Origin of the sequence: Phenylobacterium sp. (assembly GCF_025934275.1) — a bacterium.
In the GTDB taxonomy this organism is placed as follows: Bacteria; Pseudomonadota; Alphaproteobacteria; order Caulobacterales; family Caulobacteraceae; genus Phenylobacterium.
On the sequence record NZ_JAICYI010000020.1, the window covers coordinates 1 to 51266 of the forward strand.

Annotated in this window: 44 protein-coding genes and 1 tRNA gene; 23 read left to right on the forward strand and 22 right to left on the reverse strand. The window is 69.7% G+C overall.

Annotated elements, in window-relative coordinates:
- The 3 genes from Q0W60_RS07070 to Q0W60_RS07080 all read left to right on the forward strand — a co-directional run.
- Window positions 1-294: glutathione S-transferase C-terminal domain-containing protein (locus tag Q0W60_RS07070; protein WP_297693979.1), on the forward strand; the 294-nt coding region annotated here is incomplete at its 5' end.
- Between the two features lie 39 nt (window positions 295-333).
- Window positions 334-1341 (forward strand): S1/P1 Nuclease, encoded by a 1008-nt coding sequence (locus Q0W60_RS07075; RefSeq protein ID WP_297693981.1) that lies wholly within the window; start codon window positions 334-336, stop codon window positions 1339-1341.
- Entirely contained in the window at window positions 1341-1799 is a 459-nt protein-coding gene (locus Q0W60_RS07080) for an NUDIX domain-containing protein (RefSeq protein WP_297693983.1), read from the forward strand. The genes Q0W60_RS07075 and Q0W60_RS07080 overlap by 1 nt, the downstream gene beginning before the upstream one ends.
- Here the strand turns inward: Q0W60_RS07080 and Q0W60_RS07085 are convergent.
- Window positions 1796-2263: a low affinity iron permease family protein gene (locus Q0W60_RS07085; protein WP_297693987.1), complete on the reverse strand. Its 468-nt coding sequence runs from the start codon at window positions 2261-2263 to the stop codon at window positions 1796-1798. The two genes, Q0W60_RS07080 and Q0W60_RS07085, sit on opposite strands and share 4 nt — an antisense overlap.
- A 74-nt stretch (window positions 2264-2337) precedes the next feature.
- Between Q0W60_RS07085 and folD the strand changes: the two genes are divergently transcribed.
- A complete protein-coding gene (gene folD / locus Q0W60_RS07090; protein ID WP_297693989.1) occupies window positions 2338-3243 on the forward strand; it encodes a bifunctional methylenetetrahydrofolate dehydrogenase/methenyltetrahydrofolate cyclohydrolase FolD in 906 nt (301 codons plus the stop codon).
- A 17-nt stretch (window positions 3244-3260) separates the two neighbouring features.
- Here the strand turns inward: folD and Q0W60_RS07095 are convergent, their stop codons facing one another.
- From Q0W60_RS07095 to Q0W60_RS07110, 4 genes are read right to left on the reverse strand one after another with little or no spacing between them, the layout of a single operon-like run.
- Window positions 3261-3887, reverse strand: a complete 627-nt coding sequence (locus Q0W60_RS07095) for an ABC-type transport auxiliary lipoprotein family protein (protein WP_297693990.1) — start codon at window positions 3885-3887, stop codon at window positions 3261-3263.
- Window positions 3884-4822: an MlaD family protein gene (locus Q0W60_RS07100; RefSeq protein WP_297693993.1), complete on the reverse strand. Its 939-nt coding sequence runs from the start codon at window positions 4820-4822 to the stop codon at window positions 3884-3886. Before Q0W60_RS07100 ends, Q0W60_RS07095 begins: the two co-directional genes overlap by 4 nt.
- Window positions 4822-5643: an ATP-binding cassette domain-containing protein gene (locus tag Q0W60_RS07105; RefSeq protein ID WP_297693995.1), complete on the reverse strand. Its 822-nt coding sequence runs from the start codon at window positions 5641-5643 to the stop codon at window positions 4822-4824. Before Q0W60_RS07105 ends, Q0W60_RS07100 begins: the two co-directional genes overlap by 1 nt.
- Window positions 5640-6767 carry an MlaE family lipid ABC transporter permease subunit gene (locus Q0W60_RS07110; protein WP_297693996.1) on the reverse strand — a complete coding sequence of 376 codons (1128 nt, stop codon included), beginning with the start codon at window positions 6765-6767 and terminating at the stop codon, window positions 5640-5642. The genes Q0W60_RS07105 and Q0W60_RS07110 overlap by 4 nt, the downstream gene beginning before the upstream one ends.
- A gap of 261 nt (window positions 6768-7028) precedes the next feature.
- On the opposite strand from Q0W60_RS07110, the gene Q0W60_RS07115 reads away from it, so the two are divergent.
- Window positions 7029-7355 (forward strand): hypothetical protein, encoded by a 327-nt coding sequence (locus Q0W60_RS07115; protein ID WP_297693998.1) that lies wholly within the window; start codon window positions 7029-7031, stop codon window positions 7353-7355.
- A 6-nt stretch (window positions 7356-7361) separates the two neighbouring features.
- On the opposite strand, the gene Q0W60_RS07120 is transcribed toward Q0W60_RS07115, so the two are convergent.
- On the reverse strand, window positions 7362-8039 hold the full coding sequence (locus tag Q0W60_RS07120) for a hemolysin III family protein (RefSeq protein WP_297694065.1): 678 nt from the start codon (window positions 8037-8039) through the stop codon (window positions 7362-7364).
- 73 nt (window positions 8040-8112) lie between these two features.
- Here Q0W60_RS07120 and Q0W60_RS07125 point away from each other — a divergent pair, with 73 nt between their 5' ends.
- Window positions 8113-8676, forward strand: a complete 564-nt coding sequence (locus Q0W60_RS07125) for a YdcF family protein (RefSeq protein WP_297694000.1) — start codon at window positions 8113-8115, stop codon at window positions 8674-8676.
- Between the two features lie 71 nt (window positions 8677-8747).
- Here Q0W60_RS07125 and Q0W60_RS07130 read toward each other — a convergent pair whose 3' ends face one another.
- The 4 genes from Q0W60_RS07130 to Q0W60_RS07145 all read right to left on the reverse strand — a co-directional run bounded on the left by Q0W60_RS07130 (window position 8748) and on the right by Q0W60_RS07145 (window position 14406).
- Entirely contained in the window at window positions 8748-11108 is a 2361-nt protein-coding gene (locus tag Q0W60_RS07130) for a transketolase (protein ID WP_297694002.1), read from the reverse strand.
- Between the two features lie 201 nt (window positions 11109-11309).
- Window positions 11310-11384, reverse strand: a tRNA-Val gene (locus Q0W60_RS07135).
- A gap of 66 nt (window positions 11385-11450) precedes the next feature.
- Window positions 11451-12149: a phosphoglycolate phosphatase gene (gene gph / locus Q0W60_RS07140; protein ID WP_297694004.1), complete on the reverse strand. Its 699-nt coding sequence runs from the start codon at window positions 12147-12149 to the stop codon at window positions 11451-11453.
- The gene (locus tag Q0W60_RS07145; RefSeq protein WP_297694006.1) at window positions 12139-14406 is read right to left on the reverse strand and encodes a transferrin receptor-like dimerization domain-containing protein; all 2268 of its coding nucleotides are present in this window, start codon (window positions 14404-14406) and stop codon (window positions 12139-12141) included. Before Q0W60_RS07145 ends, gph begins: the two co-directional genes overlap by 11 nt.
- A 112-nt stretch (window positions 14407-14518) precedes the next feature.
- Here Q0W60_RS07145 and glmU point away from each other — a divergent pair, with 112 nt between their 5' ends.
- From glmU to Q0W60_RS07190, 9 genes are all read left to right on the forward strand, one after another.
- Window positions 14519-15883 (forward strand): bifunctional UDP-N-acetylglucosamine diphosphorylase/glucosamine-1-phosphate N-acetyltransferase GlmU, encoded by a 1365-nt coding sequence (gene glmU, locus Q0W60_RS07150; RefSeq protein WP_297694007.1) that lies wholly within the window; start codon window positions 14519-14521, stop codon window positions 15881-15883.
- On the forward strand, window positions 15880-16566 hold the full coding sequence (gene rpiA / locus Q0W60_RS07155; protein WP_297694009.1) for a ribose-5-phosphate isomerase RpiA: 687 nt from the start codon (window positions 15880-15882) through the stop codon (window positions 16564-16566). The genes glmU and rpiA overlap by 4 nt, the downstream gene beginning before the upstream one ends.
- Before the next feature lie 9 nt (window positions 16567-16575).
- Window positions 16576-17367: a glycosyltransferase family 25 protein gene (locus Q0W60_RS07160; RefSeq protein ID WP_297694011.1), complete on the forward strand. Its 792-nt coding sequence runs from the start codon at window positions 16576-16578 to the stop codon at window positions 17365-17367.
- An 88-nt stretch (window positions 17368-17455) separates the two neighbouring features.
- The gene (locus Q0W60_RS07165) at window positions 17456-18583 is read left to right on the forward strand and encodes a TonB family protein (protein WP_297694012.1); all 1128 of its coding nucleotides are present in this window, start codon (window positions 17456-17458) and stop codon (window positions 18581-18583) included.
- Window positions 18580-19035 carry a cupin domain-containing protein gene (locus Q0W60_RS07170; protein WP_297694014.1) on the forward strand — a complete coding sequence of 152 codons (456 nt, stop codon included), beginning with the start codon at window positions 18580-18582 and terminating at the stop codon, window positions 19033-19035. The genes Q0W60_RS07165 and Q0W60_RS07170 overlap by 4 nt, the downstream gene beginning before the upstream one ends.
- Before the next feature lie 108 nt (window positions 19036-19143).
- Window positions 19144-20526 (forward strand): glutathione-disulfide reductase, encoded by a 1383-nt coding sequence (gor, locus tag Q0W60_RS07175; protein WP_297694016.1) that lies wholly within the window; start codon window positions 19144-19146, stop codon window positions 20524-20526.
- A complete protein-coding gene (locus Q0W60_RS07180; protein WP_297694018.1) occupies window positions 20526-21758 on the forward strand; it encodes an O-antigen ligase family protein in 1233 nt (410 codons plus the stop codon). The genes gor and Q0W60_RS07180 overlap by 1 nt, the downstream gene beginning before the upstream one ends.
- 68 nt (window positions 21759-21826) lie before the next feature.
- Complete coding sequence (locus Q0W60_RS07185; RefSeq protein WP_297694020.1) at window positions 21827-23212, forward strand: class II 3-deoxy-7-phosphoheptulonate synthase; 1386 nt, start codon at window positions 21827-21829, stop codon at window positions 23210-23212.
- A gap of 248 nt (window positions 23213-23460) precedes the next feature.
- A complete protein-coding gene (locus Q0W60_RS07190; RefSeq protein WP_297694022.1) occupies window positions 23461-24837 on the forward strand; it encodes an MATE family efflux transporter in 1377 nt (458 codons plus the stop codon).
- Here Q0W60_RS07190 and Q0W60_RS07195 read toward each other — a convergent pair.
- Together Q0W60_RS07195 and Q0W60_RS07200 are read right to left on the reverse strand one after the other, a co-directional pair.
- Window positions 24834-26777, reverse strand: a complete 1944-nt coding sequence (locus Q0W60_RS07195) for a pyrroloquinoline quinone-dependent dehydrogenase (RefSeq protein WP_297694023.1) — start codon at window positions 26775-26777, stop codon at window positions 24834-24836. The two genes, Q0W60_RS07190 and Q0W60_RS07195, sit on opposite strands and share 4 nt — an antisense overlap.
- 134 nt (window positions 26778-26911) lie before the next feature.
- Window positions 26912-27814 (reverse strand): cobalamin biosynthesis protein CbiG, encoded by a 903-nt coding sequence (locus Q0W60_RS07200; RefSeq protein ID WP_297694028.1) that lies wholly within the window; start codon window positions 27812-27814, stop codon window positions 26912-26914.
- Window positions 27815-27912: 98 nt separating this feature from the next.
- Between Q0W60_RS07200 and Q0W60_RS07205 the strand changes: the two genes are divergently transcribed.
- Entirely contained in the window at window positions 27913-28818 is a 906-nt protein-coding gene (locus Q0W60_RS07205; RefSeq protein WP_297694030.1) for a haloalkane dehalogenase, read from the forward strand.
- Here Q0W60_RS07205 and Q0W60_RS07210 read toward each other — a convergent pair.
- Window positions 28815-29816 (reverse strand): NADP-dependent oxidoreductase, encoded by a 1002-nt coding sequence (locus Q0W60_RS07210; RefSeq protein WP_297694032.1) that lies wholly within the window; start codon window positions 29814-29816, stop codon window positions 28815-28817. The genes Q0W60_RS07205 and Q0W60_RS07210 overlap by 4 nt on opposite strands.
- 111 nt (window positions 29817-29927) lie before the next feature.
- On the opposite strand from Q0W60_RS07210, the gene Q0W60_RS07215 reads away from it, so the two are divergent.
- Window positions 29928-30851 carry a Gfo/Idh/MocA family oxidoreductase gene (locus Q0W60_RS07215; RefSeq protein ID WP_297694034.1) on the forward strand — a complete coding sequence of 308 codons (924 nt, stop codon included), beginning with the start codon at window positions 29928-29930 and terminating at the stop codon, window positions 30849-30851.
- Between the two features lie 65 nt (window positions 30852-30916).
- Here Q0W60_RS07215 and Q0W60_RS07220 read toward each other — a convergent pair whose 3' ends face one another.
- Complete coding sequence (locus Q0W60_RS07220) at window positions 30917-33778, reverse strand: TonB-dependent receptor (protein ID WP_297694036.1); 2862 nt, start codon at window positions 33776-33778, stop codon at window positions 30917-30919.
- 202 nt (window positions 33779-33980) lie between these two features.
- On the opposite strand from Q0W60_RS07220, the gene Q0W60_RS07225 reads away from it, so the two are divergent.
- Window positions 33981-34460, forward strand: a complete 480-nt coding sequence (locus Q0W60_RS07225) for a glutathione peroxidase (RefSeq protein ID WP_297694038.1) — start codon at window positions 33981-33983, stop codon at window positions 34458-34460.
- Here Q0W60_RS07225 and Q0W60_RS07230 read toward each other — a convergent pair.
- Window positions 34457-35452 carry an MDR family oxidoreductase gene (locus Q0W60_RS07230; RefSeq protein ID WP_297694041.1) on the reverse strand — a complete coding sequence of 332 codons (996 nt, stop codon included), beginning with the start codon at window positions 35450-35452 and terminating at the stop codon, window positions 34457-34459. The two genes, Q0W60_RS07225 and Q0W60_RS07230, sit on opposite strands and share 4 nt — an antisense overlap.
- 13 nt (window positions 35453-35465) lie before the next feature.
- Window positions 35466-36311, reverse strand: a complete 846-nt coding sequence (locus tag Q0W60_RS07235) for an enoyl-CoA hydratase-related protein (protein WP_297694043.1) — start codon at window positions 36309-36311, stop codon at window positions 35466-35468.
- A 77-nt stretch (window positions 36312-36388) separates the two neighbouring features.
- Between Q0W60_RS07235 and Q0W60_RS07240 the strand changes: the two genes are divergently transcribed.
- Window positions 36389-36781 carry a globin gene (locus Q0W60_RS07240; protein ID WP_297694044.1) on the forward strand — a complete coding sequence of 131 codons (393 nt, stop codon included), beginning with the start codon at window positions 36389-36391 and terminating at the stop codon, window positions 36779-36781.
- 59 nt (window positions 36782-36840) lie between these two features.
- Here Q0W60_RS07240 and Q0W60_RS07245 read toward each other — a convergent pair whose 3' ends face one another.
- Together Q0W60_RS07245 and Q0W60_RS07250 are read right to left on the reverse strand one after the other, a co-directional pair.
- A complete protein-coding gene (locus Q0W60_RS07245; RefSeq protein WP_297694046.1) occupies window positions 36841-39540 on the reverse strand; it encodes a TonB-dependent receptor in 2700 nt (899 codons plus the stop codon).
- Window positions 39541-39824: 284 nt separating this feature from the next.
- Window positions 39825-42623 carry a TonB-dependent receptor gene (locus tag Q0W60_RS07250; RefSeq protein ID WP_297694048.1) on the reverse strand — a complete coding sequence of 933 codons (2799 nt, stop codon included), beginning with the start codon at window positions 42621-42623 and terminating at the stop codon, window positions 39825-39827.
- Window positions 42624-43018: 395 nt separating this feature from the next.
- On the opposite strand from Q0W60_RS07250, the gene ilvD reads away from it, so the two are divergent.
- A complete protein-coding gene (ilvD, locus tag Q0W60_RS07255; protein ID WP_297694050.1) occupies window positions 43019-44758 on the forward strand; it encodes a dihydroxy-acid dehydratase in 1740 nt (579 codons plus the stop codon).
- Between the two features lies 1 nt (window position 44759).
- Window positions 44760-45449 carry an aspartate/glutamate racemase family protein gene (locus Q0W60_RS07260; protein WP_297694052.1) on the forward strand — a complete coding sequence of 230 codons (690 nt, stop codon included), beginning with the start codon at window positions 44760-44762 and terminating at the stop codon, window positions 45447-45449.
- Here the strand turns inward: Q0W60_RS07260 and Q0W60_RS07265 are convergent.
- From Q0W60_RS07265 to xth, 4 genes are read right to left on the reverse strand one after another with little or no spacing between them, the layout of a single operon-like run.
- Window positions 45442-46137, reverse strand: a complete 696-nt coding sequence (locus tag Q0W60_RS07265; RefSeq protein ID WP_297694053.1) for an NnrU family protein — start codon at window positions 46135-46137, stop codon at window positions 45442-45444. The genes Q0W60_RS07260 and Q0W60_RS07265 overlap by 8 nt on opposite strands.
- A gap of 37 nt (window positions 46138-46174) precedes the next feature.
- Window positions 46175-46801, reverse strand: a complete 627-nt coding sequence (locus tag Q0W60_RS07270) for a hypothetical protein (protein ID WP_297694055.1) — start codon at window positions 46799-46801, stop codon at window positions 46175-46177.
- 49 nt (window positions 46802-46850) lie between these two features.
- A complete protein-coding gene (locus tag Q0W60_RS07275) occupies window positions 46851-47333 on the reverse strand; it encodes a MarR family transcriptional regulator (protein ID WP_297694057.1) in 483 nt (160 codons plus the stop codon).
- A 2-nt stretch (window positions 47334-47335) separates the two neighbouring features.
- A complete protein-coding gene (gene xth / locus Q0W60_RS07280; protein ID WP_297694059.1) occupies window positions 47336-48130 on the reverse strand; it encodes an exodeoxyribonuclease III in 795 nt (264 codons plus the stop codon).
- A 218-nt stretch (window positions 48131-48348) separates the two neighbouring features.
- Between xth and Q0W60_RS07285 the strand changes: the two genes are divergently transcribed.
- Both Q0W60_RS07285 and Q0W60_RS07290 read left to right on the forward strand, forming a co-directional pair.
- Window positions 48349-49716 (forward strand): MFS transporter, encoded by a 1368-nt coding sequence (locus tag Q0W60_RS07285; protein WP_297694061.1) that lies wholly within the window; start codon window positions 48349-48351, stop codon window positions 49714-49716.
- 84 nt (window positions 49717-49800) lie between these two features.
- Window positions 49801-51266, forward strand: a 1466-nt coding sequence (locus Q0W60_RS07290; protein ID WP_297694063.1) for an acetyl-CoA acetyltransferase, incomplete at its 3' end; no start/stop codon positions are given.

Below are 51266 nucleotides of genomic sequence, written 5' to 3' on the forward strand. Positions count from 1 at the left end.
GAGCAGTACAGCCACGAACCCTACGTCGCGGTGGCGCGCTTCCAGGTCCATCTCGGCAAGGACCCTGCCGAACTCGAGCCGCGGCTGGTGGAGCGTGGCAAGGCGGCCCTGCAGCGGTTGGAGGATGCGCTGGCGGGAGCGCGGTTCCTGGTGGGCGCCCGCCCGACGCTCGCAGACATCTCGCTGGTGGCCTATACTCGCGTGGCCGGCGAGGGCGGTTTTGCGCTCTCCGACTATCCCAATGTGCAGGCCTGGATCGGCCGGGTGGAAGCGGCGTTTCGGATCCCCGACTGAGCCCTTGCAAGCCGCGGCGAGTGCGGCCAAACCCGGCCCATGCGCCGCCGCCTCGCCGCCTTCGCCAGCGTGATCGTCCTCACCGCGCCCTGCGTGGCGCTCGCGTGGGGGAGCACCGGACATCGGATCATCGGCGAGACGGCGATGCGCGCCGCGCCGGCCGAGCTGCCGGGGTTCCTGAGAACACCGCAAGCCGCGATCGACGTGGGCGAATATTCCCGCGAGCCGGATCGCTCCAAGGCCGCGGGCAAGGTGCACGATAATGAGCGCGACCCGGCGCACTTCGTGGACCTGGGCGACGATGGGCGGATCTTCCACGGCCCGACGCTGGCCAACCTGCCGCCGACCCGCGAGGACTACGACAGCGCGCTTAGGGCCGTGGGCCAGGACAGCTGGAAGGCCGGCTGGCTGCCTTATTCGATCGTCGACCGCTGGGAGCAGCTCGCCAAGGATTTCGCCTACTGGCGGGTGCTGACCGCGGCCGAGGCCAATCCGCAGTGGCGTGCGCACCGCGCCTGGTTCGCCGCCGACAAGCGTCGGCGCGAACAACAGATCCTGATCGACATCGGCGAGCTGTCGCACTTCGTGGGCGACGGCAGCCAGCCGCTGCATGTCAGCGTGCACTACAACGGCTGGGGCGACTTTCCGAACCCGCAGGGCTTCACCAACGCCAAGATCCACGGGCCCTTCGAGGGCGACCTGGTGGCGCAGAGCGTGCGGCCGGCGGCGGTGGCCAGCGCGGTCGCGCCGCTCAGGCTCTGCGGCTGCGCCATCGATAAGCGCACCGCCGATTACCTGGCCGCCACCGGCAGGCAGGCGATCCCGCTCTATGCGCTCGAAAAGGCCGGCGGTCTCAACCCCGGCGATCCGCGCGGGCCGGCGTTCGCGACCCGGCAGCTCGCGATCGGCGCCTCGGAGCTGCGCGACCTGATCGTCGAAGCGTGGAGGACCAGCCTCAAGGAGACGGTCGGCTACAAGCCGGTCGCCGTCGGCGACGTGCTGGCCGGCAAGGCCGATCCCTATCCTGCCCTCTACGGAACCGACTGATGAACGTCCCCCAGTTCGGCCAGCGCGAGCCTGGCCGCAGCTATCCCGACCGGCCTGCGGCCTTTGCGGTGATGGCGCGCGAGGGACGCATCGCGCTCGCGCACGTCAGCCTGAAGACCGGCGGGATCCGCATCGACCTGCCCGGCGGCGGCCTGGAGGACGGCGAGAGCGCCAGCCACGCGGCGGTGCGCGAGTACGGCGAAGAGACGGGCCTGGTGATCGAGGTGGAAGGCGAGCCGTTCACGCTGGCCGATCACTACTTCATCAACGATAGCAACGAATCCCACAACACGCGCGGACGGTTCTTCGCGGGGACGCTGTTGCGCGAGGATGTGGCCCGCAAGATCGAGCACGACCACACGCTCATCTGGCGCACGCCGCACGAGGCGCTGCTCGAGCTCGACCGCGACTCCCACGTCTGGGCGCTCGCCTGCTGGCTGCGGCGCGAGCGCGCCTAGGCGGACTTGCGCGGGGGCTGGCGAGTGCGGCGGGTGGCGCTCTTGCCGGCCGGGCGGATATCCGCTTTCCGCTTGGCGGACGCGCGGGCCTCTGCGCGGCGAACGACGTCCGGCCGGTTTTTTTCGCACTCGATCAGGATGTCATCGAGCTCCTCGTCGCTCAGGTTCTCGATGCCGATGAACTCGTTCTTGGCCTTCGAGGCGCGGATCAGCTCGTCGAGCTTGGCCTGCAGGGCGGCGTTGTCGCGGTTCTGGGTGTTCTGGATCAGGAACACCATAAGGAAGGTGACGATCGTCGTGCCGGTGTTGATCACCAGCTGCCAGGTGTCGGAGTAGTTGAACACCGGTCCGGTGACCGCCCAGACGATCACGACGAAGCAACACAACAGGAAGGCGGAGGGCCGGCCGGTCCAGCGCGAGGTGGCGCTCGCCGCCTGTGAGAAGGCTTGGCTCAGATTGACCATGTCTCGCGTGCGGCCTCCCGGTTTGCGAAGCCCTCGATGAACGGCTAGTCCGTGGCCCAGTTCCGGAGGTCGCCATGGCCGAGTCTGCAGGCCCAGCCAAGATCATCGACGGCAAGATCTACGCCGAGCGGCTGCACGCGCAGGTGACCGCAGAGGTGGCGAGGCTGAAGGCCGAGCACGGCCTGACGCCCGGCTTGGCCGTGGTGCTGGTGGGCGACGATCCCGCGAGCCAGATCTATGTCCGCTCCAAGGGCGAGCAGTCGAAGGCGGCCGGCATGCATTCGGCCACGCACCGGCTTGCCGAACAGACCACCCAGGCGGAGCTCCTCGGTTTGGTGGCCGCGTTGAACGCCGATCCGGCGATCCACGGGATCCTGGTGCAACTGCCGCTTCCGAAGCACCTCGACGAGCGGGCGGCGATCGCCGCCATCGATCCGGCCAAGGACGTGGACGGTCTGACCATGATCAACGCCGGACGGCTGGCGAGCGGCCTGCCGGGGCTCTACCCCTGCACGCCGGTGGGCTGCATGGTGCTGCTGCGCGAGACGATCGGCGATCTTACGGGCCTGCGGGCGGTGGTGGTGGGCCGCTCGATGCTGGTGGGCCGTCCGGTCGCCCAGCTGCTGATCCAGGCCGACTGCACGGTGACGGTCGCCCATTCCCGGACGCGCGACCTGCCGGCGGTCTGCCGCGAGGCCGACATCCTGGTGGCGGCGGTCGGGCGTCCCAGGATGATCCGCGGCGACTGGATCAAGCCGGGCGCGGCGGTGATCGACGTGGGCATCAACCGCGTGCCGTTCGACGATCCCGTGAAGGCGGCGCAGGGCAAGACCAAGGTGGTGGGCGACGTCCACTTCAAGGAGGCTGCGAAGGTGGCGGCGTGGATCACCCCGGCGCCCGGGGGCGTCGGCCTGATGACCGTGGCGGTCCTGCTGCAGAACACCGTCACCGCCGCCAAGCAGAGCGTCGGCCTGGCCTGAGGCGTCTTCCCAGAAACTCAGCTGGTCTTTTCGTTCGTCCAGGCGACGAGCTGGGCCAGCACGTCGTTCACCGCCTTGTCGTATGCCGCTACGATTGCGCCGACGCGGTTGTCGGCGGCCGGCGCGCGGGCCTCGAACAGCTGGTCGGAGAGCAGCGTGTGCCCGCGGTCGCGGGTGAGCGTCGCATGCAGCCGGACGAGCACCGTGGGCGCCGCGTTCGGCCCTGACTCGTAGCGGGTCTCGAAGTCGCGCACGTCGACGCGCAGCACGAAATCGGTGGGCGCCGGCGCGCCGCGCGGCGCCAGCCGGACTCGGCCGCCGGCGGCGTCAAAGGCGTCGAACACCGCCTGGTCGAACAGCACCTCGGCCGGCGCGGCCCAGCGGACCTCGGCGATGTAGGCAACCTTGTCGCCGGTGACGGTCAGGATGCGGTCGGCGGCGGATTCCCGCTGAAACGCGCCGTCCGACCAGAAGACGCCCACCGTCGAACTCCCGGGCGGGCGGCGGGTGGGCTGCGCGTGCGTCGCGCCGAAGCGATAGAGCTGGGCGGGCTTGCTCTTCGGCAGCAGCGAAACACAGCCGCTGAGGGCCAGGGCGATGGCCATGGCGGCGCCCAGCCGCAGGAAGGCTCCGGCGCGACTCATGGCTTCACCTTCAGGTCTTCGGAGGGGGGCTTCGCCAGCGTCCCCTGCGGGCTGGCCTCGATCTCGTCGACCAGCCGCTGCAGCGCCTGGGCGGCGGTGCGCATCTGGATCACCGCGGCGGTGATCTGCGGCAGGCCGTTGTTGGCGAAGTCGGTGGTCGGGCCTTGCAGCTTGTCCATCAGGGCATGCGCCTGGGCGGCGGTCTCCTTGGCTTCCTGGGCGGCGTCGGCGATGTTCTTCAGGCTGCGGCGGCCGTCGGTGTCCAGCATGTTCTGGCTGGTCGAGGCGAGGTCGGTGATCTTCTGGGTCGCCACGTCGATGTCCTGCAGCGCCTTCTGGGCGTCGGCGATCACCTGGCGGTGGGTGCGCAGTTCCTCCGTCACGGCCTGGGTGTCGGACAGCGCGGTCGAGAAGGTCTTGATGTTCTGATCCGAGAGCACCCGATTGACCCGGTCGAGGGCTTCGATGGTGCGGGTGAGCACGGTGCCGCCGCCCTGCAGCAGGTCGGAGAGCGCGCTGCGCTGGCTCCGCAGGATCGGGATCGTGCCGTGCGGCACGGTGTCTTTCAGCAGCGGCTTGGTGGCCGTGCCGGCGGTGATCTGGACGTAGTTCACTCCGGTGATGCCGAGCGGCTCCAGCGTCGCGTAGGAGTCGGCGCGGATCGGCACGTCGGAGGTGATGCGCGCGCGCGCGATCACCCGGCTGGGATTGGTGCGGTCGAGCGCGATCTTGGTCACCTCGCCCACCTTGATTCCGTTGAACCGCACCTCGCCGCCCTGGGACAAGCCGTTGATCGGCCCCTGGAAGAGGATGTCGTAGAGGTCGTACTCGGCGTTGATGCGCAGGCGCGCGAGCCAGACCACGAAGATCACCAAGCCCACGAACAGCACGAGGGTGGAGAGGCCGACCAAAGCGTAGTTGGCGTTCTTTTCCATCAACCCTCCGTCGTGGCCATCGCGGCCGCGGCGCGCCCCCGTGGACCCAGGAAATACTCGCGAATCCATGGGTGATCAGAAGTTTCTAGATCGCGAACCGGGGCCGTGGCGACCACCTTCTTGTCGGCGATGACCGCAACGCGGTCGGTGATGGCGTAGAGGGTGTCGAGGTCGTGGGTGATCAGGAAGACCGTCAGGTCCAGACTCTCGGATAGGTCGCGGATCAGCTCGTCGAACGCGGCCGCGCCGATCGGATCGAGCCCCGAGGTCGGTTCGTCGAGGAACAGCAGCTCCGGATCGAGCGCCAGCGCCCGCGCCAGGCCCGCCCGCTTCTTCATGCCGCCGGAGAGCTCGGCCGGCTTCAGCACCCGCGCCTGAGCGGGCAGCCCCACGAGCGCGATCTTCAGGTCGGCGAGGTCGTAGATCTCCCGTCGCGAGAGGCTGGTGTGCTCGAAGAAAGGCGCGGCGACGTTCTCCCGCACGGTCAGGTTGGAGAACAGGGCGCCGCCCTGGAACAGCACGCCCCAGCGGCGCTCGATGGCGCTCCAGCGGCGTTCCGACACGTGGGCGATGTCCTGGCCGAACACCTGGATGGTCCCGGCCCGCGGCCGCTTCAGGCCGATGATGGTGTTGAGCAGCACCGACTTGCCCGACCCGGAGCCGCCCACCACGCCCAGCACCTCGCCCCGGTTGAGGGTCAGGTTCAGCCCGTCATGGACCAGGTGATCGCCGAACGCTGAGCGCAGGTTCTTGACCACCAGGACCGGCCCATCGCCCTCGAGCGCCGCCTCGTCGGGATCCTCGGCGACAGGCCCGCTCACAGGTCGAGTTCCATGAACACCAGGGCGAAGGCGGCATCGATCATGATGATGGCGAAGATGGCGTGAACCACCGCCGCGGTCACCCTGCGGCCCAGGGACTCGACGTCGACGCCCACCTCCATGCCCTGCCGGCAGCCGACGCCGGCGATCACCGCGGCCATGACCGGCGCCTTGGACAGCCCCACCCAGAAGTGAGTGACGCCGACGTTGTCGATCATCCGCTGCAGGAAGAAGGTCGGGCCCAGCCCGAGCACGCTCCAAGTCACCATCAGCCCGCCGAACAGGCCCGCGAGGACGGCCACGAAGGTCAGCAAGGGGATGGTCAGCAGCAGGGCGGCGAAGCGCGGGAACACCAGGGCTTCGAACGGATCGACGCCCATAACCTGCATGGCGTCGATCTCCTGGTTCATCTTCATGGCGCCGATCTCGGCGGCGAAGGCGGAGGCCGAGCGGCCGGCCAGCAGGACGGCGGTGATCACGATGCCGAACTCCCGCAGCACCGCGATGCCGATCAGCTCGACCGTGAACACCTCGGCTCCGAACTGGCGCAGCTGGTTGATTCCGAGAAGCGCAATCACGGCGCCGATGAAGAAGGAGGTGACGGCGACGATCGGGATCGCATCGAGGCCGGCGCGCTCCATCTGCGAAACCACCGCCGCCCAGCGGATCCGCCGGGGATTGACGACGAGGCTCACCAGGCTGCGGCCCAGGACCACCAGCAGGTGCCCCAGGAAGACCATGGTGTCGACGCCCTCCATCGCCACGTTCACCACGCCCTTGCCGATGCGGATGGTGAGCTCGTGAAAGCCGGACGGCGCGGGGCGGGGCGGCGGCCCCGCCTTGGCCGCCTCGGCCACGATGCTGATCAGCCGCAGCGTCTCGGGCCGCGCGCGGACCTTGGCCACATCGAAGCCGTCGCCGGCGGCCCGGATCACGGCGAACGCGCCGGCGGTGTCCAGGCGGCCGACGCCGGTGAAGTCGAAGACCGCGGGCCGCTCGCGGCCCAGCGCGCGCCGCAACGCAGCGGGCACGCCCCCCAGGTCATTGGCCGTCCAGTCGCCGGAAAGCGCGACCGCGGGACCCTTCTCGCCGGGTTCGACCTTGAATTCGGCGGGGCTGTCCATCCCGGGGCGCGGTCTCCGACCAGCGGGGCGCGCGCGATCCCGTTCCGAGTCGCTGCGTCCCTCGCGGGCGAGCCTAGCAGAGCCGAACGGCGCGCCGAACGCTCTTGTGCCCGCGCCGCCGCAGACCCGCCAAGGCCAAGCTCACGCAGGCGTCATCTCTAGGGCCAAGCTAGGCCCACATTTGGCCCAAGTCCGCCGGGTATCCATGGGCGGGCCCGCCTTGCGCAGACCCCAATAAGCCGATTTCTGGAGAGAGTGCGCTTGACCCGACCGATCGAGCTCGCCGGCAAGTCCGGCGCCCGCTACCGCTACCTGCCCCTGGAGGAGGAGCGGTTCCTGCCGCCTGCCGGCGCGAACTTCGTGATCGCGGAGATGACCCCCGAGGGCGCCAAGGTGGTCTACGCCGGCGAGACGGACAACTTGGCCAATCAGAGCTGGCGCCAGGCGCTCGAGCGGGCGCGCAAGACCTACGGCGGGGCCAAGGTGCTCACGCGGCTAAACGTCACGCGCGCCGTGCGCGAAGCCGAGCGGATCGACCTGATCGAGCAGCACCAGCCGCCGCTGAACGGCAAGGAAAGCCGCGCCTGAGAGGTCTCAGCGCGCCGCCAGCACCACGCCGACGAGCACCGCCGCCCAGTGCGCGCCTGCGGCCGCGACCACGTGGCCGTGCCAGATCGCGCGGGCGAACTTCAGGCGCTTGTTGACATAGAAGACGACGCCGGTGGTGTAGAGCAGGCCCCCCACCCCCAGGAGCAGCAGGGCGACCCAGGTCACGCTGTCCAGCATGGGCTTCAGGGCCACCACCACCAGCCAGCCGAGCGCCAGGTAGAGACCGATCCAGAAGCGTCGGTCGAGGTGCATGAAGACCATCTTGCCGAGCGCGCCGAGCCCGGCGATCGACCAGACTGCTGCGGTCATGCCCCAGGCCCAGGCGCCGGTGAGGTCCTGGGTGGTGAACGGCGTGTAGGAGCCGGCGATCATCAGGAAGATGCCGGCGTGATCGAGCCGGCGCAGGACCGGCCGGTGCTGCGGCCTCGCGAAATTGTAGGCGGTCGAGAAGGCGAGCATCGCCAGAAGCCCCGCCGCATAGATCGCGACGCCGACCACCAGGCTGATTGAGCGCGCCTGGACTGTCAGCGCCAGCAGCACGATGCCGCCCACCAGCGCCAGCATCAGGCCGACGATATGGACGACGAGATCGGCGCACTTGGCGGCAGGGGTCGGATAGTGCCGCGGCGGCTTGGACGGCGCGGCGGGCGGTGGCAGGCTCATGGCGATCTCCAGGCCTGGGAGGCGCGCCTGCATGAGATGCGACTCCGGCTTGCCCCGCGCAAGTGAATAGGCGGTGACAAGCCGGCCCAAGGCCTTCCATGCTGCGCCGATGAGCGGCTCGGCGATCGTCATCTTCGGGGCGGCGGTGCGGTCCGACGGGCAGCCGTCGCCGACGCTGGCGCGGCGGATCGACTATGGGCTGCAGGCCGCGGCGCTCTGGCCGGAGGCGCCGATCCTGTGCTCGGGCGCGGCCGGGCGCATCGGGCCCAGCGAAGCCTCCGTGATGGCGCGGATCCTGGCGGCGCGCGGCGTGTCCGAAGCCCGCCTGGTGCTGGACGAGGCGAGCCGCGACACCTTGCAGAGCGTGGTGGCGGCCGCCCGCTTCGCCCGGGCCCGCGGCGGCGTCCATTGCGTCATCTGCTCGGACCGCTACCACCAGCCGAGAATCCGCCTGCTGCTGGGCGCGCTGGGCGTTGCAACCGCGCCGGGGCCGCTGACGCCCGGCCGCGGCGGCACGTCCGTGCGCCACTGGGCGCGCATGCGGCTGCGCGAAGGCGTGGCGATCCCCTACGACCTCGTCCTGGTGCTCGCGAAGCGCCGGAGCCTGCTCGCGGAAATGGCGGCCGAAGCCGGATGATCAGAGCGGCGCGGCCGGCCGGGCGGCTCGGCTGGTCATCATGCAGCTCTGGGAAGATTGGGCCGCGAGCGTCACCCCAGGTAGAGATCCGCGCAAGCCTCGACGATCGCCTCGAGGTCCAGGCGGTAGTGGCGGTAGAGGTCCGGTAGGTCGCCGACCTGGCCGAAGGCGTCGACGCCCAGGGCGCTCACCCGGTGGCCCATGACGCCGCCGAGCCAGGAGAGCGTCGCCGGCGAGCCGTCCACCACCGTGACCAGGCCCGCATGCGGCGCGAGCGCGCCCAGCAGCGCCTCGGCTTGGCTCTGCCGCTTGAGGCCTGCGGCCCATCGGTCGCGGCGCGCGGCCATCCAGTCGCGATGCAGCAAGCCCGGCGAGACCACGTTGAGCACGCCCAGGCCGGGGATGTCGTCGGCGAGCGCCTCGGCGGCCGCCAGGACCTCGGGGGCGACGGCGCCACAGAACACCAGCGCGGCCTCCGCCCCCGTCGCGGGCGGTTTCAGCCAGTAGCCGCCCTTCAGCGCCTCGGCGGACCATGCGCCGTCCGCCCGCTCGGGCTGGCGGATCGAACGGGTGGTGACACGCAAATAAACCGAGCCGCCGTCCTCCGCCTGCAGATGCTCGAAGCTCCAGCGCATGACCAGCGCCAGCTCGTCGACGAAGGCGGGCTCGAAGTAGGTGAGGTTCGGCTGGCCGATGCCGATCAGCGGCGTGTAGATCGACTGGTGGGCCCCGCCTTCGGGGCCGAGCGTCAGGCCCGAAGGCGTCGCCACGAGCATGAACCGCGCATCCTGATAGCAGGCGTAGTTGAGCGCATCGAGCCCGCGGCAGATGAACGGGTCGTAGACGGTGCCGATCGGGATCAGCCGCTCGCCGAACAGCGGCGCCGCCAGTCCGAGGGCGGCCAGGTTGAGGAACAGGTTGTGCTCGGCGATGCCGAGCTCGATGTGCTGGCCGGCGCGCCCGCCGCCCCAGCGCTGCGGGGAGGGGATCTTGGCGTCGCGGAAGACGTCGCGGCTCTCGCGCCTGCGGAACAAGCCCCGCTGGTTGACGAACCCGCCGAGGTTCGTGGACACGGTCACGTCCGGCGAGGTGGTGACGATGCGGTCGGCCAGCGGCTCGTGGGTGCGGGCGAGATCCGGGAGGATGCGGCCGAAGGCGGCTTGGGTGGATTGCTCGCCGCCGGGCGGGGCCGGGATCTCGGGCACGGGAACTGGCTCCGCGGCATAGCGCCGGGTCCGCGTCGCAGCGAACGGCGCGGCGTCCACGAAAGCCGTCAGGGCGCGGACCTCGTCCTCGGGCAGGCCGGCGAATGGCTCCCACTCGGCGCCTTGCGGGATGCCCATCGAGACCCGCAGCGCCTCGACCTGGGCGGGCGTCATCAGGCCCGCGTGGTTGTCCTTGTGGCCCTGCAGCGGCAGGCCGTAGCCCTTGACCGTGTAGGCGATGAAGAGGGTCGGCGTGTCGTCGCGCGCCGCCGTATCGAAGGCCTCGATCAGGCTCTCCACGCAGTGCCCGCCCAGCCCGATCATCAGCTGGTGGAGGGCCGCATCGTCGAAGCTGCCGACGAGCGCTGCGACGCCGGGCTTGCGGCCGATGTCGCCCATCAGGCGCTCGCGCCAGGCCGAGCCGCCCTGGAAGGTGAGGGCGGCGTAATCGGCGTTGGGGCAGTCTTCGATCCAGCCGCGCAGGGCGCCGCCGCCCGGCCGGGCGAATGCCCGCTCCTGGGCCTTGCCGTACTTGAGCGTCATCACCCGCCAGCCGGCGGTCTCGAAGATGTCGTCGAACCGGTCGAACATCCGGTCCGCGGTCGTCGCGTCCAGGCTTTGGCGGTTGTAGTCGACGATCCACCAGACGTTCTTGATGTCGTGCTTGTACGCCTCGATCAGGCACTCGTAGATGTTGCCTTCGTCGAGCTCGGCGTCGCCGAGGGTGGCGATCATCCGCCCCTCGCGCGCCGGATCGAGCCAGCCATGGGCCTTCAGGTAGTCCTGGGTGAGCGCCTCGAAGGCGGTGACCGCGACCCCCAGTCCCACTGAGCCGGTCGAGAAATCCACGTCGTCCTTGTCCTTGGTCCGCGACGGATAGGATTGCGCACCGCCGAACGCGCGGAAGCGCTCGAGCTGATCGCGGCTCTGGCGGCCATAGAGGTGCTGGACGGCGTGGAACACCGGGCTCGCGTGCGGCTTGATCGCCACCCGGTCCTGCGGCCGGAGGGCGTGGAAGTAGAGCGCCGCCAGGATCGTCGTCATCGAGGCGCAGGACGCCTGGTGGCCGCCGACCTTCATCCCGTCGCGGCTGTCGCGCAGGTGGTTGGCGTTGTGGATCATCCAGGTGGCGAGCCAGCGCAGGCGCGCTTCCAGCCGCTGCAGGTGTTCGACCTCACGGTTGCTGGCGAGGCGGGAGGGCGTGCGGCGCGGCGCAGCTTGGGACATTCGTGCAGGTTACCCCGTGACCCGGGGCAAATCCTTGCCTAATTGATCCGACGTCAGCTGCGGAACACCCCGCGGGTGACTAGGTCCGCCCAGGTGAGCCCGATCAGGATCGGCCGAAAAGGATCGCGGAGCGATTCGGAATGTCGCACAGCGATGCAACCGCGCCGCAGTTCAGTATTGGCTCGCCCTGGACTGGGAAAATGGTGGATGCGACAGGGATTGAACCTGTGACCCCCTCGGTGTGAACGAGGTGCTCTCCCGCTGAGCTACGCATCCGCCGGAGCGCCCCTGGCAGCAAGCGAAAGGGGCGCGCGAGAAGGGTTGGGCGTATAGCTTGCAGGCCTAGGCGCTGCAAGCGCCGAGGAGGCGCAGGCACGCGCCCGGCAGCTCCTCGAAGCGCCCGATCAGCACGTCCGGCGCAAGCTCGGCGGGGGCGATCTCGGTGTAGCCGAAGCTGACCAGGACGAGCGGGACGCCGGCCCCGCGGGCGGCTTCGGCGTCGGTCGAGGCGTCGCCCACCATCACCGTCCGATCGAGCGCGCCGCCGGCCGCGGCGACCGCCGCTGCGAGGTGCCGGGGATCCGGCTTGCGGGCGCGCGCGGCGTCCGGGCCCACGACCGCGGCGAAGAGGCGCTGGAGGTCGAGCGCCTCCAGCAGCGCGGTCGCAAGGTCGGTCGGCTTGTTGGTGCAGATGGCGAGCCGCGCGCCTTCCGCGATCAGCGCCTGCAGCGCCGGCGCGGCGCCCGGGAACGGGCGGCTCTCGTCGGCGATATGGGCGCGGTAATGGGCGATGAACCGGTCGAACAGCTCGCCCTCGCGATCTGCGGAAAGGCGCGCTCCCGCCGCCTCGAAGCCGCGCTCCAGCTGCCGGCGCGCGCCGTGGCCGATGAGGTTTCGCGCCGCCTCGAGCGGCAGCGGCGGCAAGCGTTCCTGCCGCAGGATCTCGTTCAGCGTGCCGACCAGGTCCGGCGCGGTGTCGACCAGCGTCCCGTCCAGGTCGAAGACGACGGTCGCGCCGGCGAGCGCCCGGTCAGCGGCCATCCACGATCCCACGCGCCTTGTCGAGCTCGCGGGCGTAGGCGTTCAGCGCCTGGGCGGTGAGCGCGATGTAGGTGGTCGCATCGGCGAAGCGCCGTTCCTCGATCGCCTCGCGCACGCCCGGCAAGGTCTTGGCGCTGTAGCCGGTGAACCGGCCGGGCGCATAGATCATGTTCTTGTACCAGGGGCGGAACGGCAGGCCCTCCTCACGCAGCAGGACCTGATCGAGCGGGCGGATCACCGCGTCGAGGCGCCCGCGCTGCGGCTTTGGAAGGCCCGCGCCCTTGGCCGCCAGCGCGGCGTCGAAGGCGCCGGCGCTCGCCTTCAGCTTGGCGACGGCCTGGTCGAGCGGCGTGAAGTCGAGCGCGGGCGAAGCCGGAAACGGCGTCGGCGCGCCGCTGGTCTCGGTGGGATCGGAGGCCAGCCGGTAGTCGTGCGCCGCCAGCATCTTGGCCTGGGCCGCCGCCTCTTCGCGCTTGGTGTCCGCCAGCTTCTTCACCTCCTCGGCGTAGCGTCCGACCGCGTCGGCGAAGTCGCCGTAGCGCTGCACGGGCAGGTCCGTGTCGGCGAGCCGGATCACCATCCGCCCGACCGTCCTCGCCAGCGTCGCGTCGTAGACGAAGCCGGGGTCGACGAAGCGGCTGTGGTGCTCGTAATCGTCGTAGAGCGAGTGATAGACCCCGCCGCTCTCGCCCTCGCCGCCATAGCCCACGTCGATGGCCGCCAGCCCCAGGTGCTGCAGATAGGCGGAGTAGTCCGAGCCGGAGCCGAGCGGACCGATCAGCAGGTCCTTCGATGGATCGAGCGCCACCTTCCCGAGCTGCTTGGCCTCCTCGGTGGCGCCCGGCTCCGAGGCGATCACGGCCTCACGGGCGCGCAACCTGTCGCGCACGGAGGCCCCGGTCTCCGGGTCCTTCACGTCGGCCGCCACTTCGTTGACGAAATGCTGGAAATCCTGGCTGCCTCCGGCGTTGAAATAGCCGCGGCCGTTGCCGTCGGAGTTGATGTAGATGAGGCCCTTGGCCTTCAGCTCGGCCGCGTGCGTCTCGGCCCACTCGGTGGAGCCCAGCAGCATCGGCTCCTCGCCGTCCCAGCTTGTGTAGACGATGGTCCGCTTTGGCCGCCAGCCGGACTTCAGAAGCCCGCCCAGCGCCTTGGCCTCGGCCAGCAGGGCGATCTGACCCGACAGCGGGTCGGACGCGCCCATCACCCAGCCGTCGTGGTGGTTGCCGCGGATGATCCACTCGTCGGGCTGTTCCGAGCCGCGCAGCGTGCCGATCACGTCGTAGAGCGGCTTCAGCGACCAGTCGGACTTCACGGCCAGGTGGACCTGACCGCCGCCGGGGCCCACGTGGTAGGTGATCGGCAAGGCGCCGCGCCAGCTCGCCGGGGCCACGTGTCCGCCGAGCGAGGCCAGCAGCACCTGGGCGTCGGCGTAGGAGATCGGCAGCGTCGGGATCTTCAGGATCGTCGTGGCTTCCTCCCGCGTCAGGCGCTTGGCCGTCTTGGTCGCGCCGACGCCGGGCGTCAGGGGGTCGCCCGGATAGAGCGTCATGTCGGCGACCGAGCCGCGCTGGAACCCGTGCGGCGGACGCGCCGCGCCCTTTGGATAGACGTCGTCAGTGGCATACCCGTCGTCGTGCGGGTCGGAGTAGATGATGCAGCCGACGGCGCCGTGGTCCTGGGCGAGCTTCGGCTTCAGCCCGCGCCAGCCCCCGCCGTAGCGGGTGATGACGATCTTGCCCTTCACCGAGACGCCCATGCGCTGGAGCGCGTCGTAGTCGGCGGGCATTCCGTAGTTGGCGTAGACCAGCGGCGCGGTGACGTCGCCGTCGCCCTGGTAGGCCACATAGGCGGGCAGCGCCGTGGCCTGGCCGCGGAGGGACGACTCGTCGCCGGGGATCGGCGGCTCCTGCAGCGTCGCCTTGAACGGCGCGCCGGGTCCGCCCACCAACTCCAGCGTCTCGCTGATCGGCGTCGGATAGAGGACGTCGAAGACCTCGATGTGGGCGTCCCAGCCCCAGGCCTTCAGCTGCGCCAGGATCCACTCGGCGTTGGCCTTGTCGTGCGGGGACCCCACGTGGTTCGGCTCGTAGGCGAGCTGCTTCAGCCAGCGTCCCATTTCCGCCGGATCGATCTGCGAATCGAAGCGGGCTTCCAGGTCCGCCGCGCGAGGCGGCGGCGCAGCGGCCCACGCGGAGCTGACCGCGCCCAGCGCGCAGGCGGCGAACAGGGCGGACAGACGGACACGACGCTTCATGAGACTTCCCCCAAACTTGAGGCCGGGACGCTAGCCGCTTCTCGCGCCCGGCCACAAGGCTTGCTAAGCCACACGGGCCGAGACCTTTGACTCGCTTAGGAGACCGCTCGCCATGACCGCCCGCGCCGCTGTCATCTTGGCCGCCGGCCAAGGCACGCGGATGAAGTCGGCCACGCCCAAGGTGCTGCACAAGGTGGGCGGCCGCGCGCTGCTCGACAGCATCATCGACACGGTCCAGGCGAGCGGCTGCGAACGCATCGTGGTGGTGGTGGGGGCGCAGAGCCCGGCGGTTCGAGCGCTGGTGGTCGCGCGGCTGGGCGAGGCGGCCGTGGCCGTCCAGGACCCGCCGCTCGGCACCGGCCATGCGGTGCAGGCCGCCGACGCCGCACTCGGCGATTTTGCGGGCGATGTGCTGGTCGCCAACGCCGACGCGCCCCTGCTGCGCGCGGAAGACCTGGAGCCGCTGTTCGCGCTCAGGGAGACGGGCGCCTCGCTGGCGGTGATGGGGTTCGAGCCGGCCGATGCGCTGCTTTATGGCCGGCTGATCCGCGATCCGTCTGGCCGCGTGCTGAAGATCGTGGAGCCCAGCGTGGCGACGCCGGAGGAGAAGGTCGAGCGGGCGTGCAACGCCGGCATGTATCTGGCGGCGCGCAGCGACCTCTTCCGTTGGCTCTCGCGGGTGACCAACGACAATCCGAAGGGCGAATACTTCCTGACATCCATCGTCGCCGAGGCGGTGGGGGAGGGCGGCGAGGTGAGGACCCACATCGCCCCGGAAGCTTCCGTCATGGGCTGCGACACGCCGATGCAGCTCGCCCAGGCGGAAGCCGTCTTCCAGCAGCGCCGCCGCGCGGAGTTCCTCGCCGCCGGCGTCGCCATGCAGGCGCCGGACACGGTCTACTTCAGCTTCGACACGGAGATCGCGCCCGGCGCGACGATCGAGCCCTTCGTGGTCTTCGCCCCTGGCGTCGCGGTGGAGACCGGCGCGGTGATCCGCGCCTTCTGCCACCTGGAAGGCGCCCGCGTGCGGGCGGGCGCGCTGATCGGCCCGTACGCGCGGCTGCGGCCGGCCGCCGACATCGGCGAGGAGGCGCACATCGGCAATTTCGTCGAGGTCAAGAAGGTCAAGGTCGGCAAGGGCGCCAAGGCCAACCACCTGGCCTACCTCGGTGACGGCAGCGTCGGCGCGGGCGCGAACATCGGGGCCGGCACGATCTTCTGCAACTACGACGGCTTCGACAAGCACGACACCCACGTGGGCGCGGGCGCCTTCATCGGCTCGAACACCGCCCTGGTCGCGCCGGTGACGGTGGGCGAGGGGGCCTACACGGGCTCCGGCTCGGTGATCGCCAGGGACGTGGCGGCCAATGCGCTGGCGCTGGAGCGCGGCGATCAGACGGAGAAGCCGGGCTGGGCCGCCCGCTTCCGCGAACGCAAGCTCGCCGAGCGCGCAGCCAAGGCGAAATCCAAGAAATGAGCGACGTCGACGCGCAGAAGAGGGCGGCGGCCGAAGCCGCCGCGGAGCTGGTGCAGTCCGGCATGGTGGTGGGCCTCGGCACCGGCTCGACCGCCGCCTGGTTCGTCAAGGCGCTGGGCGCGCGCGGCCTCGACATCACCTGCGTCGCCACGTCGATCGCCACCGGCGAGCTCGCCGCCTCGCTGGGCATGAAGGTCGCCGAGCTGGGTGAGACGCGTGAGATCGACCTCACCGTCGACGGCGCCGACGAGATCGGCCCTGGGCTCGCGCTGATCAAGGGCGCCGGCGGCGCGCTGCTGCGGGAGAAGCTCGTCTGGGAGGCTTCCAAGCGCTGCGTGGTCATCGCCGACGCGGCCAAGCGCGTGCCGGTGCTCGGCCGCTTCGCGCTGCCGATCGAGGTGGTCGCGTTCGGGCACAGGACGACGGCGCTGCGGATCTGCGACGCGCTCGCCGAATGCGACATCGGGACGGCCCCCCGGCTGAGGCTGCGCGAGGGCCAGCCGTACCGCACCGACGGCGGCAATGTGATCTACGATGCGCCGTGCGGTCGCATCAGGGATCCGGCGGCGCTCGCCGCGGCGGTCAAGAGCGTGACGGGCGTGGTGGAGCACGGCCTGTTCCTCGACCTCGCCGACGCGGCGCTGGTCGGGACCCCCGAAGGCGTGACGCAACTGGAGCCTTAGGCGCCCCCCGTGTGGCCCTATCCGATCTTCCTGATCAACCTGAAGGCCAGCCCCGACCGCCGCCGCGCCGCCGTCGAGCAACTGGCGCGGCAGGGGCTCGCGCCGACGATCGTCGAGGCGGTCGACGGGCGGAATCTGCCGCCGGAGGAGATCGCGCGCCTGGTCGACGCCGAGGGGCGGCTGCGGCGCGCGCCCAAGCCGCTCTCGCCGGCGGAGGTCGGCTGCTATCTGTCGCACCGGGCGGTCCTCGAGGGGATCGTGAGCGAAGACATTCCGCAGGCGCTGGTCCTGGAGGACGACCTCCTCGCCACGGGCGAACTTGCAGGCGTGCTGCAGGCGATCGCCGCCGGCCCCATGCCGCCCTATGACATGATCAAGCTCGGCATCAGCGAGCCGCAGGAGAAGGCGTTCACGCCGATCCTGCCGCTGACAGAGGCTTCGTCGCTCGTGCGGCACCACAACGTGGTCAACTCCAACCTCGCCTATGTGATCACTCGCGCCGGCGCCGAGCGGTTCCTGGGCTATGGCCGAACGATCCGCTATCCGGTGGACGTGGCCATGAACCGAACCTGGCGCCACGGCCTCGACATCCTGGCGGTCCGGCCCTGGCCGGTGCTGCCGAATCCCGCGTTCGCCTCGACCATCGGCGGCGACCGCTTCGAGGCGGCGCAACAGCCTGGCACGGCGGCCCAGCGGCTGGAGCGGCGGGCGCGCAAGGCCTACGACAGCCTCGCCAAGCGCCTGGACGTCGGCCGCCGGATCCGAGCCGACGCCGCCTGGCGGCGGGCGCACGACGCCTGAGACGCCCCGGGTCCTGCGGTCCGACGACGCGATTTCCAAGGTCCGGTACGCGTGCGATGCTTCCGCTCCGCGACGGCGGCAGGGGGGCATGATGCTTGCGCAAATCCTGGGGGTGCTGGCGGCCGCAGCGCCGCAGGCGCAGGCCGCTCCGACGCGGGCCAAGGTGGTGAGCCCGCTCACGGTCACCTCGCAACCGAGGACCTCCCCGCCGGTGGACGTGACGGTGTCGGTCGGCGGCGACGAGGACAGCCTGGGGACGCAGGAGGTCTCCATATGGCCGGCCTCGGCCTACGAGGCCCGCGCCACCGGTCACGTGACGCTCACCTGCCGGGTCGACGTCCATGGCCTGGCGGAGTCCTGCCGCGTGGCCTACGAGGCGCCGCAGGGCCGCGGGTTCGGCAAGGCCGCGCTGGCGCTGCGCCCGACCCTGAAGATCGAGCCGGCCAAGGGTCCGGATGGCCGCCCGGTCGCGCGCGAGATGAACATCGGGCTCGTGTTCCGTGCGCCGGACACCGAGTTCTCGATCGACGACACCGGCAGCGCCATGCCCGGCGCCGTCAACGTCGAGGTTTCGCACAATCCGGTGCAGATGCGCCGGGTGACGCTGATGACCGACCCGGTCTGGGTGAGGGCGCCCACCTTCGACGAGGTGGCCCGGAGCTACCCGTCCGCCGCGGCGCACGGGGAGGAGGGCTATGTCGTCGCCCACTGCGCGGCCATGCGCGACGGCTACCTGAGGAACTGCAGCGTGGCCAAGGAGCTGCCGCCGAAGCACGGCTTCGGAGCGGCGGCGCTGAAGCTCATGCCCGAGTTCCGGGTGATGCCGGAAGTGATGGCCCGTGCGCCGGGGGGCGCCCCCGTCGAGGTGGACGTGCCGGTGCGCTTCGCCGCGCCGAGCCCGGATCGGACCGTGCTCTCGCCCCGGTGGCTGGTGGGGTTCGACCCGGAAGCTGCGCCCAAGCTGTTTCCGCCGGAAGCGGCCGCCAAGGGACTGACCAGCGGCCGCGGGGTTGCGCGCTGCAGGGTGGCCGATGACGGCTCGGTGCAGGACTGCGCGCCCGAGGCGGCGGATCCCGACGGCCTCGGCTTCTCCGAGGCGGCGGCCAAGCTCGCCTCGACCATGAAGATGAATCTCTGGTCGGCCGACGCCGGCCCCGTCGAGGGCGGCGTCGTGCACGTGGCCATCCGCCTCAACCTGCGCCCGGCGAGCCAATGAAGACCTACATCGGCCACCTCTCGGAGAGCCCCGTCACGTCGCCGAGCGGCCATCTGGCCCGCCACATCGGCCGCCACGAGCGGCAGCTCGGCAAGCGCGTGGGCCTCACCCAATTCGGCGTGAACCACCTCACGCTCGCGCCGGGGGCGACCTCCTCGCGGCGGCACTGGCATGAGGGCGAGGACGAGTTCGTCTATGTGCTGACAGGCGCCGTCACGCTGATCGACGACACCGGGACGCACGAGCTTGGGCCCGGCGACTACGCAGGCTTTCCGGCCGGCGCGCCCAACGCCCATCATCTGACCAATCGCACCGACACGCCCGCAGAGTTGGTCGTGGTCGGCACGCGCAAGGTGGGCGAGGAGAGGATCCACTATCCGGACGAGGCCGATCCCGGCCCGTTCAGCGTCGTCCGCAACGCCCGCGGCGAGCGGATCCCGCGCGCCGGCTGAGGCGGCCAGCTAGGCTCGCGCCGCGCATCGCTCTAGATACCTCACCGTAGCGGCGAGCCGCATGGGTCCCCACCTCCAAGCGGGGCCGCCGATCCAGGAGCCTGTGTCTTGGCGCAATACGACTACGACCTTTTCGTCATCGGCGCGGGCTCGGGCGGCGTGCGCGCGGCCCGGCTGGCGGCCCTCTCCGGCGCGCGGGTGCTGGTCGCCGAGGAGCACCGGGTGGGCGGCACCTGCGTGATCCGCGGCTGCGTGCCCAAGAAGCTGATGGTCTACGCCTCGGAGTTCTCGCAGAGCTTCAAGACAGCCCACGGCTTCGGCTGGACCATCGAGAACGCCCGCTTCGACTGGCCTGCGTTCCTGGCCGAAAAGGACAAGGAGATCGCCCGCCTTTCCGGCGTCTATGTGCGCAACCTGGAGAACGCCGGCGCCGGGCTCCTGCACGGCAAGGCTCGCGTCCTCGACGCCCATACCGTCGACGTCGCGGGGCACGGCAAGGCCACGGCGGAGAAGCTGCTGATCGCGACCGGCGGCCGGCCCTGGATGCCAGCCCAGCTGCCCGGCGTCGAGCACGCGATCAGCTCCAACGAGGCCTTCCACCTCGAGGAGTTGCCGGAGCGGATCGTGATCGCGGGCGGCGGCTACATCGCCGTCGAGTTCGCCGGCATCTTCGCCGGCATGGGCGTGGACACGACGCTCGTCCACCGCGGCCCCAACATCCTGCGCGGCTTCGACGACGACATCCGCACCCACGTGGCCGAGGAGATGGGCCGGCGGGGGATCAAGGTCGTGCTGGCGACCCAGCATGCGGCCATCGAGAAAGGTCCCGGCGGCCTGGTCAGCCGTTTCGCCGACGGCCATCACTGCGAAAGCGAGGTGGTGATGTTCGCGCTCGGCCGCGAGCCCTACACCGAGGGCCTGGGCCTGGAGACGGCGGGCGTGAAGCTCGATGCGCGCGGCGCGGTGGTGGTCGACGACTACTCGCGCAGCAACGTCGAGAACATCTGGGCCGTGGGCGACGTCACCGACCGGCTCAACCTGACGCCGGTGGCGATCCGCGAGGGCCACGCCTTCGCCGACACGGAGTTCTATGGCCGGCCGACCCGCTTCGATCACGAGACGGTCGCCTCGGGCGTGTTCTCGCAGCCGCCCGTCGGCACGGTGGGCCTCTCGGAAGCGGACGCCCGGCACAAATACGGCAAGGTCGACATCTACCTGACGCGGTTCCGGCCGATGAAGACCGCCTTCGCCGGCGATGACGAACGGTGCCTGATGAAGCTGGTGGTGGACGCCGCCAGCGAGCGCATCGTCGGCTGCCACATCGTCGGCCCGGAAGCTGCGGAGATGATCCAGATGGCGGCCGTCGCGATCAAGATGGGAGTCAGCAAGGCGCAGTGGGACGCGACCTGCGCGGTCCACCCGACGCTCGCCGAGGAGCTCGTCACCCTGCGCGAGAAGTACGTGGCTCAGGGGTTGGGCCAAGCGGCATGATGGGCCGGCAGGGCCTTGGCGGCGAGGTGCTCGGAAGGCGGGATGCAAGCGAGCAGGGCGACCGGCTGGGCGCTTGGTGCGGCTGGCTGGCGGCGGGCGCCTTCGCGCTCGCGCCGGCGCTGGGATGGCTGGGCCCGCTGGGTCTCCCGATCCTGGTCGCGCTGGTCGGCCTGCTCGGCCTGCCGGCGTTGCGGATCGAGGACGACGACCGGCCGGTGGCCGTGCTCCTGCTGGCCGCGCTGCTGTGGGCGGCGGTCTCGACCGTCTGGAGCCCGTTCCATCCGTCGAAGCCGGCGAACAACACCGCGCTCAAGCTGGCGCTCGAGCTGCCGCTCTACTGGTCGGCGATCTGCGCCGCGAGGCGGGCCAGCCCGCCGCTGAAGCGGCGGGCGCTGCAGGTCCTGGTGTGGGGATCGGCCCTGTTCGGGCTGGTGCTGCTGGTCGAGTTCATGACCGACGTGCGGCTCTACGAAATCCTGCACACCGCCTTCTACCAGCCGATCCGCCATGACCTGGCGCAGTCCAACATCGGCCATTCGACATTCGTGCTGGCGATCATGTGGCCGCTGGCGCTCGCCGCCGCCCTCAAGCTGCGCGCCCCCGCCTGGCTGGCCTTGCTGATGGCCGCAGGAGTCCTGGCCCCGGCGCTGCGCTTCGGCTCCGATGCGCCGGTGATCGCCGTGCCGCTCGCCGCGGGCGTCGGCATCGCCGTCTGGCGCTGGCCGCGCGGCGGACCGCGGGCCCTGGCCTCCGCAGCGGTGGTCTATTGCCTCGTCGCGCCGCTCATCGTCTTGGCGGGCCGGGCGAGCGGCCGCTACGCCGGCGTGGAGGCCGCCATCCAGCCCTCCTGGTCGGAGCGGATGAGCTACTGGAGCCATGCCCTCGACTGGATCGGCGACCATCCGCTCCGCGGCTGGGGCCTGGACGCGAGCCGGGTGTTCGGCCCCGGCATCATCCTGCATCCCCACGACGACGCCCTTCAGGCCTGGCTGGAGCTCGGCCTGTTGGGCGCGCTGCTGATGGCCGCGATCTGGTGGCTTTCGATCTCGCGACTGGCGCGGCGCGGGCCCGAGGCCTGGACCGCCGGCGTAGCGGCCTCGGCGAGCGTCTATCTGCTGTTCGGCGCGGTCAACTTCGGGCTCTGGCAGGAGTGGTGGCTGGCCCTGGCCGCGCTCATCGCCATGGCGGCCGGCCTGATGGCCGAGCCCGACCCGTCGCAAGCATCGACCTGAGCGCCCATATCGATTAGAAGGCGCGCTTTCGCTTGGCGCTCCGATCGGGGGGCGCGGAGTCTGAGGCGATGACGGAGCACTGGACGCCGGCCTCCTGGCGGGGGAAGCCGGCAAAGCAAATCCCCACCGACTATCCGGATCTCGCGGTGCTCTCGCGTGTCGAGCAGACGCTGCGCGGGATGCCGCCGCTCGTCTTCGCGGGCGAGGCGCGCCGCCTGAAGGCGCTGCTGGGCGAGGTCTCCGACGGCCGCGCCTTCCTGCTGCAGGGCGGCGACTGCGCGGAGAGCTTCAAGGAATTCCACGCCGACAACATCCGCGACACGTTCCGCCTGATCCTGCAGATGGCGGTGGTGCTGACTTTCGCGGGCGGCCAGCCGGTGGTGAAGGTGGGGCGCATGGCCGGCCAGTTCGGCAAGCCGCGCTCTTCGGCCATCGAAACGCAGGCGGGCGTCACCCTGCCCTCCTATCGCGGCGACAACGTCAACGGCATGGAGTTCACGCCCGAGGCGCGGACCCCCGATCCGCAGCGCCTGGTGCAGGCCTACGCCCAGGCCTCCTCGACCCTCAACCTGCTGCGCGCCTTCGCCGGCGGCGGCTATGCCGACCTCTACAACGTCCACCGCTGGACGCTGGGTTTCGTGGCTGACAGCCCCCAGGGCGCGCGCTATCGCGAGCTGTCCGAGAAGATCACCGAGGCACTGACCTTCATGGGCGCCATGGGGATCACGCCGGAGACCCACCGCGAGATCCACCAGGTGGAGTTCTTCACCAGCCACGAGGGCCTGCTGCTGAACGTCGAGGAGGCCATGACCCGGGTCGATAGCACCTCGGGCGACTGGTACGACACCTCGGCGCACCTGCTGTGGATCGGCGAACGCACGCGCGACCCCGAAGGCGCCCACGTCGAGTTCTTCAAGGGCATCAAGAACCCGATCGGCGTGAAGTGCGGTCCGACCATGGAAGCCGACGAGCTGCTCAGGCTCGCCGACATCCTCAATCCGAAGAACGAGGCTGGGCGGCTGACGCTCTACGGCCGCTTCGGCTTCGACAAGATCGAGGACCGGCTGCCGCGCCTGCTGCGCGCCACCAAGCAGGCGGGAAGGAGCGTCGTGTGGGCGATTGATCCCATGCACGGCAACACCCTCACCGCCAACAACGGCTACAAGACCCGGCCGTTCGACCGCATCCTGTCTGAGGTCCGCAGCTTCGTGGAGATCTGCAAGGCGGAGGGCGTGCATCCCGGCGGCGTGCACCTCGAGATGACCGGCCAGAACGTCACCGAGTGCACCGGCGGCGCGCGGCGGGTGAGCGAGGGCGACCTCGCCGACCGCTACCACACCCACTGCGATCCCCGTCTGAACAGCGAGCAGGCGCTCGAGCTCGCCTTCCTGGTCGCCGAGAAGCTGAAGGACGAGCGGAGCCAGCTCGCACAGCGGGCGGTGGCGGGCGCCTAGCGCGCCATGGCCACGCTGGACCGCAGCCTGGGGCGGACGGCGTTCGGCGCCGATCCGGCGAGCTACGACCGCGCGCGGCCTGCCTATCTTGATCCTGAGCCTCGCCTCCTGCTTGGCGCCGAGCGCATCCACCAGCCGGCCCGCGGCGGAAGCTCGCTGAACAATTCCGCAGCGTCGAAGGCCCAGCCGTCTTGCGGCGCGCGGCCGCTTCGGCCAGTGTCCGCGGCTTCTTTGAACCAGGCGTCGCCATGGACCGTCTTGCGGCCCAGGCGCCCTCGCTTGCGGGAGGGCGCGCAGCTTCCGTCCGCACCGAACTGGCCGAGCTCCTGAAGCTCTCCGGGCCGGTGGTGGTCGCGCGCCTGGGCGTCATGGCCATGGGGCTCTCGGACGCCGTCGTGGTCGGGCGCTATTCCGCGAGCCAGCTTGGCTATCACGCGCTCGCCTGGGCGCCGACCAGCGTCGTCGTGACCATGGGCATGGGCTTGCTGACCGGGGTGCAGGTGATGACCGCCCGCGTGATCGGCGAGGGCCGCCGCGACCTCACCGGCGCGGTGCTTCGGCGCGGGCTCGCCTACAGTCTGTGGATCGGCGCGGTCTCGGCGCTGGTCCTGCTGGTCGGCGGGCCTCTGTTCCTGCATGCGATCGGCTTGCCCGGCGACCTTGCGGACGGCGCCTCGCCGGTGCTGCGGATCTTCTGCCTCTCGCTCCCGGGCTTCACCCTGAGCGTGGCGGCGGCGTCATGGCTGGAGGGGCTCTCGAAGCCGGGCCCTGCCGCCTGGATCATGTGGATCGCCAACGGCCTGAACCTGGCGGTCGACCTGCTGCTCGTGCCGGGCGCCTTCGGTCTGCCGGCGCTGGGCGCCATGGGCGGCGCCTGGGCCACGACCATCGCCCGAAGCTTCCTGGCGATCGCCACGCTCGGCTATATCGCGCTGATGCCGGAGGCGCGCGCGCTCGGCGTGTTCGCCAAGCCCGCGCGGGATCGGGCGGCGGAGGCGGAGCAGCGGCGGATCGGCTTCGGAGCCGGGGCGTCCAACTTCTTCGAGGTCGCCGCCTTCGCGAGCCTCAACATCATCGCCGGTTGGATCGGCGGGCTGGCGGTGGCGGCCTGGACCATCGTCATCAATGTGGCCGCGATCGTCTTCATGGTCCCGCTGGGGCTCGCCACCGGCGCGGCGGTGCGGGTGGGACGGGCCTATGGCGCCCGCGATCCGGCGGGGGTCACGCGGGCCGCGGGCGTCGCCTTTGCGGTGGCGGCGCTGTTCGGCGTGCTGGTGATGCTGGGGATCTGGCCGTCCGCCTCGCTCGTCGCGCGCGGCTACACGGGCAGCGCGGCGACGCTGGCCATGGCGGTCCCGGCGCTGGCGCTCTCCACCCTGATGTACATGCCCGACGCCCTGCAGGTGGTGGTGGCGCAGTCGCTGCGGGCGCGCGGCGACGTCTGGCTGCCCTCGCTCACCCACCTGACGAGCTACTTCGTGGTGATGATGCCGCTCGCCTGGTGGCTGGGGATCGGGATGCGGCTGCAGGTGATCGGCCTGACCTGGGCGGTCGTTGTCGCGAGCTTCGTCTCGGGCGGGCTGCTGCTGGCGCGCTTCTGGCTGCTCACCCGACGGGACCGCTAGCGGAGCGGCCCGGGAAGGGCGAAGGCCACCATCTTGTCGCCGCGCTTGGTGCCGGACTTGGCGTGGCCGCCGGCGGCGATCACCACGTACTGCCGCCCTTGCCAGACATAGGTCATCGGCGTCGCCTGGCCGCCGCCCGGCAGCCGTCCGCGCCAGAGCTCCTTGCCGCTCGCCGCATCGAAGGCCCGCAGGTAGTTGTCCATGGCGGCGCCGATGAAGACCACGCCCGAGGCCGTGGCGATCGGCGCGCCGAAGTTGGGCGTGCCGGTGTGATGCAGGATGAGCTGCGAGCCGGGCGCGAGGTCACGCGTGGTGCCGAGCGGGACCTCCCAGACCACCCGTCCGGTCCGCATGTCGATGGCGTGCAGCTGGCCCCAGGGCGGCGGATTGCAGGGCATGCCGATCGGCGAGAACACGACTTCCCGCTTCATGCCGTAGGGCGCGCCGGTCTGCGGCGAGATCTCCTTATTGGGTTCGCGGCGCTGCGCGGCGCGGACGTCCTTGGCCGGGATCAGGGTTATCTTGTGGATCGCATTGGAGGTGTTGACGAAGACCAGCTGACGGGTGGGGTCGAAGGCGAGCCCGCCCCAGTTCACCCCGCCGCCGGAGAACGGATACTCCAGCGAGCCCTGCAGGGACGGCGGGGTGTACATGCCCTCGAAGCGCGCCGCGGCGATCTCCTTCTTGCAGTGGTTGCGGTCCCAGGGCGTCAGGCCGAACGCCTGCTCCGGCTTGATCGTGCTTGGCGACAGCGGCCGAGGCAGGCGGGGGAAGGGCTGGGTGGCCGAAAGCTGCTCGCCGGGCGCGGCGCCGTCCTGCGGGACCGGCCGCTCATCCACCGGGATGACCGGCGCGCCGGTGTCGCGGTTGAGCGTGAAGATGAGCCCCTGCTTCGTGCCCTGGATCACGGCCGGGGTCCCGTGTCCGCCGAAGGCCACGTCGGCCAGCGTCGGCTGGGCGGGGACGTCGTAGTCCCAGATGTCGTGGTGGGTGGTCTGGAAGCTCCACACGACACGGCCGGTGGCGGCGTCCAACGCGACGACCGAATTCGCCTGACCGTCGGGGCCCTTGCGCAGCCCGCCGTAGTAATCCGGGCTCGGATTGGTGGTCGGCACGAACACCCAGCCGCGCACCGGATCCACCGACATCGGCGCCCAGGCGTTGGCGGCGCCGGACACATTGCCAGGCGCCTGGCTGGCCAGCGGATCGAAGCTCCATTTCGGCGCGCCGGTCCGGGCGTCGTAGGCCCTGACCGCGCCGGAAACCTCGCGGACCCGCTCGTTGTCGTCGAGCGACGAGCCGATGACGACCGTGTCCTTGACGATCACCGGCGGTGAGGTGATCTGCATCTGGCCGGTGCGCTCGAGCACAACCCCGGCGCCCACGTCGACCGTGCCGCTCTTGCCGAAGCCGGCGCAGGGCGCGCCGGTCGCCGCATCGAGGGCGATCAGCCGGCGGTCCACCGTCCCGACATAGACCCGCTCGGAGCAGCGGACGTTGTCGGCGACGGCCGGGTCGCGCCAATACGCCACGCCCCGGCAGGTGAATTCGTTGGGGTAGCCCACCTTGGGGTCGACCTTCGGGTCGAACTGCCAGAGCTGACGGCCCGTGCCCGGATCGACCGCCGAGACCGCGTCGAACTGCGAGCAGACATAGAGCCGCCCGCCGGCCAGGATCGGGGTGTCCTCGAACGAGGCGTGCTTCAGGTCGTGCCGCGCGGCCTCGCCTGTGGAATAGGTCCAGGCGACGGCGAGATCCCCGACATTGGCCGGGGTGATCTGAGCCGCCGGCGAGAAGCGCTGGCCGCCGGCGTCGCCGCCGTAGACGGCCCAGCCCACGTCCGGCGCCCGGGCGACCGGCTTGGGCGTGTGCGGCCCGCAGCCGGCCAGGGTCAGCAGGCTTGCCGCCGCAAGCACCCTCAGGAGCAATCCAAAGCTCATGTCACGGTCCCCCACTTGACGCGGCTGGCACTGAAGATCACGGCGCGCCGGGCGGCAAGGCCGCGGGGACATCCGGCGCGCCCGACGGGACGCCGGGGACGAACGGCGCGGCTGGCGGGGCGAGCGGTGGCCGCTCAGGCGCCCGCGCCCAGGATCCAGCCTTCCTCACCCTCGGCGTCCAGCACCACGTCCGCGCCGAGTCCCTTCGGCGGGCCGAACAGCGCGCCCAGGCGATTGGCTTCATCGAGGCGCGCGAAATGCTCGGCCGTGGTCCGCACCTGGGTGAGGTCCTTCACCTCGCCGGGCGCGCCCTCCGGCTTCAGCAACGAGGGATAGACCTCCGCGGCCACCACCGCGACGCCGGCGAGGTCCGCCTCGGTCAGCGGCCGGAAGCCGGTCTCGAACGGCCACACCCGGACCGCCTCGCCGCGCGCGAGCTTGAGCCGGCGCACCGCGGGGATGCCCAGCAGCGCCTGACCGCCGACCGAGCCGTTGTAGTAGAGCTTCCAGATCGAGGCCGCGCCCTTGGCCGCGAGGTCCGCGTGGCGGAACTCGGGCAGGTCGTCCGGCCCGTGCGCGCGCGTCCGCTTCGGCTGCAGGGTGGTGAGCGCGTCCTTGGGCGGGCAGCCCCAGAACGGGAACGGGCCGCCGGTCAGCCGGCGATTGATCTCGGAGCCCACGCCGAAACGGTTGTTGGTGTTGTCGGCCTTGTCCTTGACCATCCGATCGAGCTGGTCCCAGACGGCGCCCCAGGCAGGCTCCGCCACAAGCTTCATGGCCGCCGCGAACCCGCGCGGGAAGCCGAGCGGGAAGTCGAAGCCCACCAGCGCCCGCTCCGAGCGCTTCTTGAGGTCGTCGAGCACCCCCGCCAGGCGCTTCTCCGCCTCCGCGCGGGTCGCGGGATTGTAGCTCTCGAAGGCCATGCGGAACCGCACGTCGCGCTTGAGGACGCCGATCCAGATGGAATCCGCGCCCGTCGTCGGCTTCGCGGCCGCGCTCCAGTCGACGATGATGTAGGCGCTGAACAGGCGCGGCACGTGCGGCTCCCGCTGGGGTGGGCGCTATTTAGACCTAGAGCGGAAAGCGGCCAATCACGCTGTGTTAACCGGTGGGCGTCCGTGCATTAGCATGTCGCATGACCCAGGCGCTGCGCACCCCCGACGAACGGTTCTCGGGCCTCCCGGATTTCCCCTATCGGCCCCACTACGCGGACGACCTGCCGGGCTACGAGGGCCTGCGGGCGGCCTGGATCGACGAGGGGCCGAAGGATGCGGCCGCGACCTTCCTGTGCCTGCACGGCGAGCCCACCTGGAGCTTCCTCTACCGCAAGATGGCGGCGGTGTTCCTGCGCGCCGGCGGGCGGGTCTTGGCGCCGGACTTCTTCGGCTTCGGCCGCTCCGACAAGCCGGCGGAGGAAGGCGTCTACAGCTTCCACTTCCATCGCAACCACCTGCTGCGTCTGATCGAGCGGCTGGACCTCAAGGAGATCACCCTGGTGCTGCAGGACTGGGGCGGTCTGCTCGGGCTCACCCTGCCGCTCGACGCCGGCTTCCGGCGTCGGCTGAAGCGGTTGATCGTGATGAACACCACCCTGGCGGTGGGCGAGACGCCGAGCGCCGGCTTCACCGCCTGGCGGGCGTACGTGGCGGGCAACCCGGAGTTCGACGTGGCGGCGCTGATGAAGCGCGCGGCGCCGATCCTGACGGGGGCCGAGGCGGCCGCCTACGGCGCGCCGTTCCCCGATCCCAGCTACATGGCCGGCGTCCGCGCCTTCCCGAAGCTCGTGATGACCGATCCTTCCATGGAGGGGGTCGAGGAGAGCCGCGCGGCGCTCGGGTTCTGGTCGCGTGAGTGGGACGGCCCCACGTTCATGGCGGTGGGCGCACAGGATCCGGTGCTCGGGCCCGACGTCATGGCGCGGCTTCGCGCGCACATCCGCGGCTGCCCCGAGCCGATGATCGTCGCGGACGGCGGCCACTTCCTGCAGGAATGGGGCGGGCCGATCGCCCAGGCCGCCCTCGAGAGCTTCGGCGGCGCCTAGCCCAGCTTCACCAGCATCTTGCCGAGGTTCTCGCCGGTGAACAGGCCGAGGAAGGCGTCGGGCGCCTTGTCGATGCCCTCGAACACCGTCTCCCGCCACTTCACCTTGCCCTCGCGCACCCAGCCGGAGAGGTCCTCGATGAATTTCGGCATCAGGTCGAAGTGGTGCGAGACGATGAAGCCCTCCATGCGGAGGTTCTTGCCGATCAGGAGCGCGAGGTTGGACGGGCCGGGCTGCGGGGCCGAGGCGTTGTAGATCGAGATCATCCCGCAGATCGCGAAGCGGGCGAACAGCTTGGCGGCGTTCAGCGCCGCCTCCAGGTGCGCCCCGCCGACGTTGTCGAAATAGACGTCGACGCCCTCGGCGTTGCCGGCCAGGATCGCCGCCGTCAGATCCCGCTCGGCCTTGTAGTCGATCGCATGGTCGACGCCGATCTCCTTCAGGAACGCGACCTTCTCGGGGCCGCCTGCCGAGCCGATGACCTTGTGGCCCTTGGCCTTGGCGATCTGGCAGACCAGCGAGCCGACCGCCCCGGCCGCGCCGGAGACGAACACCACGTCGCCATCCTTCAGCGCCGCGATGCGCAGCAGGCCGGCGTACGCGGTCAGCCCGGGCATGCCGGCGACGCCTAGGAAGGCCTGCGGCGGCAGACCGCGGGGATCGAGCTTCTGCACGCCGCTGGCCGGCGCGGTGAAGGCTTCGCGCCAGCCGTTCTGCGACTGCACGAGGTCGCCCTCCTTGAACGCGGGGTCGCTCGACTTCACCACCTGGCCGATCGCGCCGCCGTTCATCACCTCGCCGAGCGCGAACGGCGGGGCGTAGCTCTTCACGTCGTTCATGCGGCCGCGCATGTACGGATCGACGGTCATCCAGAGGTTCCTGACCTGCACCTCGCCCGGCCCGGGGTCGCGCATCTCGACCCTGGCGAGCTCGAAATTGTCGCGGTTCGGCATGCCGACGGGGCGGCTCTTGAGACGGACTTCCGTGACGGTGGTCATGCGGTTTCTCCTGCCGGCGACCCGGCGCTTCAAACAGGTGTTTAGCTTGGCGGGGCGGGTGGCGTCGAGGCCGCAGGGCGTGTTAGGGCCCGCCCGGGTTCGGAGCATTCGATGGCAGAGTCACTTCGGGCGGGCGTGATCGGCGCCGGCGTCTTCGGCGGCTATCATGCGGGCCAGTACGCGCGTCTGCCGGGCGTGGTGCTCTCTGCCGTGCTGGACGTCCATCCGGAGCGGGCGGCGAGGCTCGCCCTGCCGCTGGGCGGCCGCGCCTTCCGCGAGATCGAACCCTTCCTGGAGGCGGTCGACGTGGTGACGGTGGCCACGCCCGCGACGGTGCACGCCGATCACGCGCTGGCGGCGCTCTCGGCCGGCAAGCCGGTCTATGTGGAAAAGCCGATCGCCGTCAGCGTGACCGAGGCCGAGACGGTGCGCGCGGCGGCGGCGGCAAGGGGCCTCGTGGTCGCCTGCGGCCATCAGGAGCGGGTGACCTTCCGCGCCATGGGCCTCCTCGACATCCCCGAGCAGCCGGTCCTCCTGGAGGCTTTGCGCCACGGTCCGGCCTCGGAGCGCAGCCGCGACGTCTCGGCGGTTCTCGACCTTATGATCCACGATCTCGACCTGGCGCTGACGCTCACGACCGCCGAGCCGGTCACCGCCGAGGGCGAGGGCCGCATCGGGGCGAGCGGGGCCTGGGACGAAGCCCGCGCGGAGGTCACGTTCGAGGCCGGCTTCACCGCCCGCTTCGACGTTTCGCGGATCGCCGAGGCGCGCCGCCGCGCCATGCGCATCGTCTTCCCATCCGGCGAGATCGAGATCGACTTCCTCGGCCGTGCGCTGCGCAACACCACGCCCTATGCGCTCAACCGCGACTATGCGGAGACGCCGGCGGCGAAGGATCCGCTTCGCGTCAGCGTCGAAAGCTTCCTGGCCGCGGTGCGTGGCGAGGCGCCGCGGCCGGTGGTCACCGCCGAGGAGGCGATCCGCGCGCTCGACCTGGCGCTCGCGGTGGAGCAGGCGCTCGAGGAGGCGGGCTGAGGGCGGATAAGAAAAGGCGCCCCGCCGGAGCGGAGCGCCTTCCTCCAGGTAGCCGTGGGGAGGCTTTAGAAGAACTTGTAGCGGAACTCGATGCCGTAGGTCCGCGGCGGAGTCGTGAAGAACGTCTTGCGGATGCCTTGCACGCAATTCAGCACGCCGCCCGCGACCACGGGGCTGCAGGTGAGCTGGCCGGCCGGCAAGGCGGCGACTTGCGCCGCGTAGACCGCGGAGACGGCGCCGTTCAGGAGTTCGCTCGTCGCGCCCTGGTCATAGCCGGTCTTGTTGAAGATGTTCTTGATGTAGGCGATGACCTCGTACTTGTCGTTGGAGTCTTTCCACAGGGCCCGCGCGTCCCACTGATCCCAGGACGGCGCCTCGTTGTACCACCGGGTGAAGAGGGTGCCGTAGGCCTTGTCGCGCCAGGACCACGACACGTTGCCGGTGATCGATCCCGAGTTCAGCCGCCAGGTGTAGTTGGCGGCCACCGCGATCTTGTTGCGCGGCGCGTTGGGCAGGTCGTTGCCCGACAGGTCCTGGATCCGCTGGAAGCCGCCGTTCGGCAGTCCCAGAGTATTCGGGTCCGCGACGCAGTCGCCCACTAGAGCCGCGCCGCCCGCCGCGCACTGCGCGAGCGTATGGACCGGCTTGGAGCCTGGCTGAAGGGCGTCAGGGTCGGTGAGGTCCTCGGCCGTGCCGCGCTCGATCCTCGTGTTGTTGTAGGAATAGTTCAGGATCACCTGCAGGTTCTCGATCGGCTGCCACAGGGTCTCCAGCTCGAAGCCCGCGGACCGCGACTTGGGAATATTCTTGAAGGAGGTCGTGGCCTGCGCGAGCGGCCCGGATCCTTGGATCACCAAGATCGGGATCTGCAGGTTGTTATAGCTGTAATAGTAGGCGGCCATGTTGGTCTGGAGAGTGTTGCTCCAGTTCTTCTTCAGACCGATCTCGTAGGCGTCGACCGTCTCCTTGTTGGAGAACGGCAGGAAGCTCAGGACGGTGAAGATGCCGATGTTGAAGCCGCCCGAGCGGTAGCCGCGGCTGTAGCTGGCGTAGAGATTGGTGTCGGGGTCCGGCTGCCATTCGGCCTTGGCCGTCCCGGTGACCGCCTGCCAGCTGGCGTCGTAGTGACGGTTTGCGAAGCCGGTGGCCGGATCGAAAACGGTCGGCCCGCTGACGCCTTGCGGAATCTGGTCGATCCCGACGCCGGTGCCCGCCGCGACCACGGTGTTCACGCCTGTCAGGTCGAGCGGCGCGGCGAAGATCTCGGGCGGGAGGCCGCCCAGGCAGGCCGGCAGGCCGAAGCACAGCAACCGCACCGATTCCGTGCCGTCCTTGCGGTCGTGCGAATAGCGCAGGCCGCCGGTCAGGGTCAGCGTCGGCAGCACCTTGTAGCTGAGCTGTCCGTACGTCGCATATGACGTGTCATGGACGTCGGGGCGATTGTCGAACCGGCGACCGATGCCGGTCGGGCAGGTGATCGACTGCAGGTTGGGCGCCGCGCCGGACAGGCAGACGCCGAACGGCGGCGAGATGTTGAACTGGGTCTGCCGCGCATCTTCCTCGGTGAGCACGGGCTGGGTGTAGTGCTGCTTGAAGTAGTAGAAGCCGGCGATCCATTGCAGCGGCCCCTGGGTCGTGGAGACGAGGTTCAGCTCGTGGCTCCAGAAGCCGTTGTGCTCCTGGTAGTCGAACGACTCGATCGGGAAGAACTGCGTCGCCCCCGAGGTGAAGGAGTCGACGGGCGCCTGACGCGTGCCGTTCGGCACCGAGCCGGTCAGGTGGTAGTAATAGTGAACGCCGCCCGTGATGTACTTCACGTCGAATCCGGGCGCGTGGTAGGTCCACTCGCTGGCCACCGTGTAGGCGTTCGGCAGGCGCACGCGATAGGGGACCGGGTCGGGCTTCTGCCAGGGATTGTCATGCGCGGTGTTCACGCAACCTGACGGGCTCAGCAGGACGACGTTGGTCGGCAGGCCGCTGCAGCCGAAGCCTTCGTTGATCGCGGTCGCAAACTGCGGGAATTCGATGATGTTGAAGCCGTTGCCGCCGTTCGGGTGGCCGGGCGAGATGTCCGGCAGGACCTGGTTCGGATGCGTCGGGTCGGCGTTGTAGATGTTGGGCGACCAGCCGCCTGACTGGGCCCCGGGGCCGCCGGCTCCGTTCTGCCAGGTGTTGTAGTTGATCTTCGACCACATCTCGAGCTTGTCATTGAACTGAACCGAGATCTGGGCCTCAAGGAAGGAGGTGTTGATGACGCCGCCTTCGGACGGACGCCCGGGCGTGGTGTTCTTGATCCAGCCGTCGCGCTGGTCTTCCCATTGCCCGGCCAGACGGAACTGCACCTTGTCGCTCAGCGGGCCGGAGACTGCGAACTCCAGGTTGGAGTGATTGTAGTTGGCGTAGGCGCCGCGCACCTCGGCGTACCAGTCCTTGGTCGGCCGCTTGGAGACCTCGTTGATCGCGCCGGCGATGGCGTTGCGCCCGTAGAGGGTGCCTTGCGGGCCGCGCAGCACTTCCACGCGGTCGAGGAACAGGGTCGAGGCGCCGGCGCGCACCGCGAAGGTCTCGTAGACGCCGTCGGAGTAGTTGGCGACCGAGGCGTCGGCCGAAAGCACGTTGGTGAGGCGTCCCAGGCCCCGCAGGGTGATCCGGTCGGTGGATGTCGAGTACTGCAGGCCGGGCGTGAAGTTGGTCATGTCCTGGATGGACTGGATGCCGACCACGTCGCGGGTCTTGTCGGTGAACGCCGAAATCGCGACGGGCACGTCCTGAAGGTTCTGCTCGCGCTTCTCGGCGGTGACCACCAGCTCTTCGATGGTGTTGGCGGCCGCGGCCGTCGTCCCGGTCCGCGCCTGGGCCATCGCGGTTCCGCTGAGCGAAGCGGCCAGAAGCGCACTGGTCGCCATCAGATATGGCTTGAACTGCATCGACATCCTCCCCGGCTGCGCGGCTGTTTCGCCGGTCAGCTACGCCGAAGCTGACCTTCGCGCCGCGGACCGTCAACGCAAAATCGGAGCTTTGTTCAGCGAGCGATGCTTTCTGACCGGTTGGTGAAACCTGCAGGACACAGCTATCGTGATTGACGCCCGCGTCACCTCGCCGGCGCGGCGGAAACCTGGAGACCAGATCATGAGCGCAAGCGCCCACGAATTCGAATTCGAGTCCATCGCCGGCGGCCAGCTGCCTCTGACCAGCTTCCGCGACAAGGTGGTGCTGGTGGTGAACACCGCCTCAAAGTGCGGGCTCACGCCGCAGTACGAGGGGCTCGAGCGGCTCTACTCGGACTACAAGGATCGCGGGTTGGTCGTGCTGGGCGTGCCATGCAACCAGTTCGCCGGCCAGGAGCCGGGGACGGAAGCCGAGATCAAGGGCTTCTGCGAGACCCGCTTCAATGTCGACTTCCCGATGACCGCCAAGACCGATGTCAAGGGCGAGGGCGCGCACCCCTTCTACAAGTGGGCCAAGGCCCAGCTGGGCGAGCCGGCCGAGCCGGTGTGGAACTTCCACAAGATCCTGATCGGCAAGCACGGCGAGGCGATCCGCGCCTTCGGCCCGCGCACCGATCCGCTGGACGCCGAGGTGACCGCCGAGATCGAGAAAGCGCTCTAGGCGTTCACGTCGACGACCACCCGGCCGCGGATCCTGCCCTCGACGATGTCGGCGCCCAAGCGGGGAAGGTCGGCGAGCGTCGCCGGAACGGTCATCGCCGCCAGCTTGCCCAGATCGAGGTCGCGGGCCAGCCGGCTCCAGGCTTCGATCCGGTCCGGCTTGGGTCGCATGACGCTGTCGATTCCGGCGAGCGTCACGCCGCGCAGGATGAACGGGGCGACCGAGCCCGGCACGTCCATGCCCTGGGCGAGCCCGCAGGCGGTGACGACGCCGCCGTAACGGGTCTGGGAGAGCACGTTGGCCAGGGTGTGGCTGCCCACCGCATCCACCGCGCCCGCCCAGCGCTCGCGCGCCAAGGGCCTCGCCGGACCCTGGAAGTCGGCCGCATCGATCACCTCGGCCGCGCCGAGGCCGCCGAGATAGCCGGCTTCGCTGTCCTTGCGCCGCGATGAGGCGACCACGCGATAGCCCAGCTTGCCGAGCACGGCGATCGCCACGCTCCCGACGCCGCCGGCCGCGCCGGTGACCAGCACCTCGCCCTTTTCCGGCGTGACGCCGAGCTGCTCGAGGCGCAGCACGCACAACATGGCCGTATAGCCGGCGGTGCCGATCGCCATCGCCTGGGACGTGGAGATCGCTTCTGGCAGCTTGACCAGCCACTCGCCCTTCACGCGCGCCAGTTGCGCATAGCCGCCGTTGTGGCTCTCCCCGACGCCGAAGCCGTTCAGCACCACCCGCTCGCCCGGCTTGAATTCCGGGTTGGACGAGCTTTCCACCACCCCGGCGAAATCGATCCCGGGGATCAACGGCCAGGCGCGGATGATGGGCGAGCGGCCGGTGAGCGCCAGGCCGTCCTTGAAGTTCAGCGTCGAGTATTCGACCCGCACGGTGACGTCGCCGTCCATCAGCTCGGCCGGCGTCAGCGCCTCGAGGCGGACCTCCTGGCCGGCGTCGGTCTTGTGCGCGCGCAGCGCCCGGAAGGTGTCGCTCACCTGGTGTGTCTCCCTAGGACGTTTGCTTCGCCGCGGCCGGCTTCGGCGTCAGCCCGAAGCGCTCGCCCCGCCGCCCGCGCACGGCGAGATCCACCGTGAGCAGCCGCCGCTCGCCCGCCACGCGCATCTCGTGGCCGGGCATGTACATCATCGCCACGTAGTCGCCCAAGGAGTCTTCGACCGCCTGGGTGAAGCCCTGGGCGTCCTCGGCCTTGTTCATCTGGATCTTGGCCATGCGCAGGGCTTCCGGGCTGTTCTCGGCCACCCGGCGAGCCCAGGCGAGGCTTTCGCGTTCCAGCTCGGCCTTCGGATACACGCGGTTGACCAGGCCGTATTGCGCGGCTTCGGCCGCGGAGATGAAGCGGCTCTCGAACACCAGCTCCTTGGCGCGGCGGATGCCGATGTCCCAGGGGATGGTGTTGTACTCGACGAAGCCGCCGAGGAATTCCGCGTCCTCGGCCGCAAAGATCACGTCCATGGCCGCGGCCAGCATCCAGCCGGCATAGATGCAGTAGCCCTCGACCATGGCCAGGGTGGGCTTCGGGAAGTTCCGCCATTTCAGGAGCAGGTCGAGGTTGTACTTCTTGAACTGGTCGTAGGTCTCGATCCCCGGCTGGGCGTCCTGGGCGTAGCGGTAGGCCATGCCGTCCGGCGTCCCGAGGTCGTGGCCGGTAGAGAAGACGCCGCCCGCGCCGCGCACGATCACGACGCGGGCTTCCCGGTCGCCGCGCGCCAGCTCGAACGCCTGGTCGATCTCGTCCAGCATCCGGTAGCTCTGGGCGTTGCGGTATTCGGGCCGGTTCAGCGTGATCTGCGCCACCCCGTCCGCCGCGGCGTAGAGGATATCCTGGAACTGCATCGACCGACCTCCCAAAGCCGTGCGCCCGCGGCTATAGGCAAGGGCCCGAGGTTGCGGCGAAAGGTCAAGTCCCTGGCATGGGCGGGTCGAGTGAGGTCATTGAGGAGAGCCTGGAGAAGCTCGCGGAGCGGGCCGGTGATCCGACGCAGGCCGTCTATGCCCGGCTGTTCGCCCGCTATCCCGAGATGCAGGCGCTGTTCGTCCGCGACGTGAACGGCGCGGTCAGGGGTGAGATGCTGGCCAAGTCGCTGGAGTGCGCGCTCGACCTGGCTGGCCCCAATGCCTATGCGGCGAACTTCATCCGCTGCGAAGTCGTCAACCACGAGGGCGTAGGTGTCCCGGCGGACGTCTTCCCACGGTTCTACGAGGTGGCCGTCGAGACCTTCGCCGAGTTGCTGGGCGACGACTGGATCCCGGCCTACGAGGCGGCCTGGGGGGGCATCGTCGCGCGGGTGGCCGAGCTCGCCTGAGCCTCAGACAAATCGGCGCCCCGCCGCGGCGGAGCGCCGATCAGCCGGTGGCCGGGCGCCTAGAAGCGGTACTGGAACTCGATCCCGTAGGTCCGAGGCGGCGTCAGGGCAAAGCCGGTCACGAGGCCCTGGACGGCGTTGTGCGTTCCGGGGATGCGGCCCGCAAGTCCGGGGGTAAGCCCCAGCGCCGCGATGGTCGTGTCGTAGAACACGCCGCTCTGCCGCGTGGCCGAGGCGCCGCCGTCGTAGCCCAGGTCGTTGAAGACGTTCTGGACGTAGGCGATGATCGAGTAGTGGTTGTCGCGGTCCTTCCAGGTGACCCGCAGGTCGGTCTGATCCCAGGACGGCGCCGCATCGATCGGCCGGGTGAACAGACCCGAGTACTGCTTGTCGCGCCAGATGTAGCTGATCTCGGGCGTCAGCGAGCCGGCGCCGAAGTTGAAGGTGTAGGTGACCGCGATCGCCACCTTGTTCTTCGGCACCTGCGGTAGCTGGTCGCCCCTGAGGTTCTGCGGCCGTTCGACCAGGCCGGTGTTCACGTCGCACAGCTCCCCGGGCGCCTGGGCGCAGGTGGTCAGCGGGATCAGCGGCTTCGCGCCGGACTGCAGCGCCTGTGGATCGCTCGGGTCGACGATCCCGGTCAGGCTGCGGATCTCGGCGTCGTCGTAGGCGTAGTTGAGCAGCACCTGCAGGTTGTCGATCGGCTGCCAGATGGTCTCCAGTTCGACGCCGGCCGTGAGCGCCCTGGGAATGTTGAGGAACCGGCTCTGACTGACCGCGAGGTTGCCGCTCAGGTTCACGACGGTCAGCGGCGCCTGATACCCGTAGATCGGATTGTAGAAGAGGGCGAGGTTCACCTGCAGGGTGCGCCCGAACGTCTCCTTGATCCCGGCTTCGTAGTCGTCGCTGTGCTCGGCGTCGGTGAAGGGGAACTGGCCTTCGGTGCTGGTCACGCCCGAGGCGAAGCCGCCCATCAGGTAACCGCGGCTGTAGCGGACGTACAGCATAGTGTCCGGCGACGGATTCCACTGCAGGCCCGCGGTGCCGGTGACCGCGTGCCATGAGAAGTCGTACGCGCGGTGGGCGAAGCCCTGGGCGTCGAAGGTGATTCCGCCCGGCTGCCCGTTGTCCACCACGCCGGTCGGCAGGCCCTTCGTGAAGACGACGGCCTTGGTGACGTCGAGCACGGGCGCGGCGGCGCCGTTGGTGTCGACGGGGAAGCCGCAAGCCGAATTCCCGTAGCAGATCAGGCGAACGGCTTCCGTGCCCTTCAGGTTGTCATGGCTGTAGCGCAGGCCGAGCGTGGTCTTCCAGGTCGGCGCGAATTGCCAGTCGATCTGGCCGTAGGCGGCGTAGGATTCCTGCGCGAAGCTCGGCCGGTTGTCGAAGAGCCGGCGCTGGAAGTCAGGCGCGGCCGTGCCGAAGTTGATCAGGCCGTCGAGCGCCGGGTTGTCCGGCTGTTCCGTGTAGACCGGCTGGTCGTAGCCCTCCTTGTAGTAATACAGGCCGCCGATCCATTGCAGAGGTGATTTGCCTGTCGACGCCAGGCTGACCTCATGGCTGAAGTTGTGGTAGAGTTCCTGATAATTCGAGAATTGTTTAGGGAAGATCGTGGCGGGCGGTTTCCCGTTGACCGTGTTTACCTTGAACGAATCGATCGCGCCGCCGTTACTGTTGTTGGAGATCAACTCGTAGTGGTAGTTCAGACCGCCATGGACGTACTTCAGGTCCATGTTGTCGAAGTGGTAGGTCAGATTGATGGCCCAGGTGTAGGTGTCGTTCAGGGACACGGTCTGGGCGATCAGGGAGGCGAACTTGCGCGGGTCCGAGGCCGCCGGGTTGACGCAGCCTGTGGGCGAGAGGTTCACGACATTGGCGACCGGCGCGCCGGGCCCGCAGGCGAACATCATGTTGACGTTCTGGCCGCCGTATTCGTCGAGGCTGTACGGACCGGGGTCGTAGCCTGAGCGGGCGCCGGGGCCGCCCGAGCCGTTGTTCCAGCCGGTCGCGGACCACTTGCCCCAGGCGTCGAGCCGGTCGCCCAGCTTGGCCTGCAGCTGGCCCTCGATGAACCACTGGTCGATGACGTTGCCTTCCGAGGGCATGCCGGGAACGACGTTCTTGAAATAGCCCTCGTTCTGCTGCTCCCAGTTCCCGGCCAACCGGAACTGCACGTTGTGCGCGATCGGGCCGGAGACCGCCGCCTCGAGCAGGGTGCGCTCGTAGTTGGCCACCGTGCCGCGGACCTCGGCGTAGAAGTCCTCCGTCGGGCGCTTGGAGATCACGTTGATCGCCCCGCCGATGGAGTTGCGTCCGTAGAGCGTCCCCTGCGGCCCGCGCAGGACCTCGACACGGTCGGTGAAGATCGGCGTCTTGCCGGCGGTGACGGTCGAGGTGGTGTAGATGCCGTCGTCGTAGACCGCGACGGGAACCGCGACCGGGTGGGCGTTGGTCAGGCGCCCGACGCCGCGCAGCGTCGTGCGGTCATTGCCGCTGGTGTAGTTCAGACCCGGTGTGAAGTTGGTCAGGTCCTGGATGGACTTGATGCCCAGCAGGTCGCGCCGCTCGGACGTGAACGCCGAAATGGCGACCGGCACGTCCTGCAGGTTCTGCTCGCGCTTTTCCGCTGTGACCACCAGCTCTTCGATGGTGTTGGCGGCCGCGGCGGCGGTGGCGGGCCGCGTCTGAGCGTTGGCGACGTGGCCGAAACTTGCGGCGAGCACGGCGCTCGTCGCGAACAGGTACGCTCTCGATGTCATTGTGCTTCCCCCCCAGGAAACTGGCGCTTTATCTCCGCGCCTGTGAGCAGACTGGATCAGTAATCCCGTGGCGTCAAATGCAGCTCCTGTAGTCGCACCGAACTGGGTAGTTCGCTTACTTAGTATATTGCAGCCCATCGCGTAATATTGCGTCAATGCAACACATTTCCGCCCCGATGGGTTGGCGGAGTGTTGTGCCATTCGCGGCCTGGCCAAAGAACCGCCAAAAAGAAAGGCGCCCCGCCGATGGCGGAGCGCCTGAGGTCTTCCGGGGGGAGGATGCCCTAGAAGAAGCGATACTGCAGCTCGACGCCGAAGGTGCGGGGCGGCGTCAGGAGATAGGTGCTGGCGATCCCTTCGTTGACGGGCGCCGCCACCGCCGAGGCGGGATTGGACAGCGGCAGGCCGAGCGCATAGCCCGGCGTGAAGCCCGCCTGCCGGGCCGCCGCCGCGCCGCCCTCGTAGCCGAGGTCGTTGAAGATGTTCTTCACGAAGGCGATGACCGTGTACTTGTTGTCCCGGTCCTTCCACGACAGGCGGGCGTCCCATTGGTCATAGGAGGGCGCCTGATAATACGAACGGTCGAAGATCGAGCCGAACTGCTTGTCCCGCCAGATGTAACTCACTGAGCCTGTCAGCGAGCCCGGCGCGAAATCCCAGGTGTAGTTGACGTTCACCGCCACCTTGTTCTTCGGGGCGTTCGGCAGGTGACCGCCGGAGAGGTCCTGACCGCGTTGCAGGTCGCCGGTGAAGACGTCGCAGCCGGGGGCGGTGAGCGTCGAGCAGGCCGTCAGCGTCGTCAGCGGCTTGGCGCCCGCCGCCACCGCGGTCGGATCGGCCGGATCGACCACGCCCGAGCCCTTGGTGATGTGGGCGTCGAGGTAGGAGTAGTTGAACAGCACCTGCAGGTGCTCGATCGGCTGCCAGGTCGTCTCCAGCTCCACCCCCTGGCTGATCGCCTTGGGGATATTGAAGAAGATGGACTGGCCGAGCGCCGTGCCGCCGCCGGTCGGAATGATGGTGATCGGCACCTGGTCGTTTCGGTAGTTGTAGCGGAACACCGCCAGGTTGGCCTGCAGGGTGCGGCCGAAGTCCTTCTTCAGGCCGACCTCGAAAGAATCGAGGTGCTCCGGCTGGGTCTCCGGCGCGGCGCCGAGGGTGGTGTCGATGCCCACCCGGAACCCGCCTGACTTGTAGCCGCGGCTGTAGCGGAAGTAGGCCATCGTGCCGGGCTCCGGATCCCACTGCAGGCCGAAGGTGCCGGTGGTCGCGCCCCAGTGGTCCTTGTAGGTGCGGCTGGCGAAACCGGTCGCGGGATCGACGACGGTGTTCGACGAGACGCCCGGCGTGCCGATGCCGCCGGGAAAACCCGGATAGCCGCTAACCACCGTCGGCACCTGGGTCAGGTCGAGGACGAAGTTCGAGCCGAGCAATTCCGGCGCGACGCCGCAGGCGGAAGCGTCGAAGCAGAGCACGCGCACCGACTCCTCGCCCTTCATGTCGTCGCGCGTGTAGCGCAGGCCGAGCGTGGTCTTCCATTGCGGCGTGAACTGCCAGTCAATTTGGCCGAACGCCGCCTTGGAGGTGATCTGCATGTGCGGGCGATCGTCGTAGATCCGGTTGTCGCCCGCCAGGCTCGGACAGGCGCCGGCGGTGAAGGCGCAGGCGCCGGCGAGGCTGGAGATGTTCAGCCCCAGCGAGGGCTGGTCCATGAGGGTGGTGTAGACCGGCTGCCGGTACTCCTCATTGTAATAGTAGAGGCCGGCGATCCACTGGAACGGCCCCTTGTCGGTGGAGGCCAGGTTGATCTCGTGGGAGATCCAGTTCTCCTGCTCCTGGTAGTTGAAGGCGTACCGCGGATTGACGGTGGGTCCGCCGCCCGGGATCACCAGCGTGCTCGTCTGGGTCGCCCCCAAGGTGCCCGCGGGCAGCACGCGGGGCAGGGTGTAGGAGACGATCGGGGCGCTCTCAACCGGCTGTGGGCCGGTCAGGAAGTAATGGTAGTGCGTCCCGCCCGCGATGTACTTCAGGTCCATGTTGTCGAAGTGGTAGGTCCACTCGCTGGCGAAGATCATCGTGCCGGTGAGCTTCACTTGATAGGGCACGTCGCTGGCGAACTTGCGCGGATCGCTCGACGAAGGGTTGGCGCAGGCCTGCGACAGCGGGATGCCGCCGGCGGTCACCACATTGGTCACGCCGGAGCCGGGCAGACAGGCGTACCCGGGGTTCATCACCTGCGGCGGGTTCGCCACCTCGAAGTTGGTGAAGGGCGCCGGTGAGTAGCTGTTGCGCGAGCCGGGTCCGCCGCCGTCGTTGTGCCAGTCGGCCCAGGCGAGCTTCATCCACCCGTCGAAGTTGTCGCTGAATTTGAACTTCAGCTGGCCCTCGACATACTTGGTGTCGATGACGTTGCCCTCATCGGGCTGGCCGGGGACAGTGTTCTTGTACCAGCCTTCGGTCTGCTTCTCCCAATTCGCGCCGAAGCGGAAGTCGACGCCCGGGATCGGCGTCGGGCCGGAGACCGCCCCTTCCAGGATCGAATGGTTGTAGTTCTGGTATTGGCCGCGGACCTCGGCGTACCAGTCATCGGTCGGACGCTTGGAGATGATGTTGATCGCGCCGCCGATCGAGTTGCGGCCGTAGAGGGTGCCCTGCGGGCCGCGGAGCACCTCGACCCGGTCGACGAACAGCGGCGTCTTGCCGGCTTCGACGGTGGAGGAGGTGTAGATGCCGTCGGAGTACTGGGCGACCGAGCCCTGGGCGGCGTGGACGTTGGTGTTGCGGCCGACCCCGCGCAGCGTGTTGCGGTCGTTCTGGGCGTTGTACTCCAGGCCGGGCGTGAAGTTGGTCATGTCGGCGATGGTGTTGACGCCGATCAGGTCGCGCTTCTCCGAGGTGAACGCCGAAATGGCGACGGGCACGTCCTGCAGGCTCTGCTGACGCTTCTCGGCGGTGACCACCAGCTCCTCGATGGTGGTGGAGGACGCCGCGGCGGTTCCGCTGGCGGTCTGGGCATGCGCCGTGGCGGCGAACGCGGCGGCCAAGACCGCGCTGGTGGCAAGAAGACTGGACTTGAAATGCATCGTCGCGCTGCCTCCCCGCAGCTGGAATGCGCGGTACGGGCCGCGCCTCAGAGGGAGGGCGCTGCTGCGATGGAGCCGGACGGGCGTCAACCGGCCGCCGCATAAATGAACAGCGATAACTTGCCGACGGCCCCCGGCATGGCGCCGAGGACACAGACTGGTCCGGCAAATGGCGCCAAATCGCCCCCTGCGACCGCCGGTCGCGGAACGATGTTCAACTTCTAGTTTGGTCCGCCGAGTGGCGAGGGTCGCGCTAGCGCGTCTGAATCACCACTTTTCCGAGTTTCCGGCGCAGGCCCCGAATTGCGCCGCGGAAGCCCTGCACGGCCGGCTTGGGCTTCCCTGGCGGCGGCGCGCCTTCTAAGGAGATCGCGCCTCGCATTTGGAGCCCGACCATGCATCGCCGACCGGACGGATCCTGGGACAAGACGCGCCTGCCAAGCCGGCATGTGACCGAGGGGCCGGCGCGCGCGCCGCACCGGTCCTACTACTACGCCATGGGCCTTGGCAGCCGCGAGATCGCCCAGCCGTTCGTGGGCGTCGCCTCCTGCTGGAACGAGGCGGCGCCCTGCAACACCGCGCTGATGCGCCAGGCGCACGCGGCGGCGGAGGGGGTGAAGGCGGCCGGCGGCACGCCGCGCGAATTCTGCACGATCACCGTCACCGACGGAATCGCCATGGGCCACGAGGGCATGCGCTCGTCTCTGGTCAGCCGCGAGGTGATCGCCGATTCCGTCGAGCTCACGATGCGGGGCCACGCCTATGACGCGCTGGTCGGCGTCGCCGGCTGCGACAAGTCCCTGCCGGGCATGATGATGGCCATGCTCAGGCTCAATGTGCCGAGCGTCTTCCTTTATGGGGGCTCCATCCTGCCGGGCCGGCTCGACGACCGGGACCTGACCGTTCAGGACGTGTTCGAGGCGGTGGGCCAATTCTCCGCCGGCGTGATCGACGAGGCGCGGCTCTGCCAGGTGGAGCAGCACGCCTGCCCGGGCGACGGCGCCTGCGGCGGCCAGTTCACCGCCAACACCATGGCCCTGGTCTCGGAAGCGATCGGCTTGGCGTTGCCGCTCTCCTCGGCTCTGCCGGCCGCCTACCTCGACCGCGATCGTTACGCTCGCGCCTCGGGCGAGGCGGTGGTGCGGCTGATCGAGGCCAATATCCGCCCGCGCGACATCTGCACGCGCAAGGCCTTCGAGAACGCCGCCGTGGTGGTCGCTGCGACCGGCGGGTCCACCAACGGCGGTCTCCATCTCCCCGCCATGGCCCATGAATGCGGGATCGAGTTCACGTTGCGCGACTTCGCCGAGATCTGCGCGCGCACGCCCTACATCGCCGACCTGAAGCCCGGCGGCCGGTTCGTCGCCAAGGACATGGGCGAGGCGGGCGGCGCGCCGATGCTGATGAAGACGCTGCTGGAGGGGGGCTACCTGCACGGCGATTGCATGACCGTAACCGGCAAGACGCTGGCCGAGAACGTCGCCGACGTGAAATGGCGCGACGACCAGGAAGTGATCAGGCCGGTCTCGCGGCCGCTGTCGCCGACCGGCGGGCTGGTGGGTCTGTGGGGCTCGCTCGCCCCCGACGGCGCCATCGTCAAGGTGGCCGGGCTGAAGCACCAGAAGCACCGCGGTCCGGCCCGCGTATTCGACGGCGAGGAGGCCTGCTTCGCCGCCGTCGAGGCGCGCGCCTATAAGGAAGGCGAGGTGCTCGTCATCCGCTACGAGGGTCCGAAGGGCGGACCCGGCATGCGCGAGATGCTGTCGACCACTGCCGCGCTCTATGGTCAGGGCGTGGAGAACATTGCGCTCATCACCGACGGGCGCTTCTCGGGTGCGACGCGAGGGCTCTGCGTCGGCCACGTGGGACCGGAAGCCGCGGCCGGCGGGCCGATCGCCCTCGTCAAGGACGGCGACATCATCTCCATCGACGCCGAGGCGGGAACCATCGAGCTGGAGGTCGATCCCGTCGAGCTGGAGCACCGCGCCTACGAGCTCGAGAAGGCCGAACCCCGGCCAACCTACTACGGCTCCGGCGCGATCTGGAAGTTCGTGCAGATGGTCGGCCCCGCTTATCGAGGCGCCGTGACCCAGCCGGGCGCGGCGGCCGAGCGGCACGTCTACGCGGACATCTGAGATGAAGACCGTCGGCCTCATCGGCGGGATGAGCGCCGAGAGCACGGCGGTCTACTATCAGGCGATCAACCGACGGGTCCGCGAGCGGCTGGGCGGTCTGCACTCGGCCAAGCTGATCCTCTGGTCGGTGGACTTCGCGCCGATCGCCGCGGCGCAGGCGCGGGACGACTGGGCCGCCACCGGGCGTGAGCTCGCGCAGGCCGCGCGTCGGCTGGAAGTCGCCGGCGCCGAGGCGCTGCTGATCTGCGCCAACACCATGCACCTGAACGCGGCCGAGGTTCAGGCGGCGGTCTCCGTCCCGCTGATCCACATCGCCGATGCGACGGCCGAGGCGCTGAAGGCCAGGGGCGCCGCGCGGCCGCTGCTGCTCGCCACGCGCTTCACGATGGAGAAGCCGTTCTACCGCGAACGCCTGGCCGCCTCGGGGCTGCCGGTGCGGATCCCCGACGCGGCGGACCGGGCTCGCCTGCACGCCATCATCTACGACGAGCTGGTGAAGGGCGTGATCCGGGGAGAGTCCAAGGCGCTCGTCATGCAGATGATCGAGCGCGGCGTCGCGGCCGGCGCCGACGCGGTGATCTTCGGCTGCACCGAGATCGGCCTGCTGCTCGATCCGGCGGAGCTGCCGCTGCCCGCCGTCGACAGCGCGATCGCCCACTGCGAGGCGGCGGCGGATTTCGCGCTCAGCTAGGCAACGCGCGCACGCCGAACAGGTAGGGATGGGCCCAGGCGAGCGCCGCCCAGACCAGCACGGCGAGCGCGATCCTCCACCAGCCGATCTCGCGTACGTCCAGGCGCTGGCGGCCGGCCGCAATGGCGACGAAGGGGATGTTGGAGGTCTGCGCCGCGAAGACCTCCCAGAGCTTGCCGAGCTTGCGTCGCCGCTTGGCGTCGATGCTGACGGTTCCGAACAGCGCCAGCGCCAGCATCGAGCCGAACAGGATCAGGCCCGCGGCGTCGCCGCCCGCCAGAAGGTGGCCCGCCGCCCAGGCGGCGACGCCCCAAAGGAACGGATGGCGGGTGATCCGCAGCATGCCGCGGACCACGTCCACCCGGTCGAGAGCGTTCTCCTGGCGCACGCTCGTCGGGTTGCGCGTCGTCAGGCCCGGGACGATCAGCAGCATCGCCGCCAGCTGCACGGCGATCTGGATCCAGCGGGTCGCAGGCGTGATCAGCCAGAGCAGGTCATCCGCCGTCGACGCCTTTGCCTGGGCGAAGGCGAAGCCCAACCAGACCAGCGTCGTGATCGAGGCGAGGCTGAAGAGGCCCATGTAGGGGCCCTCGCCGATGCGCACGGTGAGCGCGTCGCGCAGCCGTGTCCCGGAAACCAGGAGGTGCAGCAGCACGAAGACGGCGGATGCGGCGATCAACATGCCCATGCGAGGCCCTCCCGAGCGCCGAGACTGCCGCGAGCCGTCAGAAGGTCAAGCTGTCATCGTCCTCCGCGTCGCGGTCGAATGGCGGCGGGTCCGGTTTCGGCGGGGCGGGCGTCGTCGCAGCCGCGACCACCGGCGAGAGCCGGCGCGGTAGCGGCCGGCGGAACAGGGCTTCGGTCCGAGCCAGCCAGCGGTTGCCCTCCTCCATCGCTTCTGTCGCCATGCGCTTGCGCTGGTCCGCGGCGATCCAGAGGTCGAGATCGAAATCGGGATTGGCAGGATCGCTGAACACAAGCCGCAACCGGACCAGCCGTTCGCCGCCCGTCAGGCTGTCGACCGCGCGGCGCGGTTCGCCGCGATGCACCCGCCCCGCCACCTGGCCGTCGACGACCAGCTCGGCGCCGATCAGCTCGTCCACGCCGTAGATCAGGCACCAGGCCCCGGCGTCCCAGGCGACGGCGAGCAGGTTCTTGGTGAAATTGAAGCCCACCCCTCGGCCGCGGCCGTTGGCCACGAGCAACGCGTGCGGAGCCTCACCCAGCACCTTGCGCAGGCCGCGCCGGATGCGCCGGCTCTCGTCCATCGACCAGGCCGCCGCGCCCCCGGCCGCGGTCAGGCCAAGGCCTGCCACGACGATCAGAAGCACGAGCCTCGCCATCTCGTCCATCGGCCGAGGCTATCCCCTTGTCCGAGTCTGACCTAGACCCCGCCCTCGGCTATTTGGGCGCGCGTCCGCTGCCGCCGGCGCGCTTCGCGGTCCCAGGCTCCGCCGCCAGCCGGCGGAGCGTCTTGAGGAGCTCGCGGAAGATCGGCGCGCTGGCGGAGAGTTCGCGAAGGTTGATCGCGACCACGCGCTCCAGGAGGCCCTCGGCCTCCGCCGTCGGCCGCAGCAGGATCCGCCGCCGATCGAGCGGCGAGGGGCTGCGGGTCACGAGGTCGCGCTCCACGAGTCGGGCCACCAGCCCCACCGCGCTGTGGTTCTTGATCATCAGGGCGTCGGCCAGTTCGCTGATGGTCATCGGCTCGGCGCCCGCGTGGGCGCGGATCGCCAACAGGGCCTGGTGCTGCTGCGGCGTCAGGCCGACCGACTGGGCCGCGGTCTCGCTGAAGGCGGCGAACCGGCGCAGCGCCTGCCTGAACGCGGCCATGGCCTGATAGTCGGCGGCGACGAGGCGTTCGGTCGGGTCGCGATCGGCCATCGTCAGGCCTCCAGTTCGATGATCAGCGGGACATGGTCGGACGGCTTTTCCCAGGATCGCACCTCGCGGTGGATCGAGACGCCGCGCAGGATGTCTGCCGCCTGCGGCGACAGCAGCGCGTGGTCGATGCGGATGCCGTTGTTCCGCTGCCACGCGCCGGCCTGGTAATCCCAGAAGGTGTAGGCGCCCGGCGCCCCGTTGGCTTCCAGATAGGCGTCCGAGAACCCCATCCATTTCAGCGTCCGGAACGCCTCGCGGGTCTCGCGCTGGAAGAGCGCGTCGTGCGTCCAGTTGGTCGGGTACTCGGCGTCGCGCGGCTCGGGGATGACGTTGTAGTCGCCGAGCAGGGCCATCGGCTCCTCGAGCTCGAGGAGCGAATGCGCATGGGCCTGGAGCCGGCCCATCCAGGCGAGCTTGTAGCCGAACTTCTCGGTGGCGATCGGATTCCCGTTCGGCAGGTAGATCGAGGCTACGCGCACCGGCCGCGGCCCGGAAACCACCGCCTCGACATAGCGGGCGTGATCGTCGCCGTCGCCGCCGTGATCGGGATGCACGGGAAGACCGCGGCGCACGTCGTCGAGCGGGAATTTCGAAAGGATCGCGACGCCGTTATAGGTCTTCTGGCCGTGGACCGCGAGATTATAGCCCAGCCTTTCAAAAGGTTCGGCCGGGAACTTCTCGTCGACGCACTTGATCTCCTGCAGGCAGGCCACATCCGGCCTGGCCTCCTCGAACCAGCGCACGACGGTCTCCAGCCGCGCGTTGATCGAATTCACGTTCCAGGTGGCGATCCGCATGGAAATCCGAGACTCGTACCGTCGCAGCGAAGGTTATCGGGCGCGCGGGCCCGGCTCAAGCGCGGGCGTCACTCGCTTCCCGGTGGCATGTCACGGCGGCGTCACGCGGGCTCCATAGGCCTGCCGCGCAATGCTGTTGCTCTTCGGCGGCGCCGCCGCGCGGATGCCGGCGCACAGCAGACGTCACGGGCGACCGGTCGCCCCCAGGGGAGCGGATCTTGAGCGACAGCGACTTTTCGGTAGTCGATGAGCAGCGGTTCCAGGCGTTCCACTGGCGCGCGATCCTGACCACCGGCCTGGGCGTCTTCTGCGACGGCTACGACCTCTCCTCCATCGGCCTCGTGCTGCCGCTGGTGCTGGCGTCCTACGGGACCGCCACGCTCAGCAGCCTGGACAGCGCGTTGCTGGCGGCCTCGGCCCTCGTGGGCGCGGCGATCGGCGCGCTGATCTTCGGCATGCTCGGCCAGTGGGGCCGCAAGCGGTTCTACGGCTACGACGTGCTGATCCTGGGCCTTGCGGCGCTCGCCCAGGCGTTCGCCCCGAGCATCGCCTGGCTGATCGCGCTGCGCTTCATCCTCGGCCTGGGCGTCGGCGCCGACTATGTGCTCTCGCCGGTGATCATGGCCGAGCACTCCAACCGAGCCGACCGGGGTCGCGCGCTCGGCCTGGGCTTCGGGACCATGTGGCCGCTCGGCGCCCTCACGGCGGCCATCTTCAAGTTGCTGCTGCAGGCGCTGCACGTGCCCCCGGACCTGCAGTGGCGGCTGGTGCTCGCGGCCGGCGCGGTCCCGGCGCTGGCGGTGCTCTACTTCCGCCGGAAGATGCCCGAGACGGCGCGCTTCCTCGCCCGGCTGGAGGCCAACCAGGCCGCAGCCAAGCAGGTCATGGCGCAGGTCGGCGGCCATGATGTCACGCCCCCTGCGGCCGATACCCGTCCCTTCGGCGAGGTGTTCGCCCTGCACGCCAGGTGGATCTTCTCCGGGGCGCTGTTGTGGATGATCTACGACCTGGTGGTCTACTCGACGATCCTGTTCGGCCCCTCGCTGATCGCCAAGGGCATGGGACTCGCGCCCGTCGATTTCACCCTGCTGATCGAGCTGGTGTTCGTGGTCCCGGCCTCGCTGCTGATGTCCTGGTTCCTGCTCGACAAGATCGGACGCAAGCCGCTGCAGGTCTGGGGGTTCGCGATCTCGGCGGTGCTGCTGATCATATTCGCCATGCTGCGCTCGAAGCTCTCCGGCGCGCCTGGCCTCGCCTTCATCGTCTACGGCCTGTTCAACGTCTCGCAGACCGGACCGGGGCTGGTGTCCGGCGCAGGCGTGTTCGGCGTGGAGCTCGCGCCCACCCGCATCCGCAGCGTCGCCCAGTCGATCACTGTGGCCGGCGGCCGGATCGGCGCGGCGATCAGCGGCTTCGCCTTCCCGCTGCTGTTCGGCGCGGTCGGCGAAACCTCGACCATGTTCATCCTGGTGGCCATCTCGATTGCAGGCGCGATCTGCACGCAGGTGCTGGTGCCTGAGACCAGCGCCCGCTCGCTGGAGGAAATCAACAGCGAGACCGCCGTCGCCGTCCGGCCGGCGCAGTAGCCCGGCCGTCCGCCTGCGCTTGGGCGCCGTGGCGTCAGCCCGCTAGGCTCGCCTCCGGATCGAAAAAAGCGCAGGGGAGGCCGCGTGGACGCGCGTACGCCAGTGATCATCGGGGTGGGCGAAGCCTCGGAGCGGATCGGCGAGCCCGGCTATCAGGGCCTCTCGCCGGTCGAGCTTGCGGCGCGGGCGGCCCAGGCGGCGCTCGACGACACGCGCGCCGGCGTCCCGCCGGCGCCGCACATCGGCGTGGTGGCGGCGGTGCGCCAGTTCGAGACGTCGGGTCCCAACGCCCAGTCCCCGTTCGGCCGGTCCAACAACTTCCCGCGTTCGGTCGCGCGCCGCATCGGCGCGGACCCCCGGCGCGCGATCCTCGAGCCGGTCGGCGGCCAGGGCCCGCAGCACCTGGTCAACGAGTTCGCCAAAGCGATCGCCCAAGGCGAGATGGACCTCGCCATGATCTGCGGCGCGGAGGCGATCTCCACCCTGCGGCGCCTGCTCGGCCAGGGCGAGACGCGCGACTGGAGCGAGACCGTCGGCGGCGACCTCGAGGACCGCGGCTACGGCATGGAGACGCTGGTCTCGCCGGAGCTCAACGCCCACGGCGTGCGCACCGCGATCCAGCACTACGCCATCTTCGAAAACGCCCGCCGCGCCAAGCGCGGCCTGGACCGCAAGGCCTACGCCCTGGAGATGGGCGAGCTGTTCGCCCCGTTCACGAACGTCGCGGCCGAAAATCCGCACGCCATGAGCCACGAGGTGTTCGACGCGCCCGCGCTCGCCACGATCACCGAGCGCAACCGGATGGTCGCCGATCCCTTCCCGCGGCGGATGGTCTCGCGCGACCAGACCAACCAGGGGGCGGCGGTGCTGATCGCCTCGGCGGCCAAGGCGCGCGAGCTCGGCGTGCCGGAGGACCGCTGGGTCTATCTGCATGGCGCTGCGGACGTCGCCGAGCGCAAGCCGCTCGAACGGGCCGACCTCTCGGCTTATCCCGCCGCGGGCCTCGCGGCGCGCGCCGCGCTGGAGCGGGCCGGAATCGGCGTCGACGACGTCGCGCTCTTCGACCTTTATTCCTGCTTCCCGATCGCGGTCTTCGACGTGCGCGACGAGCTCGGAATGAAGCCCGACGATCCGCGACCGCTGACGCTCACCGGCGGGCTGCCGTTCTTCGGCGGCGCCGGCAACAACTACTCGATGCATGCGATCGCCAGCGCGGTGCGCGGCCTGCGCGAGCGCCCGGGCGCGTACGGCTTCGTCGGCGCGAACGGCGGGTTCCTCTCGAAGTACTCGGTCGGCGTCTATTCAACCGAACCCGTGGAGTGGCGGGAGCATTCGTCGGCGCCCCTGCAGGCGCAAGTGGACAGCTGGGCCGCGCCGGCCGCCGCCCCCGAGGCTGCGAGCGACGGCGTGGTGGAGAGCTACACCATCGACTATGGCCGCGGCGCGCCGATCGCGACGCTGGTCTGTCGGGCCGGCGACGGCGGGCGCTTCTGCGCCATGAGCGATCCGGACGATCCGAGCCTCGCGGCCGCGATGGGCCAGGCCGAGCC

What these genes read in the sequence shown, in the direction of transcription:
- Q0W60_RS07075 (WP_297693981.1), top strand. Translation starts at nt 334, where the DNA reads ATGCGCCGCCGCCTCGCCGCCTTCGCCAGCGTGATCGTCCTCACCGCG.
- Q0W60_RS07080 (WP_297693983.1), top strand. Translation starts at nt 1,341, where the DNA reads ATGAACGTCCCCCAGTTCGGCCAGCGCGAGCCTGGCCGCAGCTATCCC.
- Q0W60_RS07085 (WP_297693987.1), bottom strand. Translation starts at nt 2,263, where the DNA reads ATGGTCAATCTGAGCCAAGCCTTCTCACAGGCGGCGAGCGCCACCTCG.
- folD (WP_297693989.1), top strand. Translation starts at nt 2,338, where the DNA reads ATGGCCGAGTCTGCAGGCCCAGCCAAGATCATCGACGGCAAGATCTAC.
- Q0W60_RS07095 (WP_297693990.1), bottom strand. Translation starts at nt 3,887, where the DNA reads ATGAGTCGCGCCGGAGCCTTCCTGCGGCTGGGCGCCGCCATGGCCATC.
- Q0W60_RS07100 (WP_297693993.1), bottom strand. Translation starts at nt 4,822, where the DNA reads ATGGAAAAGAACGCCAACTACGCTTTGGTCGGCCTCTCCACCCTCGTG.
- Q0W60_RS07110 (WP_297693996.1), bottom strand. Translation starts at nt 6,767, where the DNA reads ATGGACAGCCCCGCCGAATTCAAGGTCGAACCCGGCGAGAAGGGTCCC.
- Q0W60_RS07120 (WP_297694065.1), bottom strand. Translation starts at nt 8,039, where the DNA reads ATGAGCCTGCCACCGCCCGCCGCGCCGTCCAAGCCGCCGCGGCACTAT.
- Q0W60_RS07130 (WP_297694002.1), bottom strand. Translation starts at nt 11,108, where the DNA reads ATGTCCCAAGCTGCGCCGCGCCGCACGCCCTCCCGCCTCGCCAGCAAC.
- gph (WP_297694004.1), bottom strand. Translation starts at nt 12,149, where the DNA reads ATGGCCGCTGACCGGGCGCTCGCCGGCGCGACCGTCGTCTTCGACCTG.
- Q0W60_RS07145 (WP_297694006.1), bottom strand. Translation starts at nt 14,406, where the DNA reads ATGAAGCGTCGTGTCCGTCTGTCCGCCCTGTTCGCCGCCTGCGCGCTG.
- glmU (WP_297694007.1), top strand. Translation starts at nt 14,519, where the DNA reads ATGACCGCCCGCGCCGCTGTCATCTTGGCCGCCGGCCAAGGCACGCGG.
- rpiA (WP_297694009.1), top strand. Translation starts at nt 15,880, where the DNA reads ATGAGCGACGTCGACGCGCAGAAGAGGGCGGCGGCCGAAGCCGCCGCG.
- Q0W60_RS07165 (WP_297694012.1), top strand. Translation starts at nt 17,456, where the DNA reads ATGATGCTTGCGCAAATCCTGGGGGTGCTGGCGGCCGCAGCGCCGCAG.
- Q0W60_RS07170 (WP_297694014.1), top strand. Translation starts at nt 18,580, where the DNA reads ATGAAGACCTACATCGGCCACCTCTCGGAGAGCCCCGTCACGTCGCCG.
- Q0W60_RS07180 (WP_297694018.1), top strand. Translation starts at nt 20,526, where the DNA reads ATGGGCCGGCAGGGCCTTGGCGGCGAGGTGCTCGGAAGGCGGGATGCA.
- Q0W60_RS07185 (WP_297694020.1), top strand. Translation starts at nt 21,827, where the DNA reads ATGACGGAGCACTGGACGCCGGCCTCCTGGCGGGGGAAGCCGGCAAAG.
- Q0W60_RS07190 (WP_297694022.1), top strand. Translation starts at nt 23,461, where the DNA reads ATGGACCGTCTTGCGGCCCAGGCGCCCTCGCTTGCGGGAGGGCGCGCA.
- Q0W60_RS07195 (WP_297694023.1), bottom strand. Translation starts at nt 26,777, where the DNA reads ATGAGCTTTGGATTGCTCCTGAGGGTGCTTGCGGCGGCAAGCCTGCTG.
- Q0W60_RS07205 (WP_297694030.1), top strand. Translation starts at nt 27,913, where the DNA reads ATGACCCAGGCGCTGCGCACCCCCGACGAACGGTTCTCGGGCCTCCCG.
- Q0W60_RS07210 (WP_297694032.1), bottom strand. Translation starts at nt 29,816, where the DNA reads ATGACCACCGTCACGGAAGTCCGTCTCAAGAGCCGCCCCGTCGGCATG.
- Q0W60_RS07215 (WP_297694034.1), top strand. Translation starts at nt 29,928, where the DNA reads ATGGCAGAGTCACTTCGGGCGGGCGTGATCGGCGCCGGCGTCTTCGGC.
- Q0W60_RS07220 (WP_297694036.1), bottom strand. Translation starts at nt 33,778, where the DNA reads ATGCAGTTCAAGCCATATCTGATGGCGACCAGTGCGCTTCTGGCCGCT.
- Q0W60_RS07225 (WP_297694038.1), top strand. Translation starts at nt 33,981, where the DNA reads ATGAGCGCAAGCGCCCACGAATTCGAATTCGAGTCCATCGCCGGCGGC.
- Q0W60_RS07235 (WP_297694043.1), bottom strand. Translation starts at nt 36,311, where the DNA reads ATGCAGTTCCAGGATATCCTCTACGCCGCGGCGGACGGGGTGGCGCAG.
- Q0W60_RS07240 (WP_297694044.1), top strand. Translation starts at nt 36,389, where the DNA reads ATGGGCGGGTCGAGTGAGGTCATTGAGGAGAGCCTGGAGAAGCTCGCG.
- Q0W60_RS07245 (WP_297694046.1), bottom strand. Translation starts at nt 39,540, where the DNA reads ATGACATCGAGAGCGTACCTGTTCGCGACGAGCGCCGTGCTCGCCGCA.
- Q0W60_RS07250 (WP_297694048.1), bottom strand. Translation starts at nt 42,623, where the DNA reads ATGCATTTCAAGTCCAGTCTTCTTGCCACCAGCGCGGTCTTGGCCGCC.
- ilvD (WP_297694050.1), top strand. Translation starts at nt 43,019, where the DNA reads ATGCATCGCCGACCGGACGGATCCTGGGACAAGACGCGCCTGCCAAGC.
- Q0W60_RS07260 (WP_297694052.1), top strand. Translation starts at nt 44,760, where the DNA reads ATGAAGACCGTCGGCCTCATCGGCGGGATGAGCGCCGAGAGCACGGCG.
- Q0W60_RS07265 (WP_297694053.1), bottom strand. Translation starts at nt 46,137, where the DNA reads ATGGGCATGTTGATCGCCGCATCCGCCGTCTTCGTGCTGCTGCACCTC.
- Q0W60_RS07270 (WP_297694055.1), bottom strand. Translation starts at nt 46,801, where the DNA reads ATGGACGAGATGGCGAGGCTCGTGCTTCTGATCGTCGTGGCAGGCCTT.
- Q0W60_RS07275 (WP_297694057.1), bottom strand. Translation starts at nt 47,333, where the DNA reads ATGGCCGATCGCGACCCGACCGAACGCCTCGTCGCCGCCGACTATCAG.
- xth (WP_297694059.1), bottom strand. Translation starts at nt 48,130, where the DNA reads ATGCGGATCGCCACCTGGAACGTGAATTCGATCAACGCGCGGCTGGAG.